Below are 57,671 nucleotides of genomic sequence, written 5' to 3' on the forward strand. Positions count from 1 at the left end.
CCTCATGGTTGGTGTGCCAATGTCTTCGGTGCGTCTGCGAAGGTGGGGAAGCGTGACGTCGGCGTCGACGGGACGGCGGTGTTCGTTCGGTGAGTCTGATGGCGTTGCCGGCCGGGGGCGGGTCGGTAGCGAGGAGCCCGGCGCTGTGCCTCCGGTCTCTGGTTGCGCGCGTGACGCTTGGCGGTTGGGTGCGAGGTTGAGGTGTCGGGCGCATTCGAGGAGGCCCACGCCCGTGCCGAGCAAGTGGGAGCGGATCTCAGTCGGCCCCATGTCGCAGTGGCAGTGCCAGATGATCCGTCGCTCCAGGGCAGACGTGTGCGTACGCCCGGTCCGTTCACTCTTGGATCACATAGCCGAGTTGGCCCGCCCGTCGGGTCTTGGGGCGCTGGTACGGCTCCAGCAGTTGTGGGACCTGCTCGCGGAAGGTCTGCCGCGGACAGTCCGGCATCGGGCAGACCAGGCGCCGCACCCGCACTGACACCACGACTCGGCGGCAGTCCACCGGCAGGTTCGCCGCCGTACGCTCGTGGAAGCCGTGCACTCTCGCGGTCGGTGTCCCATACTTCGGGCGTGCCGGACCCGAGGGTTCGCGTCCGTGTCAAAGGCCGGCGGCGCCAGGGAACAGCTCACCTGCTCCGGTACCCGGGGGCCGCTGCCCGTGACGGTCGGCAGAGGTCAGGATCCGTCAGGGCAGGACCATTTCGAGATTCTCATGGTGCGGAGATCGAAATCGACCTCGATCGATTTCGGTGTGCTGTTGCTCGTCACGCGGGCGCGGACGGCGTCGGGCCCGGCGCTATGGAGGTCGCCGACGGTGAAGACGGTCGTAGCTTCCACATGACCACACGTGGCTGCCAATTCACCGGCTCGACTGCCTTCGAGAACAGCTTCTCGCTTCAGCGCCGCTTCCGTAAAATGCTCGGTCATCAGCTTCCACAGCTTCGACGTCGAATCCTGTGCGGCAAAGGCATCCGGTAGAACCGAGTAGTAAGCCCGCAGTTTCTCCTGAGCCGCTGACATTTTAGAAGCCTCCCCGTGGCGGGAGGGAGTTTCCGCCGATCGGTTCGCGCCTACGGAATTCCAGTAGGCGCCCGCACTGAGCGCCGTCACGGCGATTGCCGCAATGGCGGCGGAACGGGAACGGCGTTGACGGCGTCGGACGCTTCGGCGACGCAACTCCGATGCGGACACTGGCCGGTCCACCCGAACACTTTCCAACTGGGCGATACTCTCGGTAAGCCAGACAGTACGCTCGTACTCATCCGACATGGTCCACCTCCTGATCCGGCAGAGAGGAAAGGTGGCGGGCGAGTGACAGGCGCCCACGGACCAGCCAGACCCTGATGCTACCTGCCGGCCAGCCCGTCTCGGCACTTATCTGCTCGACGCTGAGGTCGCACAAGTGGTGGAGGACGACGACACTTCTGTGCTTCTTCGGAAGAGTGCGAAGTGCCTCGACGAGAGCGACGCGTTCGGGGGACGGCCCTTCGGCGTAGCGCTGTTCGTGATGACGCTGCATGAGCTGTACACCGCGCCGCAAACGCCGGAAGCGAGATACGGCAAGCCGCCAGGCCGTGGTGCGGATCCACGCCTCCTGGGAACCGTCACTCGTGAATACCCCACGTCGACCCCAGGCCCTTATGAACGCCTCCTGCACGACATCCTGCGCCTCCGGCAGATCGCCGGTCATCGCGTAAAGCTGCCGAACGAGCCTGGGGTAGGCCAGTGCATAGAATTCATCGAACTCCTCTTCCGCCGTGCCTCTCGTCACTCTTCCGCCATTCATATCCGTCCACGGAACGGCCAGGGGTCCTCCGCACGGGAAGTACGCACGGGCGCCGATCCCCCGCTACAGCCGCCCTCTGTGACCTGTATCACCACATCCGGGTGTCGCGTCCGGGCCCCCGCGCTGCGTAGTCCAGCAGTCCAAGTCGAACCAACAGCAGAGGAAATCCCATGCGCCATGCCGCCCCCCGTAAGTCGAGCAGGATAGGAACGACGTTCAGGACGGCCGCGGTCAGCGCTTTCGCGCTCGGCAGTCTGACCGTGGCAGCGGGGTCGCAGGTCCACGCGGCCGCGGCGACCTCGCACTCCACGACGGACGACTCCGCGCGCACGCAGAAGCGGAAGGCCGATGCGGTCGCCGCCGCGGCCAAGGGGCAGACTTCCCGGCCTGTGACGGACCCCGAAGCGGTACGCGTGCTGAAGATGAAGACGGTCGCGATAGCCCACGCACCGAAGGGCTGAGCAACGCCGGATCTCTGGGTGGCGGTGGTGACAGCTGCCGCCACCTTGATCAGTCACGTTGCGCTTTGCGAAATGCCGGTTGCCCGATTCTGTGTGGCTTCGGTGCCCGGATGCTCCTGGTCGAACGCGTGATCCCACCGGGAACGGACCGCACCGCAGCAAGATCTCCGACTTTGACACAGCCGGTACTCATCAGGCTCGGGTCCTCCCGTCGGCCTCCTTCGGCGTCATCGAGGCGAGCTGACAACCGGAGTCGGGGCCTGGCGACTGCTCGGCGCTGCTCACCCGCTAGTCGAGTGTGCCGGTGACGATTCCCTTGCCTGCGGGCACGGCAGGGCGATCGCGGCAGAGTCGTGTTGCGGCCGCACGAGCCACAGGGTCACGCGTCCCACGCCGCACGTCCGCGTCAGTCTGTGCTGAGGAGTCTGTTCGTACGCCCGCGCTCGGTGATGTCAAGGACGCGACCGGAAACCCAGGGGGAGTCCCTGCCACAGGACCTGTGAAGCGGGTGAGCCATTCGGTGACGGTGGCGATCTGGGTCAGACGCCCAGCAGAAGGTCCCTCTCAACGGCCCGGCACCGTGCGGCTGTCGGCTTCTCCAGGTCGCCTACGGATGGAGACCGAGTCTTTGATCTGTGAACGCCGTTGCCGGAGAGGGTGTTGTGGATGCTGCCCCACGGCGGGTGACTCGGCCTAAGACGCTTATGCAGCGAATTGGTCAGCACGGCGCCAACCTTTCACAAGCAGAGACTTGCAGATCGGCTCGTGCCTGATCATCCCCGCTGAGCCGGACGGACAGGTCGTGGTCCGGTAGTCGGCGATATGCTCCGGCGCCCAGTCCTCGCCCAGCTTTTCCACCGCGAGTGCTGTCCGGTGTTGGTTCGTGGCCGGCGGATACCGTCTGGGGCGTCGCGCGCGGCCCCGAGCCCTGTCGGTCCTCGGCCTCAACGGCTCAGTGGTGCCAGGTTCCCCAGTCCTGTGGCGCGGGATCTCTCCGCCGCGATCTCCCGCATCGGGCCGTTCCGAGCCCGACCGCGCGAGATCTCTTCGCGTTCCGTAGGCGTCGGATGTCCCACCCTCCGGCGCCAGATCGGCGGAACCTACTCGCTGTCGGACTTGAGAATCTGTGAAGATCGACCCCGGAGGTCGGCCCCGCAGCTCCCGCGTCCGCGTACCTGACATGCCTGGACGCCCCAACCGTGTCATCCGACACCTCCGGCATGTTTTCTGCCTGAGGTGTTGCGTTGATCAGTTGAGTTCGCCCTGGCCCGTTTTCGCGAGGGCGAGGGTCCGGTGCTCGCGAATCGCGCCGTGGTGGGTGGAGGCCCATTGGACGAGCGAGGTAGCCACCTTGAGGAAGCTTTTCCCCAGAGGGGTCAGTGAGTACTCGACGCGGGGCGGTACCTCGGCATACGCGGTCCGCGCGACCAGCCCGTCCTCGCCGAGCTGGCGCAGTGTGAGGGTGAGCATGCGCTGCGAGATGCCTGATACGGCCTGTTGTAGGTAGCTGTAGCGGCGTGGACCGTCATGCAGATTGGCGATTACGAGAAGGGACCACTTGTCGCCGACCCGGTCCAGGGTCTGGCGCACGAACTCGCCGTGCTCGACCGGAAGGCGCCCACATGCTTCCGCACCGGGCGTGACGGGGCGGGCGATCTCGCTGGTCATGGGACGCACTCCTTCGGTACAGGCGGATCGGTCGGTCATAGGGAAGAGTTAGTACCGGATCATACGGCTACGAACAAAGGGTAAGCGTACTTCGGGGGGAATAGGCCGAATCGGATCACCTGGGGCCCGGTCGTTGCCACAACGAACATGGCGCTCCGGTACGGACATGAATGTGCCTTTTGTAGGCTGTCTGATGGCGATGCACCATGGGGCTGCGCACAAGTCGTAAGCGTGCTGGTGCGTCACCACGGAATTGCGTGCGCGACGTGTCGGCACCGAGTGAATCGAGTGTCATGTCATATTTGTTGCATATCGATGCCACGTCGTTCGACGCCGAGTCGATCTCGCGCCGGGTCGCCCGTTCCTTCCTGGATGTGTGGCCGGGGAAGGTGGTGCACCGTGACCTCGCCGCCACCCCGGTCCCGCACCTGACTGCGGCGGGGATCTCCGCTCGGCTGACCGATCCCGCCAAGTACACCCCGGAGGAAGCGGCCGCCGCGGCGGTGCAGGACGAGTTGGTCGAGGAGTTCCTCGGCGCGGCCGGCTACCTGTTCACCGTGCCCCTATACAACTACGGGATGCCGTCGTCGTTCAAGGCGTGGCTGGACCAGGTCATCATCTTCGGACGCACCTACTCCCTGCCGGACGGCCCGCCGCCGACGGCCGGCCGCACCGCGGTGGTGATCTCTTCCCGCGGCGGCTCCTACGGACCCGGCGCCCCGCACGAAGGCAGGGACCACCTTCTGCCGAATATTCAGGAGAGCATGGGCCGCGAACTCGGCCTCGAACTCGAATTCATCACCATCGAGTTCGGCCTCGCCCCCACAGTCCCGGTATTGAGTCAATTCCTCCCCATGCACGAGGAGTCGCTGGCCAACGCCCACAAGCAGGCACGTCGGAATGCCGAGGCCTTCGCCCTACAGCAGAAGGCCACCGCAGCCTGAACTCGTCCGCTTTGGCTGATCCTGCTGGTATCACGTGTCCGGGCGCTGCCGCGCTTCTGAAGGGCCGCTACGTCGTTCCGCTTTCTGTCGACCGAGGCACTTCACTTCTCATCGACCGCAGCGTCCGGGCGAGAGGGAATCATCAATGAGCAAGCAATTCAGCGAGGCCGGCGGTATTCCCGTCAACGAATCCTCCCCGGTCAGCAGCTTCAGTCCGGTGGTGCTGACCGTTCCGGGCCGGGCTGTAGATCTGCACGTCAAGGTGTCGTCACCCGCAATAGGCACCGATCTGCCCGTGATCCTGCTGTCGCACGGCCACGGCCCCTCCAACTTCGTATCGTCCCTGCATGGTTACGGCCCCATCGTGGACTTCTGGGCGGCGCACGGCTTCGTCGTCATCCAGCCGACCCACCAGGACTCCATGGCGCTGGGCCTGCGCGACGCCGGCGACCCTGACGCGCCGCTGTACTGGCGATCCCGGACCACCGACATGCACCACATCCTCGACCACCTCGACGAAATCGAGGCGACCGTCCCAGGGCTGGCCGGCCGACTCGACCGCACCCGCATCGCCGCGGTCGGGCATTCCATGGGCGGGCACACCGTCGGCATGCTGTGCGGCCAGACCGTCACCGACCCGACCGACGGATCCGTCGTGAAGATGGCCGACGACCGCATCAAGGCAGGCGTCCTGATGGCCCCACCCGGCCGTGGCGAGGACCTCGCCGGATTCGCGTCCGAGCACTACCCGATCCTGGGCACCACCAGCTTCACCACGATGACCACGCCTGCGCTGGTCATCGTCGGCGAGAACGACTGGCACGCTGGATTTTCCGACCGCAAGGACTGGCGCTCCGACGCCTACTTCTTCAGCGCCGGCCCCAAGACACGGCTGACACTGTTCGGCGCCGAGCACAGCCTCGGCGGCGTGTCGATGCACGACGCTGCGGAAACGACCGACGAGAACCCCGAACGCGTGGCTACGCTGCGCGCACTCGTCTGGGCCTACCTGCGTTCCGCGCTGTACCCCGGCGACACCGCCTGGGCCGACGCCACCGCCGCGTTGAACAGCATGCCCGAACCGATGGGCACGATCGAAGCCAGGTGAAACGACCTCGATCGTGCAGGCCGGCGTTGAAGGTGGCCAGGGCGTCGTGGCGGTGTCACCACCATCCGTCCGCTGGTCCGAGTGCACACCGAGTTGTCGAACGCTCCGCAGGTACTGGTGTACTGCCGGGACACCCCGGCCGACATGATGCCCCTGTTGATGAACCCGGTGTCAGCGATGATCAGCACGCCGCGCGTGTCGAGTTGTTGGCCGACGCACTCTCGCAGGTCATCTCGAACGGCATCGGCACCCCAGCGTGCACCGGTCAGCAGATGCCGTAATCCAGCAGGGTCACGATGTGGCGCACTCGCTGGGACGGACGGGAGCGCGCGGTGACCGAACGGAACTGTAGAGAGTTCTCCATTTACCGGAGGCCGATACGTGCTGTTGCCATCGGCGCGGGTTCCAACCGCCTCACCTTGTCCGTACGGATCGGTACGGAAGTTCTGCCATTTTGTGTGCATGTCAGCACAGAGATTCATGGGAGTGATTCACATGGGACAGCTTGACGGTAGGACTGCCGTTGTCACCGGTGGCAGCACCGGAATTGGCCTGGCCACCGCCGTACGGCTGGCAGCTGAGGGCGCATACGTGTTCATCACCGGTCGGCGCAAGGCCGAACTGGACGCCGCCGTCGAGACCATCGGAATAACCAAGGCTACGGCGGTGGCGGGGGACATTTCCAACATGGCCGACCTGGACCGGCTCTACGACGCGGTCCGGACCCGGGGCCAGGGGCTGGACGTGCTTTTCGCGAACGCGGCGACCGGTGCGTTCGTGCCGTTGGAGCAGATCACCGAGGAGCACTTCGACCAGACCTTCGGCGTCAACGTGCGGGGCACGCTGTTCACCGTACAGAAGGCGCTTCCGCTTTTTAACGACGGTGCCTCGGTCATCCTGAACGCCTCCACCGCCGCCGACAACGGCATGGAGGCGTTCGGCACGTACGCGGCGTCCAAGGCCGCCGTCCGGTCCTTCGCACGGACGTGGGCCAACGAACTCAAGGGCCGTGGTATCCGGGTCAACTCGGTCTCGCCGGGCGGGATCGACACTCCCGGGCTCACGGACATCTTCGGTGGTGAGGAGGCGTTGGCCACGGTCAAGGAGCACGTCGCTGCGAACGTGGCGATAGGCCGCCTGGGTCGCCCGGAGGAGGTCGCCGCGGTCGTGGCGTTCCTCGCCTCCGAAGGGAGCAGCTACGTCCTCGGCGCCAACTGGTACGTCGACGGTGGCGAGAACCAGATCTGAGAAGCCCACCACTCACCACCAGGGCAGATCGGTCTGGAAGCGGTCGCCCGTACGGCGCTCGGCACGCCGCCGCCGTGGTGGGGGAAGCGCGGCAGGCCGGCACCAAGCAGTGGGACCTGCGTCTGCTTCTCCTCGACAAGTACGCTCAGCGCCGCCAGTAGATCGCTGAAGTTGACGCCGTCCGGACCCGTGACATCGCGGGTGTACGGTTCGGCGAAAATGTACGCCATCGTCTCAAGTTTCTCGAAGTACAGCTCGGTCACGGAGTCTCGCGGCAGCGGCACCTGGTAGCCGATCGCGCCGTAGGCGCGGTCGTAGACGTGGTTCTGGACGTACTTGACCATGGTCAGCTTGTTGGCGAGGGCTATCCCGCGGTGCACAGTCCGGATGTAGTCGGCCTGCTCGGCGTGAGTCATTCCGGGACGGCGCCGCACGGCGGCCACCAACTTGTCGAGTCGGGAGATCGGCAGCGGGCCGGCGGACCCCATGGCGGGTATGCCCCGTGCGGTGACGTTCACGTGCCGTAGGGCGCCTGAGGCCGGTTGGGTCAGCACGGGGAAACCCACGGACGTGGACCTCGGGCCGATCGGGTGTATCCACGCCATGCTGGAATGCCTTAGCCGTGCGAGACTCCACGCGGATTGCCGCGATCCGGTCCTTCGCGAAGGTCACGAGGATCAGCGTGGCCAGGGCAGCGCCGACGGCGACTGGTCGTCGGCTCCTGCGGGGCGTCTTGAACGGCTCGGGGGAGGCATACGTGATGCTGTCCTCGTATCCGTACTGGGCTGATGCATTCCCAGGTCCCGGAGTTGACGCTGTCCAGGGTTGCCGGCAGGTGTGCTTCAAGGGCTCTGCTCAGGGGGCCGGGCGGAACGCTAGTGTGAAAGACGCCCTGCCGCTGGCCGCGGGCGAGGATCCCGGCGGCTGTGTGGCGGGCACCCGGGTGCTCGCCGGGTCGGGGGAGGGTGTTTTCCCGGCGGTGACCGCGAGGCGTATCGCTTCCCCCGCGTCCGCTGCGAGTCCCTCGACGAGCGCGATCCGGCCGGCGAAGTGGACGTAGACGGTTCGACGTGCCACGCCCGCGGCTTCGGCGATGTCGGCGAGGCTGCTGTCGGGGTTGCGGCCCAGTTCTTGCCCGGCCGCCTCCAGGATGCGTTCGCGGGTGGTACGCGCCGCGTGGCGCGTGGCACGTGCGGGTCTGGCCGGTTCGTCACATCAGCATCTCTGGCGGGGAAAGGCAGGGGCCTCCGAGATGTTTGCACAGCAGTGAGCAATAAACTAGGCTACCCATTGTTGTGCAATTAACTTGTCCCTGGGAGCCCCCATGCCCTTGATCGCCACCACACCCGTCGAGAAGATGACGGGGCCCTATCCCCGCCGCTGGTGGGCTCTGATCGTGCTGTGCCTGAGTCTGCTGATCGTGGTCATGGCAAACACGTCGCTGATCGTGGCCGCGCCCGACATGACCACGGACCTGGACCTGTCCAGCAGTGACCTGCAGTGGGTCATCGACGGCTATACCGTGCCGTACGCCGCGCTGATGCTGGTGCTGGGCTCGATCGGCGACAAGTACAGCCGCCGTGGCGCCCTGATCACCGGCCTGGTGATCTTCGCTGGTGGCTCGGTGCTGGGCAGCCTGGTCGACGAGACCGTACTGGTCATCACGGCCCGCGCGATCATGGGCATCGGCGCCGCCGTCGTCATGCCTGCCACGCTGTCCTTGCTGGTCGCGACCTTCCCCAAGCGCGAGCGGACCCGGGCCATCACGGCCTGGACCGCCACCTCCGGTCTCGCCATCGCCGTCGGCCCGCTGGTCGCCGGGTGGCTGCTGGAGGACCACGCCTGGGGCTCGACCTTCCTGACCAACGTCCCCATCGCAGTCGTCGCCGTCATCGGCGCGCTGGTCCTGATCCCGCCGTCCAAGGCTGAAGGCATGGGCCGGATCGACTACGTGGGCGGTCTGCTCTCCATCGTCTCCGTCGGCTGCCTGGTCTACGCGGCCATCGAGGGCCCGCACTTCGGCTGGGGCGCCGGTCCGGTCGCCGCCGCGGCGGTCGCCGGTGTCGGCCTGGTCGCCTTCGTCGCGTGGGAGCTGCGCCACCCGCATCCCATGCTGGACGTGCGCAAGTTCCGGTTGCGCCCCTTCAGCGGGTCGATGCTCGCGGTGCTGTTCTTCTTCTTCGGTACCTTCGGCGCTATCTACTACTCCACCCAGTACCTGCAGTTCGTCCTCGGCTACGATGCGTTGGCAACCGGCGTGCGACTGCTGCCGCTGGCTGGCGCCGTCTTCCTCGGCGCCGCGGTGACCGGGCAGCTGACCCCGAAGCTGGGCATGAAGCCGATGGTCGTGGCCGGCATGCTGATCGGCACGGCGGGTGTCTTCCTGCTCACGCAGGTCGACAAGAGCTCCACCTACACGGACTTCCTGACCCCGATGATGCTGCTCGGCTTCGCGATCGGCCTGAGCGTGTCCCCGGCCACCGACACCATCATGGGCTCTTTCCCCGAGTCCGAACTCGGCGTCGGTGGTGGCGCCAACGACACCTCCATGGAACTCGGCGGTTCCCTCGGCATCGCGATCCTCGGCTCACTGCTGGGCACGGCCTACCAGGACAAGTTGACCGACCTGGTCGGCGGACAGCTCCCGGCCGACGCGCTGGAGACCGCCAAGGAATCCGTGGGCGGCGGCCTCGCGGTCGCCGAGCAGCTCGCGAAAACCTCTTCGACGGGTGCCCAGCAGGCGCAGGCACTGGTGGACGCTGTGAATGAGTCCTTCGCACACAGCGTCGCGCACACCAGCCTCATCGGCGGCATCATCATGGCTGCCGGGACGCTGATCGTCCTCGCCGTCCTGCCGGGGCGCAAGCGCGCCGGAAAGCCTGTTCAGGAGGATGAGGCAGAGGCGGAGCGCGCGGGCGTCGCCTGAGGCTCCAGGCGGGGCGGTTCAGGAGGAGGTCGCCCGCCGTAGATCCGCTGTAACTCCTCCGTCCCGGGACGGCCGTGCCTGAGCGGCGCACCGCCGGGGGCGGTGCCGGGAGGCGCAGTCGGCAACGCTCTTGTTCGGTTCTATCCGAGGTCGGGCGACGAGCGCCCCCACGGGCGTCGACCGTCCGGTCGCCTAACAGACACAGCATCATCTTGGCGTTCGAGGCGGCCTCGTCACCGTCGAGGTCGTGGCGGGAGAACTCCAGCCCTCCAGGGACAGCTGCGTGCCGCCCGGGGTGGAGAAGGCAGCGACGGCTCCAAGGGCGGTCAAGCGGTCGGGACGATCCCGGCCTTGAGATTGCACAGGACCCGAGCGGCGACGCCGTTGTCCGAGCGGACATGCTCGAGGCACTGGCGGCGCGGGACCTGCGCGAGTTCCGGGTGTGGCTTGGGAATCCGAGTGCTGAGCGGAAAGCCTGCCGCGCCGAGCTCCGCCGGGTCATCGAGCCCGACCAGAGGCACTGTCAGGCGGTCAGGGTCATCCCGCGCTCTTCATTGCCATACGGGTGGCCGCTTCGTAGACCAACTGCGCATGCAGCTCGAACATCGCCACGAGGTCGACGGCGTCGCCGTCGACCTCCCGCTGTACGAACAGGCCGTCTGCGCCGGCGACGGCATAGGTGGTGAGCATGTGTACGGCGTCCTCGTCGAGCTCGGGGACCAGGACCTCGACCACCTCGGTGATTTTCCGGCGTGCGATGTCACGCACTCGGAGGAACACCGTCCGGCCCCGGGGCTCGGTGGGCCGACGCTCCAGGGCGAGCATGAGGCCCAAGCGCAGGAAGTCCGGTGCGTCGACGAGCGACTTCGCCACGTTCGCCGCCATGCTCGTGACCCGCTCCAGCGGCGTGCCCGTCTCTTCCCCCGGCAGCTCGACGGCCGTGAGCCACGTCTCGAAGCTGCGCTCGATGACGGCGGCGATCAAATCGTCCTTGTCCTCGAAATGCCAGTAGATCGAGCTCGCGGGCAGCCCGCACTTGGCGCTGACTGCGGCGATCGAGGTGCCCTCGTACCCGCGCTCGCCGGCGATCTCCACCGCGGCGTCGAGGATCCGCTGGCGCGACTCCACCCCGTTGGCACGCTTCCTGCGCGCCACCTGCGGCCTGGTCATCGACTCCACCCTTCCTCATCCAGCCTTGACCTTGTCGTGCGCCCACTTTACCGTAGCGATTATTCCAATTGGAGCTAACGCTACAGCAAGAGCCGACGCAGTTCAGGGACGACAGTGAGGTGACCCGGTGAGTGGTGTCCGTGCCGGAGGCAGAGCCGAGGACGAGGCGTATGACGTAGCCGTGATCGGCTATGGGCCCACAGGAGTGACCGCGGCGAACCTGCTGGGGGCGACAGGCCTCAAAGTCGTCGTGCTCGAGCGCGACGCCGAGATCTTCTCCCGGGCACGGGCGATCTCCACGGACGAGGAGGTCATGCGGATCTGGCAGCGCGCCGGTCTGGCCGAGCGGCTGAAGCTGGACATGCTGGCCGAGCGGTCGCTGGACTTCGTCGACGCGCAGGGCCGTGCCTTCATCAGCGCGCACCCGAGCCCGCGCGGTCATGGTCATCCGCCGCAGATGTTCATCTACCAGCCGGCGCTGGAACAGGTCCTGCGAGAGGGGGTCGGTCGCTACCCGAACGTGGAGATCCTGCTGCGGCACGAGTGTCTGCGGCTGCGACAGGACGGCGACGGGGTCGAGCTCACGGTGGTGGGTGCCGACGATGCGGTACGACGGCTGCACGCCAAGTACGTCATCGCCGCCGACGGCGGCTCCAGCCTCACCCGTGCCCAGCTCAACATCGGCTACGAGGGCAAGACGTACGAGGACCGCTGGGTGGTCATCGACACCGAGATGCTCAAACCCTGGCCGGACCACGACCGGCTGCGCTTCCGCTGCGACCCGGACCGGCCGGCTGTGGACTGCCCCACCCCGCTCGGGCACCACCGCTGGGAGTTCCCGATCCTGCCGGGCGACGACGAGGAACACCTGACCACCGACGAGGCCATCTACGCGATGGTGTCCCGCTACGGCATCGACCGGGACCAGATCAAGCTCCTGCGCGCCACCGTCTACAGCCACCACGTCCGCTTCGCCGCCCGCTTCCGCATGGGCCGCGTCTTCCTCGCCGGCGACGCCGCCCACGCCATGCCGCCGTGGATCGGTCAGGGCATGGCCGCTGGCGTGCGCGACGCGGCCAACCTGTGCTGGAAGCTGGCCGCCGTACTGCGCGGCGAACTGCCCGAGACGGTGCTGGACAGCTACGAGGCCGAACGCAGGCCGCACGTCAGGGAGATCACCAAGCGTGCTGTGTTCGTCGGACGGATCATCACCGAACGGCGCCTGCCGGTGACCCGGATCCGGGACACCGCGCTGCGCGGCCTCAACCGCATACCGGGCTTCAGCAACTGGCTCCAGGATGCCAACTGGATACCTGTCGCCCACTACGCCGACGGTTTCCAGGCTCGCCCCCGCACCAAGGCGTCCGGGCACCAGATCCCCCAGCCATGGGTGACCGGCCCCGACGGTGAACGCGTACGGCTGGACGACGTACTCGGCGGGCGCTGGCTGCTCCTGCACGCCCGCTCGGCAGCGCCCCAGCCTGCGTGGGACCGCGCCGGTGTTCCCTCGCTGACCGTCATGCCCGCAGGCTCCGGGCCGGCCGAGGGGACGGTCGTCGACGGCGACGGCGTCCTGCTGCCCTGGATGGCCGAGCACCGCGTTGCCACCCTCGCCCTGCGCCCGGACGCCTACGTCTACGCCGCCGCACCCGCGGGCGCCCCTCTCCCGCCGCCTCCCGTCGGCTTCGCCCCGGCGCCGCACGCGACCGCCCCGACCGCCCTGTAAGGACCGCCATGACCACTCACACCGAACTGCCGTCGATGCAGATGTCCCTGCTCGACGTCGCCGGCAAGCAGATCTTCGTCGCGGAGACGGGAGAGGGCCCGCCCGTCCTGCTCCTGCACGGTGGCGGACCCGGTGCCTCCGGCGTCTCCAACTACGCCCGGAACATCGCCGAGTTGGCCAAGGAGTACCGGGTCATCGTCCCGGACCTGCCCGGCTACGGCCGCAGCACCAAGGGCGTCGACGGTGCCGACCCCTTCGGGTACCTCGCCGATGCGATCCGCGCTCTTCTCGACGAACTCGGCCTGGACAAGGCCCACTTCGTCGGCAACTCCTACGGTGGCGCCTGCGTGCTGCGCCTCGCCCTGGACACCCCCGACCGGGTCGACCGCATGGTCCTCATGGGCCCCGGCGGTATCGGCACCACGCGCGCGTTGCCCACGCCCGGCCTCAACAGCCTGCTCAACTACTACTCCGGGGACGGGCCCTCGCGGTTGAAGCTGGAGAAGTTCATCCGCAACTACCTCGTCTTCAACGCCGCCGACGTCCCAGAGCACGTGATCGACGCCCGCTACCGGGACAGCATCGACCCGGACGTCGTGGCCGCCCCGCCGCTGCGCCGCCCGTCCGGCCCGAACGCGCTGCGCACCCTGTGGAAGATGGACTTCACCCGCGACAGGCGCCTGGCCCGCCTACCCGTGCCCACCCTGGTGCTGTGGGGCGCGGCGGACAAGGTCAACCGGCCCGACGGCGGACGCATGCTGGCCGAGCGGATGCCCAACTGCGACCTGTACGAGGTCGCCAACACCGGACACTGGGTCCAGTTCGAACGAGCCGAGCTGTTCAACCGGCTGTGCGCCGACTTCCTGGCAGGCCGCCGATGAACGCCACCGCTTCGGTCTTCGGTGCCGTCCACCTGGGCTACCTCGTCATCGAGACCAACCGCTTCGCCGACTGGCGCCGCTTCGGCACCGAGGCCATCGGCATGCACCGTGACGACCTCGACTCCGGCACGATGCGGTTCCGGCTCGACGACCAGGAATGCCGCTTCCTGTTGCGGCGTGGACTCGCCGAGGATGTTGTCGCCGCAGGCTGGCACCTCGACGACCATACGACCTTCGAGCGGATCGAGGCCCGTATACGCGCCCACGGCGTCCCCGTTGTCGAAGGCACCGCGGAGGAGGCCGCCCTGCGGGGCGTCGAGCGCCTGCTGCGTTTCCCCGGTCCCAAGGGCATCACGCAGGAGATCTACACCACCCCGGTGAAGTCGGCTGTACCGCTGCGGATGCTCGCGTCCGGGTTCGTCACCGGCGACTCGGGCATGGGTCACGTCGCGGTCACGTCCACCAAGCCGGCTCAGCTACAGGGCTACTTCAGCACGGTCTTCGACGCTCGCCTGACCGACTACATCGACGAGACGATCAGCGGCGTCAAGCTCAAGATTCGCTTCCTGCGGGTCAACGAACGCCACCACTCCATCGCCATCGCCGCCGTCCGCGGCCTGCCGATCGACCCGATCCGCACCCGGGTTCAGCACCTGAACATCCAGGCCGCGACTCTCGACGACGTGGCGCAGAGCTACCAGCGGGTGTGCGACCTCGGCTTCGACATGGCGCTGTCCGTGGGCCAGCACACCAACGACAAGGAACTCTCCTACTACGCCCGTACCCCCTCGGGCTTCGAGTGGGAAGTCGGCTGGAACCCGATCGTCGTCGACGAGTCCACCTGGGAACCCACCACCCACCAGGGCATCAGCATCTGGGGCCACACCCCCGTCGGCCAGACCATCATCGACAAACTCGACCAGTTCCGGCTCGGCGCTCTCTCCCTCGGCCGCCCGGAGAACACCGTCCCGGCCCTCAGCGGCGCCGGAATCCCCGACGACTGACAGCGCCTCCCTCCGGGCGGGCGCTGGCCCCGTCCGGCGCCCGAGGCTCATTTCCCTTACGAATGCAAGTAGGAAGTTGCCCATGGCAACGTCTCTGGTTACGGGTTCGACCGTGGGTATCGGTGCCGCCTTCGCTCGGCGACTGGCGGCTGACGGCCACGACCTCGTCCTGATGGCACGCGACACGAAGCGGCTGCGTGAGCAGGCGACCGAGTTGCGCGACCGGCATGGCATCAAGACGGAGGTGCTGACGGCCGACCTGGCGACGGATGACGGCATCGAGGCCGTCGAGCGGCGTCTGGCCGACCGCGAGAAGCCGGTCGACCTGCTGGTCAACAACGCCGGCTTCGCCAACAGGGGCCCCTACCTCGACGTACCGGTGGCCGACGAATTGAAGTTGCTCAAGGTGCACTGCGAGGCGGTGCTACGGCTGACCTCGGCGGCGACCCTGGCGATGCGGGAGCGAGGCCGGGGCGGGGTCGTCAACCTGGCGTCGGTGGCGGCCTTCATGCCACGCGGGACTTACGGGGCGTCCAAGGCGTGGGTCGTGCAGTTCACTCAGGGCGCGGCGAAGGACCTGGCGGGTAGCGGCGTACGGCTGATGGCACTGTGCCCGGGCTTCGTGCGGACCGAGTTCCACCAGCGGGCCGAGAAGAGTACGGACAGCATCCCGAATTGGATGTGGCTCGACGCGGACAAGCTGGTCGCGGCGGCGCTGGCGGACCTGGCGCGCGGCAAGTCGCTGTCCATCCCAGACCCGCGGTACAAGGTGATGATGGGCGCCGTGAAGGTGCTGCCACGGGGGCTGCTCGGCGGGATCAGCTCGAAGACCGGGCGGAAGGACGGGCCGCGGTAGGCCGTCGCGGACAGCTGCGGCGAACGGAAATGGCCCCCCCTTCGGTGGGAGAAGGATGGCTGCGCAATCCGTTCAGGCTGGACGAGTCGGGCGGCGATGATCTTGCGCCCGCTGCCAGTCGCGGCATCTTGTCGCCAGCACGTCCGTCCGGAGCCAAACCCTAGCTCCAGGGGCAGGAGTTGCCAGGCTATGTCGCTGGGAGTACGTACAGGGTGCCCTGCAGACACAGCAGATCCGGCACCGGCCGCGTGCCCGGCAACTTCTGTGGCCAGGGCGGCAGCAGCGGCACGATCAGCGCCACAAGTCGTCGTCCATGATCCACGGCCGAGTACTCACAGCCTCCGGGGATTCCCCTTGCGCTTGACGTAGGGGAGCGCGTCGAGGACGTCGCGTAGTTCGACCGACGCCGGTTTTCCGATGGGCCTGCGGTCAAGCCGGGCCTTTCTTCAAGCTGTCAAAGTCGGCTCGATCAAGGCCCGTCGGGCGTCGGACAGGTCGCTCGGATACGGCTTCCGCTGAGGCAAGCGCGAAATGAACTTACCTGAACAGAACCAGATAAACGCGCACTTAACTAGCCGCTCGCCCGGGGGCTGTCCGCGGCTGGGCTTCTGGGCTGTCAACAACGGAACCACCGGCGGGGGCATGCCGGCCAGCACGATTACGATCCCCCGGATGCTGCCCCAGGGGAATCAGCTTGCGGCTTACCGGCAGCGGTGAGCCCCGGCCGGGGCTCTCTTCTCTGTCGCCCGCGATCAGGAGTTGCTCTCCGTCCGCGCCACCAGGTCGAGGGCGATGTCGGTGATCATGTCCTCTTGGCCGCCGACCATGCCCCGACGGCCGACCTCGACCAGGATGCTGCGGGTGTCCAGCCCGTAGCGGGCGGCGGCGGTCTCGGCGTGGCGCAGGAAGCTGGAGTACACGCCCGCGTAGCCGAGGCTGAGCGTCTCGCGGTCCACCCGCACCTCACGGTCCTGCAGCGGTCGTACGAGGTCGTCGGCGGCGTCCACGAGCGGGAACAGGTCGCAGGCGTGCTTCCAGCCCATCAGGTCGGCGACGGCGACGAACGCCTCCAGCGGGCAGTTGCCCGCCCCGGCGCCCTGTCCGGCGAGCGAGGCATCGACCCGTACGGCGCCGCTCTCCACGGCGACCACGCTGTTGGCGACGCCGAGGGCGAGGTTGTGGTGGGCGTGGATGCCGAGCTCGGTGGCAGGGTCGAGGACTTCGCGGTAGGCGCGGAAGCGGTCGCGGACGCCGTCCATGGTGAGGCGGCCGCCGGAGTCGGTGACGTAGACGCAGTGGGCGCCGTAGGACTCCATCAGCTTGGCTTGGCGGGCGAGTTCGGCCGGCTCGGCCATGTGGGACATCATCAGGAACCCGGCGACGTCCATGCCCAGGTCGCGGGCGGCGGCGATGTGCTGGGCGGCGATGTCGGCCTCGGTGCAGTGGGTGGCGACCCGTACCGAGCGGATGCCCAGGGTGTGGGCCTGCCTGAGGTCGTGCAGGGTGCCGATGCCGGGCAGCAGGAGGGTGGTGGGCACCGCGTGGTGCGTGACGTCGGTGACGGCCTCGATCCACTCCCAGTCGGTGTGGGCGCCGACGCCGTAGTTGATGCTGGAGCCGGAGAGTCCGTCGCCGTGGGCGATCTCGATGGCGGCCACGCCGGCGGAGTCCAGGGCGGCGGCGATGGCGCGCGCCTGGTCGACGGTGTAGCGGTGCCGGACGGCGTGCATGCCGTCCCGCAGGGTCACGTCCTGGACGTACAGACGGGTCATCGCGCGGCCCTCTCGGTGGAGCGGTGGGCGGCCATGCGTTCCGCGGTGCGCAGCGCGGCCGAGGTCATGATGTCCAGGTTCCCGGCGTAGGCCGGCAGGTAGTGGGCGGCCCCCTCGACCTCCAGGAAGACCGACACCTTCAGGGCCTCGTCGGTGCCGAGAGCGAGGGTGCGCAGCGGGTCGTCCGCCGCCACCCGGTCGAACTGCACCTTCTGCTTGAGCCGGTAGCCGGGCACGTACGCCTGGACACGGCCGACCATCTCCTCGATCGACCCCGTGACGGCCTCGGTGGCGCAGCCGGACACCAGGCAGTGCACCGTGTCCCGCATGATCAGCGGGGGTTCGGCCGGGTTGAGCACGATGATCGCCTTGCCGCGTGCGGCGCCGCCGACCTGCTCGACGGCGGAGGAGGTGGTCTCGGTGAACTCGTCGATGTTGGCCCGGGTGCCGGGTCCGGCCGAGCGGGAGGCTATGGACGCGACGATCTCCCCGTAGTGGACCGGGGTGACCGCGTTCACCGCGGCCACGATCGGGATGGTGGCCTGGCCGCCGCAGGTGACCATGTTGACGTTCGGGGCGTCGAGGTGGGCGTCGCCGTTGACCGGGGGCACCACGTAGGGGCCGATGGCCGCGGGGGTGAGGTCGACGAGAGTGCGGCCCAGCGGACGGAGCACGTCCTCGTGGTGGCGGTGGGCACCGGCCGAGGTCGCGTCGAAGACGATCTCGACGTCGGCGAACTCGTCCAGAGCCACCAGGCCCTCGACCCCGTCGTGGGTGGTGGCCACCTTCAGGCGGCGGGCGCGGGCCAGGCCGTCGGAGTCCGGGTCGATCCCGGCCATCGCTGCGATCTCCAGGCTCTCGGAGAGTCGCAAGATCTTGATCATGAGGTCGGTGCCGATGTTGCCGGAGCCGATGACGGCGACCTTGGTCCTGCTGCTCACTGGTCATCTCCTTCTGCCGTGCCCGTTGCCGCGGTTTCTTCGGCGAACCCGACGCGTACGGAGCCCAACTCGGAGATGTGGGCCTCGAAGTAGTCACCCGGGGTGGCGGGGGTCATCGGGCCCAGGGCCCCGGTCAGCACCAGGTCGCCCGCCCGTAGCGGGTCGCCGCGCTCCGCGAGGGCGGATGCCAGCCAGACCGCCGCGTTGAGCGGGCTGCCCAGACAGTCGGCGCCGGTGCCCTCCGAGACGGCCGACCCGTTGCGGGCCATGGTCATCGTCACGGCGCGGAGGTCGACCCCGGTGAGCGGCACGGGCGTGGCGCCCAGGACGTACAGACCGCAGGAAGCGTTGTCGGCGACCGTGTCGACGAGGGAGATGTCCCAGTCCACGATACGGCTGTCGACGATCTCCAGCGCGGGCAGCGCGAAGTCGACCGCTCGCAGGAGGTCGACGACCGTGCACTCCCGGTGCGGAAGATCGCGGCCGAGGACGAGAGCGACCTCGGCCTCCACCTTGGGCTGCAGCAGCCGCCCGACCGGCACCTCGCCGCCGTCCGGCACGGCCATGTCCGCGAACAGTGCGCCGAAGTCGGGCTGGTCCACGCCGAGTTGGCGCTGCACGGCAGGCGAGGTCAGGCCGATCTTGCGGCCGACGATCCGGCGGCCGGCGTCCAGCCCGCGCCGGACGTTCAGCTGCTGCACGGCGTACGCGGTCTCCAGGTCGCCGTTGTCGAGCAGGGTCCGCACCGGTGGGCAGGCGACCCCGGTGCGGGTGGCCTCCGCCAGCAGGTCGGCGGCCTTGACCACGGCCGGTGGAACGGCGTCCGAGCGGACGCCGTCGAGCACGGTCGACACGGGATACCTCCAGAGGGGGAGTGGTGGTCCGGGCACGGCTCCCGGTACAGACATCGATATAGACAGCACCCCGTCGATGGGACAACATCTGTTCCGTGACACGGAACATCGTCGGCGGCAGCATGCTGGAAAAGGCCACCTTCATCCTTGAATCCTTCAGTCCGAGCGGCGGGCCGTACCGGCTGTCGGAACTATCGGAGCGCACGGGCCTTCCCAAGCCGACAGTGCACCGGCTGGCGGCGGACCTGGTCCGGCTGGGCTGGCTGGAGCGCGCCGGCACCCAGTACCGGCTCGGCGCGAAGCTCTTCGAACTCGGTTCACTCGTCCCGCACCGGCTCGATCTGCGGGAGACCGCCCTGCCCTTCCTGCACGACCTGTTCGAGGCCACGCGCGAGACCGTCCACCTTGGCGTCCGCGAGGGACTGGATGTGGTCTACCTCGAACGTATCCACGGCCACGAGGCGCTGCAACTGCCCTCCCGCATCGGCGGCAGCCTGCCCCTGACCTGCACCGGCGTCGGCAAGGCCCTGCTCGCCTTCTCCGGCGCCGAGCTGACCGAGGAGGTGCTGTCACGCCCGTTGCCCAGCCTCACGCCGTACTCCATCACCGACCCGGCCCGCCTACGCATGGCCCTGGAGAAGACCCAGGTCTCCGGCCTCGCCTACGAGGAACAGGAGGCTGCCCTCGGCGTCAGCTGCATCGCTGCCCCCGTTTTCGCGGGCGACGCCACGGTCGCCGCACTCTCGGTGGCCGTCCCCCGTACCCGCTTCAGCCCCGCCCAACTCGCTCCCGCTGTACGGACGGCGGCCCTGGGCCTGTCCCGTGTGCTGCGCGGGGCCGGCTGATCGCAACACAGGTGCTGTCGCCTGTCGGTGCATACGCCCGGCGTCGAGCGGGGGGTGTGGGCTTCCCGGCACCGGGTGCCTTGCCGGTTGTGCCTGGACCGTGATGGCCGCCTCCAATACTTGCGCGGCGATGAGTAAACCCGTCCCGGTCGGATATGCCGACCTATGTGCATTGCGCGTAACATTTTCTGTTGTGACGAGCAACGTCGAGGCCTTCCTCTCCGAAGTTGCCCGAGGGCTCAAGCCTCGAGCGGATCAGCTGGTCGACGCGGTGGTGGACCTTATCCGCAGCGAGCTTCCCGAGCTGTGGAAATACGAGGACCTCGCCATTGCGGCGCCGGCGGCCGTATCCGCACATGTCGTCGCTGTGCTGGATCTCAACGAGCAGGGTCTCGACGTGACCAAGGTCGAGGCCCTGCCTGCTGGTATCGACGTTGCTCGCCGGTTCGCTCGGCACGGTGTGCCCATCAACAAGCTCCTGCGCAGCTACCGGCTCGGCCACGCCGGACTGCTTCAGCTGATCTGCGACGAGGCAGCCCGCCTCACCAATGACACGGAACTGATCAGCGCGACGGTGATCACACTGGGTGCGCAGAGTTTCGAGTACGTCGATCGCACCTCGGAACAGGCCGTCATGGCGTATCAGGAGGAACGCGACCGCTGGCTGCAGCGGCGGCTGATCCTGATCAACGAAGCTGGCGCGAGGATCGGAACCACGCTCGACATCACCCAGACTGCTCAGGAACTGGCAGACGTCAGTACCGACCACTTCGCTGATCTCGTCACCGTTGACCTGCTGGACTCCGCGTTCCGGGAAGAGGGCTGGGAGTCGGTGACCGTCCCGCCGGTACTTCGTCGGGTTGCTCAGCAGGCCGTGTGGGATGGCTGTGCGGAATCAGAGGGCGGTACAGGGTGGAAACACACCTACCCCGAGGGATCCGATCCGGCCCGCGCACTGGCCACCGGGCAGCCTCAGAGGCACCGCATCACGACGTCCGACATCCCCCGCTGGTTGGCTGCGTCCCCGGACCACAGACGTATCGGTCTCCACTCGATCCTTCTGGTGCCGCTACAGGCCCGTGGAACCACCTTGGGACTTGCTCAATTCATGCGTTACCGGACCACGGACCCCTTCGACGACGACGATCTGTTCCTGGCCAACGAGATCGCCTCCAGAGCAGCCGTTTCCATAGACAACGCTCGCCGCTACACCCACGAGCGCTTCACCGCACTCACCCTCCAGCGCAGCCTGCTGCAGCAGCAGGCGCCCGAACAACCGGCCGTCGACACGGCATGCCGCTACCTCCCCTGCGGATCCCGCGCAGGTGTGGGCGGAGACTGGTACGACGTGATCCCGCTCTCCGGAGCCCGCGTCGCCCTCGTCGTGGGGGACGTGGTTGGCCGCGGCCTCCATGCCTCCGCCACGATGGGCCGACTGCGGACGGCCGTCCGCGCTTTCGCCGACATCGACCTGATACCCGACGAACTGCTGACCCACCTGGACGACGTGGTCATCCGCCTCGAACGCGAGGAGGCACGAGGTACCGGCGAGATCAGCGCCACGTGTCTCTACGCGGTCTACGACCCGGTGTCCCGCCTGTGTTCCCTGGCCAGTGCCGGACACGTCCTGCCGGCGGTGGTGACTCCGTCGACGCCGCGCGGTGATGGCCCGGGGTTCCGCAACGTCGATTTCCCGCAGGTGCCGATCGGCCCGCCGCTGGGCCTGGGCGGGCTGCCATTCGAAACCGCCCAGTTCGAGGTGGAGGAAGGCAGCCTCCTGGTCCTGTTCACCGACGGCCTCATCGAGGACCGGGCCCGGGACGTGGACACCGGACTCGCACTGCTGCGCGGGGTCCTCGCGCGGGCGCCGACCTCGTTGGAGGACACCTGCGACGGACTACTGTCCGCGCTGCTTCCCAGCCGCCCCTCCGACGACGTCGCTCTCCTCATGGCGCGGACGCGGGCCCTTGACGCCGACCAGGTCGCCACCTGGGACCTCCGCGCTGACCCGGCTGTCGTCTCCGAAACCCGCAGGTTCGCAACCGAGCAGTTGTCCGCCTGGGGGCTGGAGGAGCTGGCGTTCACCACGGAGCTCATGGTCAGCGAGCTTGTGACCAACGCCATCCGCTACGGCAAACCCCCCATTCGGCTGCGGATGATCCGCCACGCCACTCTGACGTGCGAGGTCTCCGACAACAGCAGCACCGCCCCGCACCTGCGCCGTGCCCGCACCTTCGACGAGAACGGCCGTGGCCTGCTCCTGGTCGCCCAGCTCGCCGGGAACTGGGGCACGCGGCACACCCGCGACGGCAAAGTCATCTGGGCGGAGCAACAACTTCCGGCCGTCGGGATCCCCTTGCCCCAGCTGTGACCGCGCTGCCGACCTGCCTGGACCGAGGCGCTTCAGCGTGCCGACTACCTGGGGAACGGTCGCCGCCGTCGGCGCCCGTCACACTAGCCGCCGTGCGTGCGCAGCTGATGTTCGTAGGCGAAGATTACGACCTGCACACGGTCGCGGAGCTGCAGTTTGGTGAGGATGCGGGTGATGTGGGTCTTGACGGTGGCCTCTGTGAGGAAGAGACGTTCGGCGATCTCGGCGTTCGACAGGCCGGCGGCGATGAGGTGGAACACGTCCCTTTCGCGGGCCGTCAGCCGGGCGAAGAGGGCGCCCGCGTCGTCGGCGCGGGGCCACGGGGCGATCTGGGCGAAGCGGTCGACGAGACCGCGGGTGATGCGCGGGGTGAGGACGGCGTCGCCGGAGGCCACGGCCCGGATCGCCGTCTGCAGCACGGCCGGGACGACGTCCTTGAGGAGGAACCCGCAGGCTCCGGCGCGGAGGCCTTCGAAAGCGTATTCGTCGAGGTCGAAAGTGGTGAGGATGAGAACACGGCAGGCCGTACGGCAGGTGATGTGCCGGGTCGCTTCGATGCCGTCCATGACCGGCATGCGTACGTCCATGAGAACCACGTCCGGCAGCGTGCGTCGCGCGAGGTCGACCGCTTCCTCGCCGTTGGCGGCTTCGCCGAGGACGATGATGTCCGGCATCGTGTCGAGGAGGCTGCGGAAGGCCATGCGGACGAGTGCCTGATCGTCGGCGAGGAGGACCGAGACCGTCATCGTGGTTCCCCCAGCTTCAGCTCGCCGGAGACCACCCACCCGGACGGGGTGGGCCCCGCCCGGAGATCGCCGTCGAACATCGCGACCCGTTCCCGCATCCCGGTCAGCCCGTTGCCCGCACCTTTTCCGGCGCCGGCTCCACGGGTCGGCCTGCCGTCGTCGGTGACACTGAAGCCGATCAGGTCCCCATCGCAGTGCAGGACGACATCCACCTTCGACGCGTCCCGGGCATGCTTGACGACATTCGTGAGTGACTCCTGCAGGATCCGGTAGACCGTCGTCTGCGCCGCCGCGCTCAGAGTCTCCCGGCTGCCGGTCTCAGTCAGCCGGACGTCCAGGCCGGTGCCGCGGGTCTCATCCACCAAGGCCTTCAGCGAGCCGAGGTCCGGCTGAGGGGCCCGATCGCCACCGTCGTCCGCCCGCAGGACGCCGAGGAGCCGACGCATTCCGGTGAGAGACTGCCGACCTGTCGACGCCGCCTGGAGCATCTTCCCGCGGGCGCCCTCAGGATCGGTCGCCGTGGTCGCGGCCGCCGCTTCGGCGAGAGCGACGACGACCACCAGCCCGTGGGCGACGATGTCGTGCATCTCCCGCGCGATCCGTGTGCGCTCGGCCGCCGCCGCGAGCTGCGCCTCCTGGGCGCGCTCCTGCTCCAGTCGTTGCGCACGGTCCTCGATGGACGCGAGGTAGCGGCGCTGGGCCCGCACGGTGGTGCCGAGAAAGAACGCCGCGGCGGCCAGCCCGCTGAGGATGACAAAGGCGTCATTGACGCTGGCAGCCGGGGCGAACCGTACCGACACCAGGACGACACCGAGCTCGACGGCCGCCGCGGCGCCGAGCGAGTGCCGAAGATCGCGATGGGCGGCGACAGCGTAGAGCGCGACGAGTACCGCGAACTCGGAGAACGAGACCGTGCCGAGCGCCCAGGTCGCCATCGCCACGGCCCAGCAGAACCAGAACACGACGACGGGAGCCCGCCGGCGCAGCACGAGGGGACAGCTCACCGTGACCGCCAGCACCCAGTTCAGCAATCCCGACCGGTTGTAGAGCAGCTCGTGCGATGCGGCGACGGTGCACAGGACGGGCGGCCCGAGGAGCAGCACGAGGGACAGGGACGGGCGGGCCCGGGACGGTCGGGATGCCGGCGGGAAGTGCTTCACCCCGCCGACATTACGGAAGGGCGCTCCCGGCGGCGTCAACCGAAGGTCTTACATCCGACGGAAAGTGACCACCATCGTTGGATGCGCCGGTCCCGGTGGCGCTTCTAGCTTCGCGATATGAGAACACGACCAGCAACGATGGCCATGAAGGTGCCGGAGATCGCCCTCACCTTCTGGATCGCGAAACTGTGCACCACCGGATTCGGCGAGTCTTTCTCGGACTACGTCTTCTTCAACGACTACCTCGGACAGCATCTGGCCATGCTCATGGGCCTCGGGCTGCTCCTCGTATGCCTGGCCGTGCAGATCACCACCACGAAGTACATCCCCTGGGTCTACTGGCTCGCGGTAACGGCTGTGAGTATCTTCGGCACGATGTCGGCGGACTTTCTGAACAAGGATCTGGGGATGCCGCTGTACGTCTCCACGCTGATGCTGGTGGCCGTCCAGGTCGCCGTCTTCGCCGCCTGGTATGCGACACAGCGCACCCTGGACGTGCACAGCATCAACAACCGTCTGCGGGAGCTGTTTTACTGGCTGACCGTCCTGTGCACCTTCGCTCTGGGAACAGCCGCAGGTGATTTCGCGGCCGTCACCCTGGGCCTCGGCACCTTGGCCTCGTCCTTCGTCTTCCTCGGGATCATCATGGTCCCGGCAGCCGGCTATCGCTGGTTCCGTCTCAACGAAGTCCTGGCTTTCTGGTTCGCCTACACCATCACCCGCCCCCTGGGCGCCTCCGTCGCGGACTGGCTCTCCGTACCTGCCCCTTATGGGGACGGACTTCAATGGGGGACAGGGCCCATCAGTCTGCTCCTCGGGATTCTTCTTGTGGGAGTCATTGCAGTGATCGAATCACGACACCGCCGATCCAGCCCCTCGAAAGCAGCACCCCTGGAGGCGACCGCTCAGAACCGTTGACCAAAGCCGGGCGTGAGTCCCCGCCAAGCCGCTGACGGGGACTCGAGGCCGGTGCCGTGCGGTCTGTTCGAGGTCCGGCCCCTCGCCGCCGGGCCGGGCTCGCGTACTGCGGGGACTCGTTGTACGTGTCGGATGAGCTTCTCGCCGGACCTGGTCTCTGGTCGCCTCGAACCTCCAGTCCTGGATAACGCGAAGGTCCCGCGTGCCAGAATGGATGAGCCATTCGTTCTGTTCTGTCGATCGTCTTGTTCTGCCGTTCTCCGCATGATCCGTTGAGGTTGTCCGTGACCAAGCCCGTTGCCCGCGTGCCGCAGCGACGTAACGCGCGGTCCAACCGGGCGCGCATCCTGGCCACGGCCCGCCGGGAGCTCGGGAAGAACCCGGACATCACGTTGGAGGAGCTGGCGCGGGCCTCCGGTGTCGTGCGACGCACCCTCTTCGGGCACTTTCCCGGACGGACGGCGCTGCTTGAGGCGCTTTCCCAGGAAGCCGCCGAGACCCTCCGGGACGCGGTTGCTGCCGGAGTGAAGCCGACGGAGCCTGCTGAGCGTGCTCTCGCATACTTCTCGTTGTCGATGTGGCCCGTAGGGGACCGCTACCGGATGCTTCTGGCGCTGGCCCGGCACGACCTGGGCACGGAACGGGTCGCCGAGATCCTGGCACCGGCCCGCGACGCGGTGACCGCCGTTCTCGAGCGGGGACAGCGGGACGGTGTCTTCCACGGCCATGTGCCGCCATCCGTACTCAGCGCCGGACTGGAGGCGATGACGGTCGCGCTGCTGGAGCAGGTCAATAGCGGAGCACTGGAAGACGACGGCACCCGGGTCACCGTCGTCACGCTCGTCGCGGCCGGTGTGCCGGCGGAGCGGGCGCGTGGCGTGGTCGACGATGTAGCCGCCACGTTCGTAGCGGTGACCGCCGGCGACTGAGTTTCCGGCACACCTGTCGATGCGGGTTCAGCAGGAGGGAAGTCCACCGGCTTGGACCGGACCGCGCGCAGCCGAGCGTTGTCGCCACGCCCGGCCGGAGGCGACGCTCAAGCGATGACGGTGTCAAGGACGTCGAGGTTCGGCAGGTCCAGCGAGCAGATTCGTTCGGCCTCGGCGGCGGGGATGCCGAACTGCCGGAGAAGCCCGCGGACGACCAGGTCCGATGACTTGGCGTCGTCACGGTCGGGCTGTTCGTGCAGCAGCGCGCCCAGTGCCAGCGTGGCGCCCGCCGTCACCGCCAGCGCGAGATCCAGATCCTCCACATCGAAGCGCCCTGCGTTCACCGCGGCGCTGATGTCGTGGAACGCCCGCGGCGCCAGGCCGCGGTCGGAGCGAGCCAGCTCGAGTCCATGGTTCAGGAGGATCCGGCTCAGTTCCGGGTGACGGCGATGCAGGCGGCCGGTCAGGCGGAAGCTCTGGGCGTACGCGACCGCGGGGTCGTCGATGTCCGCGGTGAGGCGGTCCATCAGGGTGCCCCACCACTCCAGCGCCTCTTCGATCGCGGCGCGGAAGAGTTCGTCCTTGCTGTCGAAGTGGTTGTAGAAGGAACCGACTCCGACGTCGGCGAGTTCGGTGATCTCCAGGATGGGAACGTCCATCCGTCCTTCGGCCAGTAGACGCTGGGCCGCGCGCACCAGAGCGGTCCGGGTCCGCGCTCTCCGTCGGTCGACCCGCCGGGGTGCGGTCTTCTCCGCAACGGTCTTGTCGGCCATCGCATCCTCCATCCGACCCGCACTTGCTTCCCCCCGCACTCTAGCCGCCCTCCCCACTTCTTGAGGATTTCTTCAGTTCTCTTGACTGACGTTGTCTTCGGAAGTGAATATTTCTTCAGGAGGTGGTGACCATGGCTGCTCACCCCAGCGCCGGACTCGGCACGCACGACGGCCATCACGGGACGCACAGCGGCTTGCATTCCGAGCAGGGTGCACTGCCCGGAGAGCATCCGGGCCGGGCGGCGAACCCCGTGATCAAGGTCCGCGACATCGCGTGGCTGGAGTTCCTCAAGCCCGATCTGGCCCGCGCCGAAGCCTTCGCCGGGGCATTCGGCTTCATAGCGTCCTACCGTGAGGCCCATGAACTGCATCTGCGAGGAACGCAGGCGGGAGCGCCGTGCGTGATCATCCGCAAGGGCGCCAGATCTCGGTTCCTCGGCCCGGCCTTCCGGGCCGCCGACACCCGTGACCTACTGCGGCTGGCCGGCGCCACCAGCACTCGGGTGAACCCGCTGCCCCAGACCCTGGGCGGGTCCGTCGTGGACCTGCTCGACCCCAGCGGAATACGGGTCCGCGTCGTCGCCGGCACCGACGACCTTCCCGCCCTGCCGGGGCAGGAGCCGCGGCGACTGAACTTCGGCGGCGATATCGCCCGGGTCAACGTCACCCAGCGGCCGCCACGGGAGCCGGCCGGCGTACGTCGCCTCGGTCACGTCGTCCTGCAGACGACCAGCTACCTGCGCACGCTGACCTGGTACCTGGAGCACCTCGGCCTGATCGTCAGCGACTTCCTGTACTACGAGGGCCAGCGCGATCGGGGCCCCACCATGAGCTTCATGCGCTGCGACCGCGGCAGGACGTTGACCGACCACCACACCCTGGCCCTGACACTGGGGCCCTCCAACCGGTACGTGCACTCGGCGTACGAGGTGACCGACCTCGACGCGCTGGCCGCGGGCGGACAGTACCTGCTCGACGAGGGCTACAGCCGCTCGTGGGGCATCGGTCGGCACATCCTCGGAAGCCAGATCTTCGACTACTGGCGCGACCCCGACGGTTTTCTCGTCGAGCACTTCACCGACAGTGACATGTTCGACTCCACCCTGGAACCCGGCTGGGCACCCATGACAGCTTCCGGCCTGGCGCAGTGGGGGCCGTCGGCCACCAAGGACTTTCTGGGCATCGCACCCGGCCGCGCCATCCTGAACGAGCTGCGCTCGATCCTGACCGCTCTCCGATCCGACGGCAACGAGTTCGACCTCGAGCGCCTGCGTGGCCTGCTGAAAGTGGCTTCCTCATGAGTATCTCCGTCCTCCGTACCGCCGACGCGTGGTGGGTCGCACTGGACGAGTACCGCGCTGTCCCGGTCGACACCACCGCGACCACGACCGCCGAACTACTCGATGATGTGGTCGCGGTCCACATGGCCCTGGCCTCGGCTCGCTCGGGCACCCTGCCGACGGAGTCACGCCGCATCGCCGAACTCCCGTTGGTCTCGCCGGTGACCACACCGTGCCGGGTGGTCGCGCAGATGACCAACTTCGTCTCCCACGTGCGCGATTCGGGCATGGATCCCGAGACCGTCCCGCTGACCTTCTTCCGCAAGACCTCGGGGTCGATCAGCGGACCGTTCGACGAGATCGTGAAGCCCGCCCACGTCCGCTTCCTCGACTACGAGATCGAGCTCGGCCTGGTCATCGGACGCCCCCTCGACGTCGGCACCACCGTGACCGCCGTCAGCTGGAAGGACCACATAGCCGGTCTGGTCATCACCAACGACATTTCCGCACGCGATGTACAGCTGCCCAAGACCCAGTTCTACGAGGCCAAGTCCTACCCGACCTTCACCCCGGTCGGCCCCGCCCTCGTGCTGCTCGACGCCGACGAGCTCGACCGCCTCTCCAAGCTGAGGCTCGTTCTAAATGTCAATGGCGAGGTCCGCCAGAGCAGCGACCTGACCGACATGATCTACAGCCCGTTGCAGGCCCTGCAGGAACTCTCTCGCTTCCAGGCTCTTGCCACCGGCGACCTCATCCTCACCGGCACGCCCGGTGGTACGGCCCTCAAGGCGCCGCCCAAGCCGGTGGAGATCATCGGCGCCCTCCTGCCCCCGGCGATGAAGTGGAAGGCGTTCTTCAACTCCCAGGCGAAGAACGAGAGGTACCTCCATGACGGGGATGTGCTGGAGCTGTCCATCCGTACGCCCGACGGAGCCATCGACCTCGGCGTGCAGCAGAACAAGGTGAGGTTCTCTTGACCACCAGCACCGACACCGGCACGACGTGGCCGAGCTACGACCGCCCCGAAGACCTGGCCGACATCGAGGCCACGCCGCTGGCCGAACGCGGGCTGCCCAGTACCTCGTACGAGCTGCTGCGGCGCGCGGCCGAGCAGTGGCCCGAGCGGACCGCGCTCACCGTCCTCCCCGACGCCGCCTCCTGGCGCACGCCCAGGAACCGCACGTACGCGGAGCTTCTCGCCGACGTGCACCAGGCGGCCAACGCCCTGCACCGACTCGGTGTGCGTCGCCGCGACACCGTCGCGCTGCTCTCCCCGAACTGCGACGAGCTCATCACCGCACTCCTGGCCGCCCAGCTCGCCGGCATCGTCACCCCCGTCAACCCGGCACTCGCCCATGACCATGTCGCCGAACTGATCCGCCGGTCCGGCGCCCGCGTGCTCATCACGGCGTCCCCGGAGCTGGACCCGGAGGCGTTCGCCACCAGCACCGAGCTGGCCCGGGACGGCCTGGTGGACCATGTGCTCGTCCTGCGTCCCACCGTTGCCGAGCGAGCCCCGTTGCCAGCGGCGGAGCGCGCCACTGTGACCTACCTCGCCGACATCGCCGCACACTCCCTGCGGGACCGGTTCCTCGGCGAGCTGCCCACCGCCACCGACCTGGCGTCCTTCTTCCACACGGGCGGCACGACCGGAGTACCGAAACTCGCGGCGCACACGCACACCAACGAGATCACCGATGCCTGGATGATCGCGGCCAACTCCACCCTTGACGAGGACTCAGTGGTCTTCGCCGCCCTGCCGCTCTTCCACGTCAACGCGCTGGTCATCACCCTGCTGGCACCACTGCTGCGCGGCCAGCAGGTAGTTTGGGCGGGGTCGTTGGGCTACCGCGACCTCACTCTGTACGCGGAGTTCTGGCGCATCGTCGAGCACTATCGGATCGGCACGATGAGTGCCGTACCCACCGTGTACACGGTGCTGGGCACCTGCCCGGTCGGCGGAGCGGACATCAGCTCGATGCGCTGTGCGATGGTCGGCGCCTCCGCGCTGCCTGAGGGTGTGCGCACCGACTTCGAGACGGCGACAGGGATTCCGTTGGTCGAGGGGTACGGCCTGACCGAGGCGACCTGCGTCAGTGTCCGCGGTTTTCTGGAGGTCCGCCGGCCCGGCTCGGTCGGACAACGGCTGCCGTACCAGCAGATCAAGATCATGGATATGGAGACAGGCGCGGAGCTGTCGGCCGGCGAGATCGGTGCCATTTTCATCAGCGGCCCCACCGTCTTCCCCGGCTACGTCGAGGGCCGCGACCATGACGGCTACCGGATCGGCGGCCGGGGCAAGGTGGTCGACGGCTGGCTGGACACCGGTGACCTCGGCCATGTCGACGAGGACGGCTTCCTCTACCTCACCGGACGCGCGAAGGACCTCATCATCCGAGGGGGTCACAACATCGACCCCCGAGTGATCGAGGACGCGCTGCTCTCCCATCCCGCGGTCACGGGTGCGCTGGCCGTCGGGCAGCCGGACCAGCGGGCGGGAGAGGTACCGGTGGCTTACGTGACTCTCGCCCACGGCATGGTCAGCGAGGACGAACTTCGCGCCTGGGCCAGGGCGCACGCCAGCGAGGCGGCCGCTGTCCCCAAGGCCGTCCGCGTCGTCGCCGCGTTGCCCGTGACCGCGGTCGGCAAGCCGTACAAGCTTCCGCTGCGTGCCGACGCCACCCGCCGTGTGCTGAGCGATGCCCTCGCCGACATCCACGACGTCGAGGAGATCAGCGTCGAAGCCGACTCCGGGTCGGTTGAGGCCATCGTGTGGCTGCGTTCCTCGGCGTCGGCCGACACCACCGCGGAAGTGGAAGGCCGGGTCGGCAAGTTCACCGTGCCATGCCGGATCCTGCAACGGAAACCGAAGGACGACTGACATGATCGCGCTCTTCGTCCTCACCTCGATCCTGGCCGTGTGGTTCGTGCTGCTGGGTGCCGGAAAGGTCCTCGGCCTTCCTGCGATGGCCGAGCGGGCCGCCCACGTGGGGTTCACCGTCGGTGGCTACCGCATCATCGGCCTTCTCGAACTCGCCGGTGTGCTCGGCCTGTTCGTCGGATGGACGGTCACCGGCGTAGGCGTCGCCGCTGCGGCCGGATTCCTGCTACTGCTCACCGGTGCTGCCCTGGCACATCTGCGTGCCGGAGACCGACCTCCTGCGCTGGTACCGGTGATCGTCTCGGCCGCCCTGGTGGCGGGCTACCTGACCGTTCTCCTCTAGACCACAGCCCTGGTCAACTTCTGTACAGAGCCGCACAAGAAATGAGTCGCAAGATGGCCAAGCAGACAACCCCGGGACGGCGGCAAGGACCGAGAGCTGCGGTGCTAGAAACCACGTCGGTGCTGGTGATCGGCGCGGGGCCGGTCGGCCTCACACTGGCCATGGAACTGGAACACCACGGCGTGGACGCATTGCTCGTGGAGCGCAATGCCTCGACCACCCGGCACCCGAAGATGGATGTCACCAACGGGCGAAGCATGGAGCTGTACCGCCGCCTGGGTGTCGCCGACGACTTGCGCAAGATCGCCATCCCGGCCGATCACCGCACCAAGGTCACATGGGCGACCGACGCGGTGGGCTGGGAACTCGCCTCGTTCGAGTACGGCAGCGTCGAGGAGACGCGTAAGGCGATCCGCGAGCGCAACGACGGCACCCTCCCACTCGAACCGTGGATGCGGGTGTCCCAGGTGGTCCTCGAACCGGCGCTGCGGGACCTGCTGAAGGCACGGTCCCAGCACGTGAAGGTGGAGTACGGCTGGGCACTGGAGAGCTTCGAGGAAGACACCGAGGGCGTCACGGCCGAGCTGGTCTCCGCGGACGGCGGCCGCCGGCGCACGGTTCGCGCGCAGTACCTGGCCGGATGCGACGGCGCCGGCAGCCGCACCCGCGCACAGCTCGGCATCGGCCTGGACGAGATCGACCTGCGGCGGACGCTCATCAAGGAGCTGGGGCTTCCCAGGACAGTGGCGACGATGGCGCGGGCCTACAAAGCCACCCGGGAACGGCCCATGGACGGTCGGTTCTACCTGGTGCACTTCACCACGCCCGACACAGATGTCTTCCGCCGTTTCGGCAACGTGTGGCACCTCCAGTCCCCAGAGGGATGGACGCTGATCTCACAGAACGACGGTGACACCTTTACCCTCCACGCGCCTCTGGGGGTCGGAACCGACGCCGACAGCATCGATCCCCGGGAGTTCGTCTACGACCGCGTCGGTCGCAGGTTCGAAATGCACGTCCTGGTCGCCAACGCCTGGAGGCCGAGGCTCACCGTCGCCGACTCCTATGGTCGCGGCCGGGTCTGGCTCGCCGGGGACGCCGTCCACCAGGTGCCCCCCACCGGCGGTTACGGCATGAACACCGGCGTCGGCGACGCCGCCGGACTCGGCTGGGCGCTGGCCGCGGTAGTCCAGGGGTGGGGGACGCCCGGACTGCTGCATGCCTACGAGCACGAGCGCCGGGCTGTGGCGCTGCGCAACCGTGCGGCCGCCGTCCGGCACAGCGTCGTCCGGGGAGCGGTGAAGGCGGCCTACCGGACCGCAGCGCGCAGCGAACGGTGGCTCGGGACACGCGCCCGCCAAAGGCTCGGTCGTGAGATCAGCGACCTGGGAAACCTGGAGAACGAGGCCCTCGGCATCGAACTCGGCTATCGCTACGACACCTCGCCCGCGGTGTGTCACGAAGCCGGTGGCCAGGCTCCGCCTCAGACGACGGCTGAGTACACGCCGAGCACCTGGCCGGGCGCCAGACCACCGAGCGTGCTTCTGCAGGACGGCCGTGCCCTGTTCGACCTCTTCCACCGTGGGTTCACCCTGCTGCGATTCGCCGACCACGACGTCAGTGCCTTCACCGACGCCGCCGCCGCACGAGACGTCCCTCTCGGGGTCGTCGACGTACGCGACGGACACGCCCGTGCCCTGTACGAGCGGGACCTGGTCCTCGTCCGCCCCGACCAGCACGTCGTCTGGCGCGGAGACGCTCCACCCGCGGAGCCCCTTCGTGTGATTGACCGTATCCGGGGAGTCCACAGCTGAGCCGCTGCATCAGAAAGACATCAACGGCCTCGCCCGAGAGTCATCCCGGGCGTGTCAGCGTTCTTGTGCAAGTACTTGGTTTTCATCCGGCGCCGATGACGCGGCGACGTCGGTCGACCCGGTGAAGTTCACCGCCCGTACCTTGGGGTCGGCGCGGCAGCCCGGCGTCGCGCAGCACGTCGGCGATGAACGGCCCGCAGGCCCGCAAAGCTTCTTCGCTGGGCTTGAGGAGCACCGTGTGGCCAGCCGCCAGCGGCGCGGCGACCGGGCGGACGCCGTTCAGGAAAGAGACACGACGGACAGGACGATGCCGAGAAATCGGCGGTTCATGAATGGGGCGAAGACTGATTCGGCGAGCGCCTCGGGCGTGTTGCAGAGGTCGTTCTGCTGTCGGTCCGGTCGCTGGGCAGATGGTTACGTTTCGCCACCCTGCCTACCTACCGTGCGGCCCAAGGCCTGCTGCCGCACGCGGGATGCCTCGCGCTGAACGCCGCATCAGGGGCCCGATGTGCGCTCCGCTGTCGTCCGTTTCCGCAAAGTGGAGCTGCACTTCGCGGCCACCCGCAGCGCGGTCGACTACGCCAGGCGCGTAGCGGGAACCCATCTGGTGCTTCTGGCCGTGAGGTGCTGAGCACTGCCTCTGGGGGAGAGCAGGCGTCTGTGGGACGCCGGGTCCGTTCCTACGCCGGATTACGACGGTCGCTCCCGGATGGGCCGTCGTATTCTCCGGTTCACGCTCCACACCAGCGTTGCCGCCGGAGGTCCACGGCGGATCATGCGGCACATGTTCTTCGCCCACCGGAGAATGCCTGGTCAGCCGCTGGGCGGAGGCAATTGTTTGCCCCACGTCCGGCGTTGCCGAACAACTCCTCGCGCAACAGGATCTGACCTCATCCCTTGGAGCACCCCCGCACGAGTGCCCATTCCTCCCGGCTGTGACAAGGAGTTGCCGCTGTGCAGTCCATAATCCGCATGAGCCCGATGCTTCGCAGAGGGCCGACCAAGATCTCCCTGTGGAAGACGGCCTTGATCGCCATCCTGGCCCTCGCCCTGACCTCCGCCGTGCTCGGCCCGACGATGCCCACGCACAGGGCCACGCTGCACAAGGTCTCGATCACACAGCTCTGCGACCAGTCCGCCGACTCCATCGAGGCGTCCTACGGCGTACAGCCCCCGGGCAAGCCCGGGCCGTCGGCCCAGACAGGCCCTGCCACTGTCACTGTCCAGCAGGCCGCGGCCCCCCGCACGCTCACCGTCCAGCAGGCCGCGGCCCTGGGCACCGTCCGGCAGAAGGCGGTCGCCGACTGCAGGGGCAAGCTTGGCGCGCAGCAGACGGTGTGGTCCTACATCAGCGCTCGGGCGGTCGAGATCGCGGTGGACGCGACCATTACCGTCCTGGCCAGCACCATCATCTGCTACCTCGCTCCGGCCGCCTGCAAGTGGGGCGTCCGCGTCGCCGCGTTCCTCGGCGGTTTCGTCGGGTCCTTCGTCTTCCAGTACCTGACCGACGGAACCGTCGACTGGAAGACCGCCGGCTACGCCCTGCTGGACGCGATGGTCTCGATGCTGACATTCTCCGGGCTGGACTCGCTTTCGGAGCACTACATCGAGCAGGGTGTGACGTCCACGCTGGGCGAGGCTGGCAAGGCCGTGACGTCCGTGGGGAACCGGATCGGCGGTCTCGGCTCCGGCTTCATCACCTACATGCAGAACGCGGCGGATTGGATCAACAGCAACGTCCTCGTGGCGGCCGGTTGGTGGAGCCCGGTGGCAGGCATCGGCTACACCGGCGGTGGCTCCGTCCGTCCCGCCACCGCCGACGGCCACGGCTCCGTCGTGCAGGCTGCCGCCACAACGAAGTCGGCCACCAATGTCGAGATCCGTGCGGTGGACGACTCCCGTCACACCGGTTACGACCACACGGATCTGCACTCCGGCAGCGGCAGCAACGAGTACTACACGTGGACCATCACCAAGCTGGGGTACACCAACAGCGACGGCGCCATCGCCTACGCGATCTCCCAGGGCAACCAGTGCCTCAACGCCGCGGGCAGCTACAGCAAGGTCGAACTGGCCACCTGCGACTACGCGACCAACTCGCACCAGGTGTTCTTCATGGACGGCGACGAGTTGATGGCCTACAACGGCGAGTGCATGGACGAAGGCGCCGACGGCAACCGCTGGCTGGCCGACTGCGACGGCCTGAACTACGAGACCTTCGCCGCCCAAGGCGACAAGGACGACCAGTTCATCGTCACTCCGCCCATCGACGGAACCGTCTACCCCGACACCATCACCAACTGGCAGAACGACCTGAGCATCTACGAGAACGCCTGACCGGCACATAGCGTTCTGACCCCATGAAGCCGAGGGCCGGTGACGGATGTCACCGGCCCTCGGCCCATCCGGCTCTTGCGATCACCCATCGCCGTCGCTGATAGTGCCGAGAATGTGAAGAAACCGTCAGCCATGAAGGGTTCGTCATGGGAAGGCCCGAACGGGTGATCGATCCCGCTGCGGGGCCGGTCCAACGTCTCGCTCACGAACTCCGTGCGCTTCGCAAGCGCGCGGGAAATCCCTCCTACCGGGCCATGGCCGAGCGTGGCGAGTTCTCCGTGACGACGCTGTCCCAGGCGGCGGCCGGCACCCGTCTGCCCTCACTGGCCGTGGTGCTGGCGTACGCCGAGGTCTGCGGCGCCGATCCCGAGGAATGGGAACAGCGGTGGAAGGCGGCGGCAGACGCGCTCGCGGGCGTGCCGGAGGCCGCACACCAGGACCGGGAGAGCCAGGCGCCCTACCGGGGCCTGGCGCGCTACGAGCCGCAGGACCGCGCCGGGTTCTTCGGCCGGGAGCGCTTCGTGAAGGACGCCCTCGTGCTCGTGCGGGAGAACCGCTTCGCTGCCCTGCTCGGCGCCTCCGGCAGCGGCAAGTCCTCACTCCTGCGCGCGGGCCTCGTCCCTCGCCTCCAGGAACTCGCGCAGGAGGCGGCCACGCCCGCCGCGATCAGGATTCTCACGCCGGGAGAACGTCCTGTCTCCCGCTACGGCCACCTCTTGACACCCAAAGCGGATGAACCGGATAGCTGGGTGATCGTGGACCAGTTCGAGGAACTGTTCACCCTGTGCCCGGACCAACAGGAACGAACACGCTTCATCGACCTGCTGCTCACCGCGCGGGAGCCGGAATCCCGACTGCACGCGGTGATCGCCATGCGCGCCGACTTCTATGCGCGGTGTGCCGAGCACCCCGGGCTCGCCGACGCACTGAGTCGCTCCGGCCTGCTCATGGGACCGATGAGCACCCTGGAACTGCAGGAAGCGGTCACCCGACCGGCCGCCGCCGCGGGGCTGCGCGTCGAACGGGAGCTGACCGCCCGCATCGTCGAGGAGGTCGTCGACCGTCCCGGCGCCCTGCCGATGTTCTCGCACGCACTTCTGGAGACCTGGAGGCGGCGGCGCGGGTGCGTGCTCACTCTGGAGGCGTACGAGGCGGCCGGAGGCATCACCGGGGCCATCGCCGCCACAGCCGAGAGTGTGTACGGGCAGCTTTCCACCGGCCAGGCGGGCGCCGCCCGCCGCCTGATGCTGCGGCTGATCGTCCCGGGTGACGGCACTCCCGACACCAGCCGTCCCGCCCGCCGGACCGAACTGGACGCATGGCACTGCCCCGAGCTGGACACGGCGGTCGAGCGGCTGGCCGCCGCCCGTTTGCTCACCATCGACGGCGACACGGTGCAACTGGCGCACGAGGCCCTGATCACCGGCTGGCCCCGACTGCAACGCTGGATCGACGAGGACCGTGAGCGGCTCAGCCTGCGCCGGCGGCTCACCGATGCCGCACGGACGTGGCACGACATGGGACGCGACCCAGGCGCCCTGTACACGGGGGACCAGCTGGAGCCGGTCGCGAAGATCCTTCTGCCGTCTGACCGGGACCACGACCTCTGTCCGGTCGAGAAGGCCTATCTCACCGCAGCCCTCGATGCCCGCGCGGCTGAGCAACGCACCACCGCCCGTGCCAGGACGCGGACACGGCGCCTGGTCGCCGCATTCTCAGCCATGCTGGCGATCGCCCTGATCGTCAGCATGGTCGCCTGGCAACAGCACCTCACCACTGAACGGGATAAGAGCGCGGCCACCGCCGTCCGGGTCGCCGAACTGGCCGCCGCAGCCCGGACCACCGACCCCCGAACCGCCCTGCTCCTCAGCCTTGCCGCCTGGCGGATCGCGCCGATACCCGAAGCACGAGCCGCTCTGTTCGGTGCCCTCACGCAGCGCGAGTCGGACGCCTTCAGTGACCCCGGGGCAGGCGTCGGGAGCCGGCGGTTCCTCGTCGAGTCCGGCGGGACGCTGCTCAGTGTGCGCGACAGGTCGTGGCATACCTGGGACGTGGCCACACACGCCGAGCGTGCCTCGGGGCGATTGCCCGGCACCGTGTTGGCCGCTGACCCCGACGGCCGTGTGGTCGCCCTCGACAGCGGCACCGGCTGGCGGCTGTGGGACACACGTACCCATGTCTGGACGGGATCCGTGAACGAGCTGTCCAAGGACTCCTACCTGCCTGGCTTTCCCGCCTCCGGAGCGAGCTACCTGGTAAGCGCCGTCGGCCGGTCCCAGGTCCAGGTACGCGCCGTGTCGGATGGCCGATTGCTGTACCAGGCGGCGGCGGACAGCCCGGCGAACGTGACCGTCGGTCCCGGGAATCGGCTGGTGGCCGCATGCCTCGCCGGTGGCTCACTCGTCGTCCAGGACCTCGGCGGCAACCACCCAGTCCCGGGTGCTTGGACGAGCACGGGTGGGAACACCTGCGGCGACGCCGGCTCACAACTTGCGTTCGACCCCGCCGGCAAGCGGCTCGCCGCCGTGTCCGACAACGGCGTGCGGGTGTGGGACCTGACCTCGGGCCGACTGCTCGCCGACCTCTCCTCTCCCGGCATCGAGCGCATAGTGTTCGGCGGCGGCGGCGAGTTCCTCGCTGCCGCGGGGCCAGACGAGATCACCGTGTGGAACCTGCCGACAGTCAGGCCCGTCTTCCGGCACTCCGTGCCCGGCCACCAGGTGGCCGGCCTCGCCTGGGACGCCCGCCACCCCCTGCTCCGCTACCTCGCGGATGGGACCGTCCACACCTTCGACCTGGCAGCGAGCCTGACCCCGGCAGGCAATGCCAAGGCTTCGGACAGCACCCTGCTCAGCCCGGACGGCCGCACGGTTGCCACCGCCGTGGGCACCGGTGACCACTATGTCGTCCAACTGCGAGACATTGGCGGCGGGCAGCCGGCGCACACGCTCCCCGCCCCGTCCCCGCCCGCCGTCGGCTCCGGGCCGGTCGCCCCCGGGGCCATGACCGCCGTCATGGGCTTCAGTCCGGATGGCAAGACCTTCACATACGGCATCACTGCCCCCGGTCGTACGGCGGCGCGGCAAACGTTCACCCTCTGGGACGTCCCACAGGCACGCCAACAGGCTGTCGTTGACGTCGCACCGCGGCCGGCCCCCGCGGTCACGGGAGTCGCGCTCAGCCCCGGGGGCACGATGTTGCTGACCACACGCATGGACGATAGCGGCCGCTACGGTGAGGTCTGGGAAACCGAGCGTGGCCGTAGAACTGCCGTCCTACCGGGCCTGGACACCGCCTCCCCGACGATCAGACCCGACGGGCGGCTGCTCGTCGGCGCCGACGGGACTGCCGAACTCCCGGTCGGGCGAACAGCCTTTCGCGCCCTAGGTCGGGGTGAAGAGGTGACGGCCCTCGCCTTCGACGCGGACGGCAGCAAGCTGGCAGTGGGCGACGCGTCCGGGCGCGTCACCCTCTGGGACGGCGACGCTCGCCACAGCATCGGCACCCTGCCGAGCACCTTCCCCGCCCCCGTGGGCGAGCCGGCAGAGGCGGTCAGCGCTCTCAGCTTCAGCCCCGACGGCACCACCCTCGCGGTCGGAGGCCGCTTCGGCAGCATCCAACTCTGGGACACCACCGGCGACGAGCCGCTGGGGACCAACCTGGTCAGCCTCGGCGAGAGCATCATCTCCCTCTCCTTCGCCCCTGACAGCGAGGCCCTGTACGCCAGTAGCCCCCACGCCTCGCTCCAGCGCTATCCCATCACTCCAGACTCCATTGCGGAGTTCATCTGCACGGCCACGAAGTCCGCTCTCACGCCGACCGAGTGGCACGCCGCCATCCCTGACGCGCCTTACCGCAAGCTCTGCCCCCCGTCCGCCCGGAGCGGATGACCTACTGTCCTTTGTCGATCACGCCGGGGCACTGTGAACCGACAGCCGACAGGCGAGACCTGAGCCCGGTCCCACGGACCTCCTGATCCGGTAGTGCTGCCTGACCAGCAGGTCTCACCGTCGGTGCGGTTGTCCGGGCTCAGGTGCCCCGGAAGTACCGATGACACCCTGCCCCTGGAACGGGTCCGACAGTCCGCCACCGGGACACGACGCCCGTCAAGCGCCTTGGCTCGGCGAACATACTCACCAGCACGGGGGCGTGCGGCAGAGTCATCCGCTCCATCACATAGTGGTCGTAGGCGAGAACCATCAGATCGTCGATGGGCTTCCACCCGCCGCCATAGTCGGCCGCCGCTTGGCCCAGGCGCCGTTCGGCCCGCACTCGCGGGTCCCACGGCGAGAAAATCGCTCGAGGACAGCACCGCACCCAGGCCTTCCTGCGCCTCGCCGGACAACGAGCCGACGTGCTCTCTGCGATGCCTTCGGACGCCACATGCCGTGACCCTCGAACCGCCGTCAGGTGTTGACGAACCCCGCATGGGCAACCCGAAGTTATCCGGAGACCGCCGGGTCCGGGTTGCCGTAGTAGGCGCCCGGGCCGTGCTTGCGTGTGTAGTGCCGGTCCAGCAGATGACGGGGCGGCGGACCTGCCGGGACCAGGGTCAGCGTCTGGATGGCGATGTCGGCCACGGCCTCGCAGATGATGGCGTGTTCGAGGGATTTACGGGCGGTCGCTCCCCAGGTGAAGGGACCGTGGTTGGCGACCAGGGCGGCGGGGACCTCCAGCGCCTTCTGGTTGTTCTCTTTGAGCATGTCGACGATGACGCGGCCGGTGTTGTATTCGTAGTCCTGTGCGCACTGCTCCGGCGTGAGGTCGGGGGTGCAGGGGATCGGGCCGTTGAAGGTGTCGGCGTGGGTGGTGCCGAGGACGGGGATCTCGCGGCGGGCCTGGGCGAAGGCCACGGCGTAGGTGGAATGGGTGTGGGTGACGCCACCGATGGACGGGAACGCCAGGTAGAGGCAGCGATGGGTCTCGGTGTCGGTGGACGGGCGCAGGTCCCCCTCGACCACGGCGCCGTCGGCCAGGCGTACCGTCACCAGGTGGTCGATGGTGAGGTCCTCGTAGGGGACACCGGAGGGCTTGATGACGAAGAGCCCTGCCTCCCGGTCGATACCGCTCACGTTTCCCCAGGTCAACGTGGCGAGGCCGACCTGAGGGATCGCGAGGTTCGCCTCCAGTACCTCCTGCCGCAGGCCGTCGCGGACAGTGGCGGTCATGTTTCGTTCTCCTTCGTAGCGGTGGTGCTTCACAGGGCCTGGGAGAGCCGGTGGTAGGCGGCGTTCCAGCGGATTTCCTTGGTGAACTGCTCGGTGGTGGTGTTCTCGTCGATGGTCAGCATTTCGACGCCGGTCATGGCGGCGAAGTCGGTGAGCGTGTCGACGCCGACGGCGGAACTGAGCACGGTGTGGTGCGGGGCACCGGCGAGCAGCCAGCTCTCGGCCGACTCCGCGAGTGAGGGGTACGGCTTCCACACGGCCCTGGCCACCGGCAGCCGGCGCAGTGGCTGGGGAGCAGGCACCACCTCCACCGTGTTGGCGGTGAGGCGGAAGCGGTCGCCGAGGTCGGAGAGGCCGACGACCACGGCGGGGCCGGGGGCGGCGTCGAAGACCAGGCGGACGGGGTCCTCGCGGCCGCCGATGGACAGGGGGTGGATCTCGCAGGAGGGGCGGTCGGCCGCGATGGAGGGGCAGACCTCCAGCATGTGGGCGCCGAGGATGCGCGGCTCGCCCGGGCCGAGGTGGTAGGTGTAGTCCTCCATGAAACTGGTGCCGCCGGGCAGCCCTGCGCCCATGACCTTCATCGTGCGCAGCAGCGCGGAGGTCTTCCAGTCACCCTCGCCCCCGAAGCCGTAGCCATCGGCCATCAGACGCTGGACGGCGATGCCCGGCAGCTGGCGCAACCCGCCCAGGTCCTCGAAGTTGGTCGTGAAGGCGGTGAAGCCGCCCTCGCCCAGGAAGGCGCGCAGTCCGAGTTCCAGGCGGGCGGCGTAGCGCAGTGAGTCGTGGCGGATGCCGTCCGGGCGTAGGGCGGGATGTATGTCGTACTCGTCGACGTAGACCGCGGCGAGCTCGGTGATCGCCTTGTCCTCGACCGCGTCGACAGCCGCGACCAGGTCGTTGACCCCGTAGGTGTTCACGGAGAAACCGAATCGCAGCTGCGCCTCGACCTTGTCGCCCTCGGTCACCGCGACGTCCCGCATGTTGTCACCGAAGCGCGCCAGCCTCAGAGTGCGAGCCGCGTGGGCGCCGGCGGCGGCCCGGGACCATGATGCAACCCGATTGACGACCCGGGGCTCGGTGGCATGGCCTGCGACGATCTTGCGGACGACGCCGAGGCGTGACTCGATGTGGGCGAACTCGCGGTCGCCGTGGGCGGCCTGGTTGAGGTTCATGAACTCCATGTCGATACTCGTCCAGGGCAGCGACAGGTTGTACTGGGTGTGCAGATGGAGCACGGGCCGGTCGAGGGCGCTCAGCCCGGCGATCCACATCTTGGCCGGCGAGAAGGTGTGCATCCAGATGATCACACCGGCGCAGTCGTCGGTGGCCGAGGCTTCCTGGCACACACGGCGGATGGACTCGGCGTCGGTGAGGACCGGCTTCCACACAATGGGGAGGGCGATCTCGGCGGCGGCGTCGAGGCGTTCGGCAGTCCGCTGGGACTGATGGGCGACCTGTCGCAGGGTGTCTTCGCCGTAGAGGCCCTGACTGCCGGTCAGGAACCAGATCTCCCGTTTCGGATCGGGCTGGGTGGGCGTGGTCATGGAGCTGTTCCCTTTCAGGGGCTGGGGAGCGAAGGGCAGGGTGTGGCTGGTCAGGAGGTCGCCTCGGCCCGGATACGGCGCAGCCGGTGCATCACGTCGTTGGCGCCGCGGCCGAAGTAGTCGTGCAGCAACCGGTACTCGGCGTAGAGCCGCTCGTAGGCCTCGGCGCGCTCGGGGTCGGGCTGGTAGACACCGCGGTGGACCTGGCCCATGGCGTGCGCGGCGGCCCGGATGTCGGGATACGCGCCGGCCGCGACCGCGGCGTGCATGGCGGCGCCCAGAGCCGGGCCCTGGGCGGAGCCGATGACGCCCAGCGGACGGCGGGTGACGTCCGCGTAGATCTGCATGAGCAGGGCGTTCTTTGTCAGACCGCCGGCGATGATCAGTTCCTCGACGGGCACGGAGGCCGCCTCGAAGGCATCGATGATGGTGCGGGTGCCGAACGCGGTGGCCTCCAGCAGGGCCCGGTAGATGTCCTCCGGGCGGGTGGAGAGGGTCTGTCCGACCAGGACGCCGCTGAGGTCGTGGTCGACCAGGACCGAGCGGTTGCCACTGTGCCAGTCCAGCGCGATCAGCCCGTGCTCACCGACCTGCTGACGTGCCGCCAGGTCGGTCAGGTACTCGTGCGGGCTCTGCCCGAGGGCCGCGGCCTTCTCGGCGTACTCCGCGGGAAAGCCGTTACGGACGAACCAGGCGAAGATGTCGCCCACACCGCTCTGCCCGGCCTCGTAGCCCCACAGACCTGGCAGGATGCCGCCGTCGACGATCCCGCACATGCCCGGCACCGTGCCCAGCTGGTCGGAGCTCATCACGTGGCAGGTGGAGGTGCCCATGATGGCGACCATCTGACCCGGTTCCACCGCTGCCGCCGCCGGCGCCGTCACGTGGGCGTCGACATTGCCCACACAGACCGTGATGCCCTCGGGCAGGCCCGTCCAGGCTGCCGCCTCCGCCGTCAGGATCCCGGCAGGGGCACCGAGCTGAGCGATCCGTTGGTCCAGCTTGTCGGTGACGAAGTCGGCGAAGCCGGAGTGGAGGGCGGACAGGTAGTCGCGGCTGGGGTAGGCGCCGTTCTGGTACTGGCCCTTGTAGCCGGCGGTGCAGGCGTTGCGGACGTACGTGCCGCACAGCCGCCACACGATCCAGTCGGCCGCCTCCACCCACCGCTCCGTGCGGGCGTAGATCTCCGGGTCCTCCTCCAGGAGTTGCAGTGCCTTCGCGAACTCCCACTCCGAGGAGATCTTTCCGCCGTACCGCTCCAGCCACGGCTCCTTGCGCTCGGCGGCCAGCGCGTTGATCCGGTCGGCCTGGCCCTGCGCGGCGTGGTGGCGCCACAGCTTGACGTAGGCGTGCGGGCGGCCGGCGTACTCGGGCAGGTCGCACAGCGGGGTGCCGTCGGCCAGCACCGGGAGGACGGTGCACGCGGTGAAGTCCGTGCCGATGCCGATCACCCGGTCCGACGACACCCCGGCGCGGGCGAGAGCCTCGGGCACCGCCCGGCGCAGCACGTCGAGGTAGTCGTCGGGTACCTGCAGGGCCCAGTCGGGGGGCAACCCGGTACCGTCGGGCAATTCACGGTCCAGGACCGCATGGGCGTACGGGTGTTCGGCGCTGCCCAGTTCCGCGCCGTCGCGGACCCGGACCACCACGGCCCGCCCGGAGAGCGTGCCGTAGTCGACTCCGACGACGCACAGGTCTGGGTGCGGGGGCGCGCTGCGTTCGACGTTCGGCACGAGAGGCCGTTCCTTTCAGTAGTTCGCTTTCGGTATTTCGTTCATGGTTCGGGCGCGCGAATGAGGGAAGAGTGCTTCCTCGTCTGCTTTCCGAGCCGGCCTGGCCTCGGTGACGGCAGCCGGACGATCGGTGGGTCGGCGCCACCGCGGGACGGCAGGTGCCGGGGACGTACTCCGGGGAGTTGGCCGGCGGGCGGCCTCAGGTGCGGCCAGCCTTGCCGAGCGCGACTTCGCGCGCTTGGTTGGGGCCACGGTGTACGCGTCGGGTGGCAGGGCACGACGCGCACACCGTGGAGCGGGCATGACAGGTTCAGCGGGGAACCGGGGTCGGGGATCCGTGCCGGGCGCCTGGCATGCTCGGCTGGATCTCGTCGTGGACGGGTGGTCCGGTGGCCTCTGCGGGACGCGGTATGCGGGTGGACCCGTGGTCCGTTCGCAGCATGTGCGTCCTCCGCCTCCCACGTGCTGTGGGACGAACATGCGTGGCAGCCGGAAGTGGGGGACCGGGGCGCGCGGGGAGTCGCGCCCCGGGGCTCGTGTGCGCGGGACTGTCGCAGGTGCCGGCGACGACACCGCGCCGGGCGTGGCCGCCGGCGCAACCGGTCACGGCTACGGGATGACCCGGCGGCTGACTGTGGCTGGCCCCTCTGCCCATTGCGGTACGTGACGCCGGTGCTCTTCGTGGGCGGCGGCAGCGGACGCTGCCGCCGCCCACGTCCTCGGGCGACCCCCCCTTAGGCTCGCCGTCGGGCTCAGTGATTCCTTCGGGGAGGCGAGCGTGCCGGGACCGGAGGTGCGACCGCTGCCGTGGCGCCCGGGGCGAGGGCACGGATGACGACGGTGGAGGAAGCGCGTATTCGCATGGAACTGTCCTCAGGCGTACAAGAGGCGGTGGCGCTGTGGTGTGCGGCGGGTGATGGCCAGGGCGAAGCGGGGGCAGGGATGAGTCCGGGTCATGCGTCCCGGACCCCCGAGCTCTCGCGCCGGATGAGATCGGGACCGACGAGCTTCGGTTCCTGCGGTTGGTAGTCGGACTCCAGTTGGCCGCGGAGGAGCTCGAAGGCGGCGCGGCCCAGCCCTTGGAAGTCCATGCGGACCGTGGTGAGGGAGGGGGTGACGAATCCGGAGTGCGGGGCGTCGTCGAAGCCGACGACGCTTACGTCGCCCGGCACGGCCCGCCCGGCGTGGTGCAGGGCACGCAGCACGCCCAGCGCCAGGTCGTCGTTGCCGCACAGGATTGCCGTGACGCCCGGATCGCGGGCGAGTCTGCGTCCGGCGTCGTAGCCGGCCTGGCAGTCCCAGCCCTTGCCCGTGGGCGACGGCGGGGTGACTCCCGCTGCCCTCAGGGCCTGGCGCCAGCCCTCGGCACGCGGTGACGGCGAGCGCCCGGAGCCCGTGGACGCCGGGATCGCCACATAGTGCACCGTGGCATGCCCGAGTCCCAGCAGGTACTCGGTCGTCGTGCGGGCCGCCGTACGGTCGTCGACCCACACCGCCGGACGGGAGGGTGTCCGGCCCGGCGGCGGTGCCTCGACCGCCGCGGCGCAGGGCACGTTGGGTGGAATGCTGTCCAGGGCCGCCGCTCCGAGCCGGTCGAAGCCGATGACCATGATCCCACCGCCGGCCGCAGTGGCCTCGGCGACCGTGCGGTCCAGGTCGTCCTCGGGTGTGAGCACCCGGACGCCGACCGAGTACCCCGCGGCGCGGGCGGCCTCCTCCAGCCCCTGCAGGGTTGCTGCGTAGCCGTGGAGGACGGTGTTGGAGGTCAGTACCGTGACCGACTTGGTGACACCGCTGGCCAGGGCGAACGCGGTGGCGTTGCGCCGGAAGCCGAGCCGGTCGATGGCTTCCTCGACCCGGTGGCGGGTCTCCTCCTTGACGTTCGGATGGCCGTTGATGACCCTCGAAACGGTCTGGTAGGAGACGCCGGCCTCCTGGGCGACGTCGCGGATGCTGGCGGGCTTCTGCTGGCTCCCCGGGGGGTCGGCGTGGGCTCCGAAGCTTGTGTGACCGGTCACAGACATGTCAGGATTGTGAGCGGTCACAACACAGGCGTCAAGTGGGTGCAACCACGGCGTTACTTCCTCGGGGCGAACGCGGCGCCTTCCCCGGCGGTCCGCCGGCCCCAGAGCGCCGCGCCATCTGCGCCCGCCCTCCCGGAAACGACCTGTGCGACACCACCGGAGCCGATCATCTGTCCCAGAAGGGGAACGCGTTGACTGCTGCTGTCGAAACCGCCCAGGGGTCTCCGTTGTGGACTCATGAAGTCCTCGGCCTGCGCGCCGTCGTGGACGGCACGGGTTCGGTAAGACTCGCGACCTCCGACCTACCTGCGGACTGCCTCGTCCCCGTCGTCGAGATCGTCCTCACCGGGCACGGACGTACCTGGTCGGGGGAGCGTTTCATCGACACGGCCGTCGGCGGTCGCCTGGTGCTGCGCGGCCACCAGACGGCCGAGGACGGCGAGTGGCGGCGCACCACGATCCGGCTGGTCGACCCCGACACCGGTCTCGCCGCCGACGTCGTCCTGAGCTCCGTACCCGGCGCGGGGTTCCTTCGCTCGCAGGTACGTCTGGTCAACGAGGGCGACGCGCCCGTGCACGTGGAGAGCGTGTCCACTCTCGCCCTCGGCGGCATCGTCGACCGGGCGGGCGGCCTGGACGCCCTGACCCTGCACTGGGCGGACAACGACTGGCTCGCCGAGTGCCGCTGGCGCCACGCGCCGTTCCGGGACCAGGTCGTCCCGCTGAACCGGGCCGCGCACGGCCACGAGGGCCGCGGTTGCTTCGAGCGGTACTCACAGGGCACCTGGTCGACCGGCCGGCACCTGCCCGTCGCCGCGCTCACCGACGGCGCTGAGGGCGCCTGGTTGTGGCAGATCGAATCCAGCGCGGGCTGGCGCTACGAGACGGGGGAGCGCGAGGGCGCCGCCTACCTCGCCTTGTTCGGGCCCGACGACGCGCACCACCAGTGGCGGCGCACGCTCGGGCCCGGCGAGGAGTTCACCACCGTGCCCGCCGTCCTGGTACGCGCGTCAGCCGGCGGCCTGGACGCGGCCTTCGGTGAGCTCACCTCCTACCGCCGCCGCATCCGCCGCGCCCACACCGACCATCGGGTGCTCCCGGTGATCTACAACGACTACATGAACACCCTGATGGGTGACCCCACCACGGACAAGCTCCTGCCGCTCATCGAGGCGGCCGGTGACGCGGGCGCGGAGGTCTTCGTCATCGACGCCGGCTGGTACGACGACGACGCCCAGGGCTGGTGGGACGCCGTGGGCGCCTGGGAACCGGCCGGGCGCCGCTTCCCAGGCGGCATACAGGAGGTACTGGACGCCATCAGACAGCACGGCATGACCCCCGGGCTGTGGCTGGAGCCGGAGGTCGTCGGCGTCCGCAGCCCACTAGCCCGGACGCTGCCAGCCGAGGCGTTCTTCCACAGGAACGGGGTCCGAGTGACCGAGCACGGCCGGCACCACCTCGACCTGCGCCACCCCGCGTCCCGCGCGCACCTCGACCGGGTCGTGGACCGCATCGTGGGGGAGTGGGGCGTGGGCTATCTCAAACTCGACTACAACGTCAACGCCGGATCCGGCACCGAGACCGACGCCGAGAGCGCCGGCGCCGGGCTGCTCGGCCACCACCGCGCCCACCTCGACTGGCTTGGCTCCCTCCTGGACCGGCACCCCGGCCTGATCCTGGAGAACTGCGGATCGGGAGGCCTACGTATGGACTACGCACAACTGGCCGTCGCCCAGCTGCAGTCCACCAGTGACCAGCAGGACCCCCTGCGCTATCCGCCCATCGCGGCAGCGGCGGCCACCGCCGTGACGCCCGAGCAGGCGGCCGTCTGGGCCTATCCCCAACCGCACTTCGACGCGGACGAGATCGCCTTCACGATGACCACGGCACTGCTGGGCCGCGTGCACCTGTCCGGCTTCCTGAACCGCATGGACGCCGCCCGGTCCGCGCTCGTCCGCTCGGGTGTCGACGTCTACAAGCGCATCCGGCCGGACATCGCGGGCGCTCTGCCCTTCTGGCCGATCGGCCTGCCGTCCTGGGAGGACGAATGGCTGGCCCACGGACTGCGTGCCGACTCCGCGACGTACGTGGCGGTGTGGCGGCGGCAGCCGTCCCCGCGGCGAGCCGACGGAGGCCTGCAGCGGGCTGCAGCCGACGGCGCCGGTGACCACAGCCGTACGCTCCGGATCCCTCACCTCCTTGGCGGACGGCCGCGTCCCGAAGTGCTCTTCCCGGCCGAGGCCGGTGCCACGGCGACCTGGGACCCGGACGAGGGACACCTCACCGTCTGCCTTCCCCGGCCTGACACGGCCGTGCTCATCCGCCTGGGCGCGTGAGCCCGGTGGGGCCGGCGGTGAACGAGCGGGCCTGGCGACGGCGCGGAGTAGCCGGCGGACCGGCGTCCTGAGCACGCGCGTCCCGTGCGCCCGCGCGGGCATGGCCGCCGCGTGGGGGATGTCCGGGGCGAGCGCATCCGCCTTACGCCGGACTCGTTCCGCGCGACGCCGGGTTGCCCGAGGGCCCGGCGGCCGGCGCCGTCGTGCCCGACGGGGTACCAGGCGTGGACCGTCCGTCGGTGACGGCTGCCCGCGGACCGCGGTCGGTTCCCGTTCCGCGGCGTACGAGCTTTCGCGGTGCGGCGTCGGCCACGTCCGTGGCATCGGACGGCCCGCGTGATGCCGGAGGTGTGATCGTTGCGTAAATCGCTGGTTTCCATCTCTTGACGCCACCGTTGTGACCGCTCACAATTTCTCGCATGGCTGTGACCGGTCACACATGACGACGGGCGGCCATCGGCGGACCTGGACGGGGTTCCCGGAACGTGGCACACGAGGTCTTGCTCCGCTGGCGGCCTGTGTTTACTCTCGCGAAACTCAATCGATCCGTATCGACGACGTCAGGAGGTGCCAACTCATGTTCACCAGCAAGGATGTGGCCCGCCTGGCCGGCGTCTCGCAGAGCACCGTCTCCTACGTGATGACCGGGAAGCGCCCGATCTCGGAGGACACCCGCAAGCGGGTCCAGGCCGCGATGGACCTGCTCTCCTACCAACCGAACGCGGGGGCACAGGCGTTGGCCAGCCGTCGCACCAAGGTCATCGGCCTGGTCGTCCCGGTCGGCGGGGACCTGGGCAATACCGGTGTCGTGCCGTTCCTGGAGACGATCACCCAGTGCGCCCGGGAGGCCGACTACGACGTACTGCTGGTCACTGCCGACGAGGGGGCCGCGGGACTGACCCGGCTCGACGGCAGATCGCTGTGCGACGCGATCGTGCTCATGGTCATCACGGCCCACGACGAGCGGATCCAGGTGATCCCCTCGCTGCGGGTGCCGGTGGTGCTGATCGGTGTCCCCGACGATCCCGCCGGACTGCACTGCGTGGACATCGACTTCGAGCAGGCGGGGCGGCTCGCGGTCCAGGAGCTGGTCGGCACGGGGCACCAACGCATCGTGGTGGTCGGGCACCCGCCGCACACGGTGGCCCGCGGCAACAGCTTCGTGGGCCAGTTCCAGCGCGGCGTCAATGAGGCGGCAGCAGCCGCCGGCATTCGTACTGGACTCGTCCAGCTGCCGGAGTCCACGCCGTCCGGCGCCCGCGCGGTGGTGGACTGGGTGGTGAGCAGAGCCGAGCGACCCGACGGGCTGATCGTGCCGCACACCTCGGCCATCCCGCATGTGCTGGCCGCCCTGCACCAGCGCGGGATCGTGCCCGGCCGTGACATCTCGGTCGTCGGACACTGCACCGACGCGGCGGCAGAGGAGATGGAACCGCCGGTCACCAACGTCTCCCACGCGCCGCGGGAGATCTCCCGGCGTGCGATGCGCACCCTGTTCGCCTTACTGGACGACGAGGGCGGGAACCCGCCGCCGCACAGCGTCGAGAGGGTCCCGTCGCGGCTGACCCGCCGCCAGACGACCGTCACCGCCATCCACCCCTGAACCGCGAGGCGACCGCCCCGGCGGAAAGGGCCCAGAACGACCACCCGACGACAATCCGGCTGTCGATGCGTATCGACGACCGTTCACCCGTCGATGCGTATCGACACGCATCCGCAAGTGGCTTGTGCCTGCCGCACCGCGAAGGGCCACCTGCGAGGCACCGCAGCCCGGCGCACCCCGAGTGCGGCGATACAGCCTGTACACCACGCCCTGAATCAGATCAGAACAGACAACCACCAACGAACCCTCGCTGTACTGAATATGAAGGAGCCACCAGTGTCGAACCCTGAGCGCGAGACTTCGCCCAAGCCCGCCAGACAGGCCACGTCTGCGAGCCTCGGGCGGCGGTCCGCGCCGAAGCGCCGCCGCCTCGCCGCGATCGCCCTCACCTCGGCCATAGCGCTGACGAGCGCCGCCTGTGGCTCGGGCGGGTCGAGCGACGCCGCCAAGGGACCGGTCACCCTGACGTACTGGGTGAAGTCGCCGTTCCCCGACAGCAAGGTCCTGCTCGACCTGTGGAAGAAGCAGCACCCGGACATCAAGATCAAGCTGGAGGTCGTCTCCGCCAGCGGCAACACCATCCCGCAGGCCAAGCTGCTGCTTGACGTCAAGGCGCACCGCGAACCCGACGTCGCGACCTTCGACACCGAGTACCTGCCGCAGTTCGTCACCACCGGCTCCGTGCTCGACCTCAACACCGTGAAGGGCGGCAACGCCTCCTCGCTCAGTTCCGACTTCGAGTCGTGGGCCTGGAGCACGGTCCACGTCGGTGACGGCCTGTACGGACTGCCGATCGACGCCGGCCCGCTCAACCTGTACTACCGCAAGGACCTGTTCGCCAAGTACCACATCAAGGTGCCGACGACCATGGCCGAGTACGTGCAGGCGGCCGCCACCCTGCACAAGAAGGACCCCAGCGTGTACCTGGCGGACCTGCCCACCAACGACGCGTCCGTCTTCACGGCGATGGCGTGGGCGGCCGGAGCGACCCCGTTCAAGGTCAAGGGCAACAGCTGGGTGGTTGACATCGCCGGCGCCGAGTCGCTGAAGGCCGCGGCCACCTGGCAGAAGCTCATCGATGACAAGTCCGTCATGACGCTGCCCCAGTTCTCCAGCGAGTGGTCGCAGGCCTACAACACCGGCAAGCTCGCCTCCTGGATGAGCGCGGCCTGGGCGCCCGGCCCGCTGAAGTCGTTCGCGCCGAAGACCGCCGGCAAGTGGGCCGTCGCCGCCATGCCCCAGTCGACACCGGGCGTGACCTCCAGCGGCAACTGGGGCGGGTCCTCGGTGGCCGTCTTCAAGTCGACCAAGTACCCCCAGCAGGCGCTGGAGTTCGCCAAGTTCCTCACCACGAACCAGCAGGTGTGGCAGCAGTACTGGATCCCCAAGATCACCCTCTACCCGACGAACGTCGCTGCCCAGAAGTCCGCGGCGCTCAGCAAGGCGGACAGCTTCTTCGGGGGCCAGAAGATCTACGACACGATCTCCGCCTCGAACCACGCCGTCGCGCACAACTTCAACTACGGGCCGGTGGCCAACGAATGGTTCACGACCGAGCAGAACTACCTGAGCCAGGCGGTGAACGGGAAGATCACCGTGGCCGAAGCGCTCCAGCAGACGCAGAACTCGGTCGTGGCCTACATGCGCAAGCAGGGACTGAGCGTCGAGGCTCCCTGATGACGACCACCATCGACAGTGCTCCTCGCGCCCACCGGCGCGAGGAGCCGATGAAAGCCCGGCTGCCACGACGGCGCCGCAACAGCGGGCAGAGCCGGACGGCCTACGGGTTCCTGGCACCGTTCGCGCTGGTCTTCGCCGGCCTGTTCTTCTTCCCGATCGGCTACGCCGTCTACACGAGCCTGTTCCGCCAGACCTTCAGCGGCCTCGGCTACGGCGGCTCCACGCTGAAGTTCGTCGGACTGAGCAGCTACGTCACCGTCTTCACCACCCCGGACTTCTACAACGGCGTGCTGCGGCTGCTCACGTTCGGCGTCGTGGAAGTCCCCCTGATGCTCGGCCTGGCGATCGTGCTGGCGCTCCTGCTCGACTCCCGGCTGGCATCCATGAAGCGGTTCTTCAGAGCTGTCTACGTGCTCCCCTACACCGTGCCGGGCGTCATCGCCGCCCTGCTGTGGGGCTTCCTCTACCAGCCCGGACTGAGCCCGATCGACTCGGCCACCCGGGCCATGGGACTCGGCGAGGTGAACCTCGTCGGCGCCCACCTGGTCCTGCCCTCGATCGGCAACATCATGATCTGGGCCGGAGCCGGTTTCAACATGCTGATCATCTACGCGGCCCTGCAGTCGATCCCCGCCAGCGTCATCGAGGCGGCCCGGATGGACGGCGCCGGCGAGATCACGATCGCGCTGCGGATCAAGCTGCCGAACGTCCTCCCGGCCGTCGTGATGACCTGCCTGTTCACCATCATCGGCACGCTCCAGCTCTTCAACGAACCGATCGTGCTGGCCGACATCTCCAACGCCATCGGCACCGACTACACGCCGAACATGATGGCCTACAACGCCGCCTACGGGAACAACGACGAGCCGCTGGCAGCCGCCATCTCGGTCTCCCTGGCGCTGATCGCCTTCGTGCTGTCCTTCGGGTTCCTGCGCCTGACCTCGCGCGCGGCCGGCCTGTCCGCCTCCAAGGAGGGATCATGAGCGTTCTCGACCGGCCGGCACCTCCCGGCCGCTCGAAGGGGATGATCGGGCGCGTCCCGGTGGGGCTGGCGATGGGACTGTTCGCCCTGTACTTCATCATCCCGGTCTGGTGGCTGATCGTGGCGGCCACCAAGGACTCCGGCACGCTGTACTCCAGCTTCAGCCTGTGGTTCGCCGGGCCCGACCGGATCCTGGCCAACCTGCGGCTGACGTTCTCCTACGAGCACGGCATCTATCTGCGCTGGCTCCTCAACAGCATCGGCTACGCGGTGATCGGCGGAGTCGTCGCCACCCTGCTCGCCGCCGCGGCCGGATACGCGTTCGCCAAGTTCCAGTTCCGCGGCCGCTCCTTCCTCTTCACCCTGGTCCTGGGCGGTGTCCTGGTCCCGCAGGCGGCCCTGGTGCTGCCGCTGTTCCTGATGATGAGCGCGGCCAATCTGACCGACACGTACTGGTCCGTCCTGCTGCCCGCGATCGTGGACCCGTTCGGGGTGTACCTGGCCCGCATCTACGTGCAGTCGATGGTCCCGGACGACCTGCTCAACGCGGCCAGGATCGACGGCGCCAGCGAGTTCAGGATCTTCCGGTCCATGGTGCTTCCCACCCTCACGCCGGGACTGGTGACGATCTTCTTCTTCCAGGTCGTCGCCATCTGGAACAACTTCTTCCTGGCCCTGGTCATGCTGAAGAACTCCTCGCTGTACCCCGTCACCCTGGGGCTGGACATGCTCAACGGCCAGACCCGTACCGTGGGTGCTTCCCCGGAGCTGATCAGCATCGTCATGATGGGTTCGCTGGTCTCCATCGTGCCGCTCGCGGTGAGCTTCTTCGCTTTGCAGAAGCACTGGCGCCCCACGTTCGTCGGATCGGGATTCAACGGATGACCGGGCCGAACTCCGCGGGCGGAGGAACGCGGTTGAGGCATCGGTTCGGCTTCGGCGCCGGCCAGGTGGTACTCGGCGCCGACGCCGCACCCGTGGCGTTCGCGCACGCGTCGGATCCGGACCGGCTCTACCTGCTCGACGAGACCGTCGACACCTGGCACGGCCCGGACCACGGCTGGGGCGCCGGCTTCGCGATCACCTCGCGCGGCTCCGGCCGCTGGCAGACACCGCGGGAGACCGAGTGGTATGCCGACGGCGTGACCGCCAGGCACCGGCCGGTACCCGGGCTGGAACTGGCGGTCCGGCGTCAGGTCACGGAGGAGCGCTACACCGAGACGTACACCTGGACGAACACCGGCGACGAGCCCTTGCGGATCACAGGGCTCGGCGTGAACGTCCCGGTCAGGGACGTGTACGACAGTGCGGTGGGGGCGCTCGCGCGCAGCTGCCACGCCCATGTCTTCACCGGCGGGGCGTGGTCGTGGGTCCTGGCCGAGCCGATGTCCGGCACCCCGCCGCTGCTCGGCGCGATCGTCCGGACGGGCGCCCTGTGGGCGTACTCGATCGAGTCCCGCAACTCCGTCACCTGGTCGGACATCCGTGGCCACCTCGTCGTCCATCCCACCGACCACGCCCGCAACCCCGAGGCGTTCGGCGGCCAGCCTGTGCTGGACCTCGCGCCGGGGGAGGAGCACGTCCTCACTTGGGAGTTGGGCTGGTACGAGGACCGGGCGGCGTTCCTTGCCGCCACCGACGCCCCGGCCGAACTGCCGTCGCTGACCGCGCCGGTGGGCGCCGACCTGGACGTGCGCCTCGCCGAGGGCGCCGTGCTCACCTCCCCGGTGCCGTCGTCCGCGCACGGCGTCCGGCACATCGAGGTCGAGCGTGACGGCCGCCGCGGCAGAACCGCCGTCGCCTTCCTCGCCCCGGTTCGGGAGCTGGTCGAGGCCCGCCTCACCCGGATCCTCGCCCAGCACCGCCCGCACGAGCGGCCGGAACCGGAGCGGTACGCGTTCCTGCCGGTGGACGTACGCACCGGCCTGACGCAGACCGAGAACGGCTGGCAGGACTGGACCGACGCCGGGGAACGGGTCGGCATGGCAGTGCTGCTGCAGCAGGCCCGATGGCGGGGCTGGGGCGAAACGGAGGTGCTCGACGAGGCGCTGCACGGCTTCGCCCGGTTCGCCCGTGAGTGCCTGGTGGAGCCCGACGGCTCGGTCCGCCGTGCCGGCCACCCGACCTCCGAGCCCTTGCGGCTGTACAACTCCCCGTGGCTGGTGCACTTCTTCCACGACCAGTTCGCCCTGTACGGCGATCCGGCCGACCTGGACCTGGCGGCCCGGCTCCTTGAGGCGACGTACGACCTCGGGGCCTGCGACCACCTGCTCATCGGCCACCCCGAGGCGCTGGCTGCGGTGACCGCCGCGCTCGACGAGCAGGGCCACGAGGAGCGGGCGAAGCGGCTGCGGGAGCTGCTGGCCGAGCACGCGCTCGCGTTCGCGGGCCGGGGCACAGTACTGCCCCGGCACGAGGTCAGCTACGAGCAGTCCATGGTCGGACCGCTGGTGAGCCTGCTCGCCACCGCCTACGAACTGGCCCCGGACGAACGGCTGCTGACGGCGATGCGGACGGCGCTGCCCTGGCTGCGCGCGTTCGGCGGCCCCCAGCCGCACGTCCGGCTGCGCGACATCGGCATCCGGCACTGGGACGGGTACTGGTTCGGCATCGAGCGGCTGTGGGGCGACACGTTCCCGCACTACTGGAGCGTGCTCACGGCGATCGCGCTCCGGCAGCTGCCTGAGCCGTTGCGGGACGCGGACAGCGAGCGGGTCGCCGACGCGATTTTCGGCGCCAACCTCGTCGATTTCACCCCCGACGGCCTGGCCACCTGCGCGTTCGTGATGCCCAGCTGCGTGGACGGCCGTCCCGCGCACCGCGCGGACCCCTTGATGAACGACCAGGACTGGGCCCTCGCCCTGCTGCTGCGCTCCAGCGCCGACCGCTGACGCTGCGCCGTCCCCCCTCACCCATCCGAAGGAGCTCTTCCGTGTCCCGTTTCGACCTCGCCGACGCGCGTCTGGCCGGCCTGCGCGAGCGGTTGCAGGGCCTTGCCTATGGCGGCGACTACAACCCCGAGCAGTGGCCGGCGGCTACCTGGCGGGAGGATGTCCGCCTGATGCGCGAGGCTGGGGTAAACCTGGTCACCGTCGGCGTCTGGTCCTGGGGTGAGCTCGAACCCCGCCCTGGCCACTACGAGTTCGGCTGGCTGGACGAGGTGCTGGGACTGCTGGCGGAGGCCGGGGTGGGCGTCGACCTGGCCACGCCCACCGCCGCACCGCCGTCCTGGCTCGCCCACGAACACCCCGAGACGCTGCCCGTGGACGGCGAGGGCCGCCGGATCGCCTTCGGCTCCCGCTGCCAGTACTGCGCGTCCTCACCGGTCTTCCGGTACCATGCCGCCCGGATCACCGAACGGCTCGCCGAGCGCTACGCCACCCACCCAGCGCTGGCCATGTGGCACATCGGCAACGAGTACGGCGGCTTCGGCTGCCACTGCGACGCCTCCCTCGCGCACTTCCGCCGATGGCTCGCCGACCGCTACGGCACCGTCGACGCCCTCAACGACGCCTGGGGCACAGCCTTCTGGGGACAGCGCTACGACTCCTTCGACCACATCGGGACGCCGGCCGCCCGCACCCGGCTGATCTCCGGCCCGAACCCCGGCCAGCTGCTGGACTTCCAGCGCTTCAGCGACGCCGCCGCCCTGGAGTGCTACCTCGCCGAGCGCGACATCGTCCGCCGGTACAGCCCCGACCTGCCCATCACCACCAACTTCATGGGCTCCTACAAGCACCTGGACTACTGGCGGTGGGCCGCCGAGGAGGACGTCGTCTCCCTCGACATCTACGCCGGCCCCCGGGACCCGGACGGCCCGGCACTGGCCGCCTACAACTTCGACCTCATGCGCTCCCTGCGCGGCGGCAAGCCCTGGCTGATGCTGGAGTCCGCCACCGGCAACAACCTCACGGACGGCCGCAACTACGCGCGCCCGGCAGGGCAGTTGAGGTCCCGCTCGCTGCAGGCGGTGGCCCGCGGCGCAGACTCGGTGATGTTCTTTCAGTGGAGGGCCTCCCGGGCCGGCGCCGAGCGCTACCACTCCGCGATGGTCCCGCACGGCGGAACTCGCACCCGTACCTGGCGCGAGGTGACCGCCCTGGGCCAGGACGTGGCCCGGCTGGCCGGCCTGAGCGGCAGCGTGGGCGAGCGGGCCGACGTGGCGATCGTGTGGGACTGGGAGAGCTGGTGGGCCGTGGAGGGCCCCGACCACCCCGCCAACGACCTGCGGATCGGCGACCGCCTCATGGACCACTACCGCCCGCTGTGGCAGGCCAACATCGCGACGGACTTCGTCCGCCCGCACGACGACCTGAGCGGCTACCGGCTGTTGGTCGTGCCCAACCTCTACCTGGTCGACGACGCCGCCGCCGACAACCTCACCGCGTACGTGCGCGCGGGCGGCCACCTGCTGATGTCGTACTTCTCCGGGATCGTCGACGAGTACGACCGGGTACGGCCCGGCGGCCACCCCGGCGCCTTCCGCGAGCTGCTCGGCATCGACATCGACGAGTTCGCGCCCATGCAGCCCGGGGACAGCTGCGGGCTGCGCCACGCCGGCCACACCGGTACCGCCACCGACTGGCAGGACATCATCGACCTCGCCGGCGCCGAGGCCCTCGCCACCTACACCGGCGGCGAGCTGAAGGGCGCACCGGCCGCCACCCGGCACCGCTTCGGCACCGGCACCGCCACCTACCTTGGCACCGCACCCGACCGGGAGACCCTGCGCCGCCTCCTCCTGGACAGCGTCGCGGACGCGGGCATCGTGCCCGTCCTGGACACCCCGGAGGGCGTCGAGGCCGTCCGCCGGGACGACCACCTGTTCCTGCTCAACCACACCGCCGACGAGGTGA

General features: G+C 68.9%; 44 protein-coding genes and 3 pseudogenes (1 of these 47 running past the window's edge). 27 read left to right on the forward strand and 20 right to left on the reverse strand.

Annotation, left to right across the window (positions count from 1 at the left end; translation table 11 throughout):
- Window positions 1–334: 334 nt before the first annotated feature.
- The 3 genes and pseudogenes from ACZ4UV_RS46175 to ACZ4UV_RS46185 all read right to left on the reverse strand — a co-directional run.
- A pseudogene (locus ACZ4UV_RS46175) lies at window positions 335–547 on the reverse strand (ISL3 family transposase); the annotation flags it as partial.
- A gap of 128 nt (window positions 548–675) precedes the next feature.
- Entirely contained in the window at window positions 676–1,269 is a 594-nt protein-coding gene (locus ACZ4UV_RS46180; protein ID WP_351720320.1) for a hypothetical protein, read from the reverse strand.
- Window positions 1,259–1,786: a SigE family RNA polymerase sigma factor gene (locus tag ACZ4UV_RS46185; RefSeq protein ID WP_351720322.1), complete on the reverse strand. Its 528-nt coding sequence runs from the start codon at window positions 1,784–1,786 to the stop codon at window positions 1,259–1,261. Before ACZ4UV_RS46185 ends, ACZ4UV_RS46180 begins: the two co-directional genes overlap by 11 nt.
- Before the next feature lie 170 nt (window positions 1,787–1,956).
- Between ACZ4UV_RS46185 and ACZ4UV_RS46190 the strand changes: the two genes are divergently transcribed.
- Complete coding sequence (locus ACZ4UV_RS46190) at window positions 1,957–2,247, forward strand: hypothetical protein (RefSeq protein WP_351720324.1); 291 nt, start codon at window positions 1,957–1,959, stop codon at window positions 2,245–2,247.
- Between the two features lie 1,248 nt (window positions 2,248–3,495).
- Here ACZ4UV_RS46190 and ACZ4UV_RS46195 read toward each other — a convergent pair.
- Window positions 3,496–3,915 carry a winged helix-turn-helix transcriptional regulator gene (locus tag ACZ4UV_RS46195; RefSeq protein ID WP_351720326.1) on the reverse strand — a complete coding sequence of 140 codons (420 nt, stop codon included), beginning with the start codon at window positions 3,913–3,915 and terminating at the stop codon, window positions 3,496–3,498.
- 257 nt (window positions 3,916–4,172) lie between these two features.
- Here ACZ4UV_RS46195 and ACZ4UV_RS46200 point away from each other — a divergent pair, with 257 nt between their 5' ends.
- A complete protein-coding gene (locus tag ACZ4UV_RS46200) occupies window positions 4,173–4,859 on the forward strand; it encodes an FMN-dependent NADH-azoreductase (protein WP_351720328.1) in 687 nt (228 codons plus the stop codon).
- Window positions 4,860–5,004: 145 nt separating this feature from the next.
- The gene (locus ACZ4UV_RS46205; RefSeq protein ID WP_351720330.1) at window positions 5,005–5,967 is read left to right on the forward strand and encodes an alpha/beta hydrolase family protein; all 963 of its coding nucleotides are present in this window, start codon (window positions 5,005–5,007) and stop codon (window positions 5,965–5,967) included.
- On the opposite strand, the gene ACZ4UV_RS46210 is transcribed toward ACZ4UV_RS46205, so the two are convergent.
- Complete coding sequence (locus tag ACZ4UV_RS46210; protein WP_351720331.1) at window positions 5,865–6,449, reverse strand: transposase; 585 nt, start codon at window positions 6,447–6,449, stop codon at window positions 5,865–5,867. The genes ACZ4UV_RS46205 and ACZ4UV_RS46210 overlap by 103 nt on opposite strands.
- 13 nt (window positions 6,450–6,462) lie before the next feature.
- Here ACZ4UV_RS46210 and ACZ4UV_RS46215 point away from each other — a divergent pair, with 13 nt between their 5' ends.
- Complete coding sequence (locus ACZ4UV_RS46215; RefSeq protein WP_351720333.1) at window positions 6,463–7,215, forward strand: SDR family NAD(P)-dependent oxidoreductase; 753 nt, start codon at window positions 6,463–6,465, stop codon at window positions 7,213–7,215.
- Here ACZ4UV_RS46215 and ACZ4UV_RS46220 read toward each other — a convergent pair.
- Together ACZ4UV_RS46220 and ACZ4UV_RS46225 are read right to left on the reverse strand one after the other, a co-directional pair.
- Window positions 7,164–7,733, reverse strand: coding sequence for an EthD domain-containing protein (locus tag ACZ4UV_RS46220; protein WP_351720335.1), 570 nt, complete (start codon window positions 7,731–7,733; stop codon window positions 7,164–7,166). The genes ACZ4UV_RS46215 and ACZ4UV_RS46220 overlap by 52 nt on opposite strands.
- Window positions 7,734–8,070: 337 nt before the next feature.
- Window positions 8,071–8,367 (reverse strand): TetR/AcrR family transcriptional regulator, encoded by a 297-nt coding sequence (locus ACZ4UV_RS46225; RefSeq protein WP_351720350.1) that lies wholly within the window; start codon window positions 8,365–8,367, stop codon window positions 8,071–8,073.
- A 172-nt stretch (window positions 8,368–8,539) separates the two neighbouring features.
- Here ACZ4UV_RS46225 and ACZ4UV_RS46230 point away from each other — a divergent pair, with 172 nt between their 5' ends.
- Entirely contained in the window at window positions 8,540–10,141 is a 1,602-nt protein-coding gene (locus ACZ4UV_RS46230; protein WP_351720336.1) for an MFS transporter, read from the forward strand.
- Between the two features lie 537 nt (window positions 10,142–10,678).
- On the opposite strand, the gene ACZ4UV_RS46235 is transcribed toward ACZ4UV_RS46230, so the two are convergent.
- Complete coding sequence (locus ACZ4UV_RS46235; RefSeq protein WP_351720337.1) at window positions 10,679–11,311, reverse strand: TetR/AcrR family transcriptional regulator; 633 nt, start codon at window positions 11,309–11,311, stop codon at window positions 10,679–10,681.
- Window positions 11,312–11,438: 127 nt separating this feature from the next.
- Here ACZ4UV_RS46235 and ACZ4UV_RS46240 point away from each other — a divergent pair, with 127 nt between their 5' ends.
- From ACZ4UV_RS46240 to ACZ4UV_RS46255, 4 genes are all read left to right on the forward strand, one after another.
- On the forward strand, window positions 11,439–13,037 hold the full coding sequence (locus tag ACZ4UV_RS46240; protein ID WP_467847357.1) for a bifunctional 3-(3-hydroxy-phenyl)propionate/3-hydroxycinnamic acid hydroxylase: 1,599 nt from the start codon (window positions 11,439–11,441) through the stop codon (window positions 13,035–13,037).
- Between the two features lie 8 nt (window positions 13,038–13,045).
- Window positions 13,046–13,918 carry an alpha/beta fold hydrolase gene (locus ACZ4UV_RS46245; RefSeq protein WP_467847360.1) on the forward strand — a complete coding sequence of 291 codons (873 nt, stop codon included), beginning with the start codon at window positions 13,046–13,048 and terminating at the stop codon, window positions 13,916–13,918.
- Complete coding sequence (locus ACZ4UV_RS46250; RefSeq protein ID WP_351720344.1) at window positions 13,915–14,922, forward strand: VOC family protein; 1,008 nt, start codon at window positions 13,915–13,917, stop codon at window positions 14,920–14,922. The genes ACZ4UV_RS46245 and ACZ4UV_RS46250 overlap by 4 nt, the downstream gene beginning before the upstream one ends.
- 82 nt (window positions 14,923–15,004) lie before the next feature.
- The gene (locus ACZ4UV_RS46255; RefSeq protein WP_467847363.1) at window positions 15,005–15,778 is read left to right on the forward strand and encodes an SDR family NAD(P)-dependent oxidoreductase; all 774 of its coding nucleotides are present in this window, start codon (window positions 15,005–15,007) and stop codon (window positions 15,776–15,778) included.
- Between the two features lie 344 nt (window positions 15,779–16,122).
- On the opposite strand, the pseudogene ACZ4UV_RS46260 reads toward ACZ4UV_RS46255, so the two are convergent.
- The 4 genes and pseudogenes from ACZ4UV_RS46260 to mhpD all read right to left on the reverse strand — a co-directional run.
- Window positions 16,123–16,302, reverse strand: a pseudogene (locus tag ACZ4UV_RS46260) (transposase); the annotation flags it as partial.
- A 228-nt stretch (window positions 16,303–16,530) separates the two neighbouring features.
- On the reverse strand, window positions 16,531–17,550 hold the full coding sequence (gene dmpG / locus ACZ4UV_RS46265; protein ID WP_467847366.1) for a 4-hydroxy-2-oxovalerate aldolase: 1,020 nt from the start codon (window positions 17,548–17,550) through the stop codon (window positions 16,531–16,533).
- Window positions 17,547–18,491 carry an acetaldehyde dehydrogenase (acetylating) gene (locus ACZ4UV_RS46270; RefSeq protein WP_467847369.1) on the reverse strand — a complete coding sequence of 315 codons (945 nt, stop codon included), beginning with the start codon at window positions 18,489–18,491 and terminating at the stop codon, window positions 17,547–17,549. The genes dmpG and ACZ4UV_RS46270 overlap by 4 nt, the downstream gene beginning before the upstream one ends.
- Window positions 18,488–19,345, reverse strand: a complete 858-nt coding sequence (mhpD, locus tag ACZ4UV_RS46275) for a 2-keto-4-pentenoate hydratase (RefSeq protein ID WP_467847372.1) — start codon at window positions 19,343–19,345, stop codon at window positions 18,488–18,490. Before mhpD ends, ACZ4UV_RS46270 begins: the two co-directional genes overlap by 4 nt.
- Before the next feature lie 122 nt (window positions 19,346–19,467).
- Between mhpD and ACZ4UV_RS46280 the strand changes: the two genes are divergently transcribed.
- Window positions 19,468–20,190, forward strand: a complete 723-nt coding sequence (locus ACZ4UV_RS46280; RefSeq protein WP_467847471.1) for an IclR family transcriptional regulator — start codon at window positions 19,468–19,470, stop codon at window positions 20,188–20,190.
- A gap of 193 nt (window positions 20,191–20,383) precedes the next feature.
- Window positions 20,384–22,561: an ATP-binding SpoIIE family protein phosphatase gene (locus ACZ4UV_RS46285; RefSeq protein WP_467847374.1), complete on the forward strand. Its 2,178-nt coding sequence runs from the start codon at window positions 20,384–20,386 to the stop codon at window positions 22,559–22,561.
- Window positions 22,562–22,644: 83 nt separating this feature from the next.
- Here ACZ4UV_RS46285 and ACZ4UV_RS46290 read toward each other — a convergent pair whose 3' ends face one another.
- Both ACZ4UV_RS46290 and ACZ4UV_RS46295 read right to left on the reverse strand, forming a co-directional pair.
- A complete protein-coding gene (locus tag ACZ4UV_RS46290; RefSeq protein WP_351712177.1) occupies window positions 22,645–23,307 on the reverse strand; it encodes a response regulator transcription factor in 663 nt (220 codons plus the stop codon).
- The gene (locus ACZ4UV_RS46295) at window positions 23,304–24,506 is read right to left on the reverse strand and encodes a sensor histidine kinase (protein ID WP_467847377.1); all 1,203 of its coding nucleotides are present in this window, start codon (window positions 24,504–24,506) and stop codon (window positions 23,304–23,306) included. The genes ACZ4UV_RS46290 and ACZ4UV_RS46295 overlap by 4 nt, the downstream gene beginning before the upstream one ends.
- 99 nt (window positions 24,507–24,605) lie before the next feature.
- On the opposite strand from ACZ4UV_RS46295, the gene ACZ4UV_RS46300 reads away from it, so the two are divergent.
- Window positions 24,606–25,385 carry a COG4705 family protein gene (locus ACZ4UV_RS46300; protein ID WP_351712173.1) on the forward strand — a complete coding sequence of 260 codons (780 nt, stop codon included), beginning with the start codon at window positions 24,606–24,608 and terminating at the stop codon, window positions 25,383–25,385.
- Window positions 25,386–25,669: 284 nt separating this feature from the next.
- Window positions 25,670–26,314: a TetR/AcrR family transcriptional regulator gene (locus ACZ4UV_RS46305; protein ID WP_351712171.1), complete on the forward strand. Its 645-nt coding sequence runs from the start codon at window positions 25,670–25,672 to the stop codon at window positions 26,312–26,314.
- Window positions 26,315–26,421: 107 nt separating this feature from the next.
- On the opposite strand, the gene ACZ4UV_RS46310 is transcribed toward ACZ4UV_RS46305, so the two are convergent.
- Window positions 26,422–27,087, reverse strand: a complete 666-nt coding sequence (locus ACZ4UV_RS46310; RefSeq protein WP_467847381.1) for a TetR/AcrR family transcriptional regulator — start codon at window positions 27,085–27,087, stop codon at window positions 26,422–26,424.
- Between the two features lie 131 nt (window positions 27,088–27,218).
- On the opposite strand from ACZ4UV_RS46310, the gene ACZ4UV_RS46315 reads away from it, so the two are divergent.
- The 5 genes from ACZ4UV_RS46315 (at window position 27,219) to ACZ4UV_RS46335 (ending at window position 33,405) form a co-directional block, all read left to right on the forward strand.
- Window positions 27,219–28,388: a VOC family protein gene (locus ACZ4UV_RS46315; RefSeq protein WP_351712167.1), complete on the forward strand. Its 1,170-nt coding sequence runs from the start codon at window positions 27,219–27,221 to the stop codon at window positions 28,386–28,388.
- Window positions 28,385–29,344: a fumarylacetoacetate hydrolase family protein gene (locus ACZ4UV_RS46320; RefSeq protein ID WP_351712165.1), complete on the forward strand. Its 960-nt coding sequence runs from the start codon at window positions 28,385–28,387 to the stop codon at window positions 29,342–29,344. Before ACZ4UV_RS46315 ends, ACZ4UV_RS46320 begins: the two co-directional genes overlap by 4 nt.
- Window positions 29,341–31,248, forward strand: a complete 1,908-nt coding sequence (locus tag ACZ4UV_RS46325) for an acyl-CoA synthetase (protein ID WP_467847386.1) — start codon at window positions 29,341–29,343, stop codon at window positions 31,246–31,248. Before ACZ4UV_RS46320 ends, ACZ4UV_RS46325 begins: the two co-directional genes overlap by 4 nt.
- Window position 31,249: 1 nt before the next feature.
- Window positions 31,250–31,591, forward strand: coding sequence for a DoxX family protein (locus ACZ4UV_RS46330; RefSeq protein WP_467847388.1), 342 nt, complete (start codon window positions 31,250–31,252; stop codon window positions 31,589–31,591).
- A gap of 101 nt (window positions 31,592–31,692) precedes the next feature.
- Window positions 31,693–33,405 carry an FAD-dependent monooxygenase gene (locus ACZ4UV_RS46335; protein ID WP_351712159.1) on the forward strand — a complete coding sequence of 571 codons (1,713 nt, stop codon included), beginning with the start codon at window positions 31,693–31,695 and terminating at the stop codon, window positions 33,403–33,405.
- A gap of 105 nt (window positions 33,406–33,510) precedes the next feature.
- Here the strand turns inward: ACZ4UV_RS46335 and ACZ4UV_RS46340 are convergent.
- Window positions 33,511–33,682: pseudogene (locus ACZ4UV_RS46340) on the reverse strand (salicylaldehyde dehydrogenase); the annotation flags it as partial.
- A 677-nt stretch (window positions 33,683–34,359) separates the two neighbouring features.
- Between ACZ4UV_RS46340 and ACZ4UV_RS46345 the strand changes: the two are divergent.
- Both ACZ4UV_RS46345 and ACZ4UV_RS46350 read left to right on the forward strand, forming a co-directional pair.
- Window positions 34,360–35,742 carry a hypothetical protein gene (locus ACZ4UV_RS46345; RefSeq protein WP_467847390.1) on the forward strand — a complete coding sequence of 461 codons (1,383 nt, stop codon included), beginning with the start codon at window positions 34,360–34,362 and terminating at the stop codon, window positions 35,740–35,742.
- Window positions 35,743–35,888: 146 nt separating this feature from the next.
- Window positions 35,889–39,632 (forward strand): nSTAND1 domain-containing NTPase, encoded by a 3,744-nt coding sequence (locus tag ACZ4UV_RS46350; protein WP_467847393.1) that lies wholly within the window; start codon window positions 35,889–35,891, stop codon window positions 39,630–39,632.
- A 552-nt stretch (window positions 39,633–40,184) separates the two neighbouring features.
- On the opposite strand, the gene araD is transcribed toward ACZ4UV_RS46350, so the two are convergent.
- The 4 genes from araD to ACZ4UV_RS46370 all read right to left on the reverse strand — a co-directional run bounded on the left by araD (window position 40,185) and on the right by ACZ4UV_RS46370 (window position 46,214).
- Window positions 40,185–40,910 (reverse strand): L-ribulose-5-phosphate 4-epimerase AraD, encoded by a 726-nt coding sequence (gene araD / locus ACZ4UV_RS46355; protein WP_467847398.1) that lies wholly within the window; start codon window positions 40,908–40,910, stop codon window positions 40,185–40,187.
- Window positions 40,911–40,939: 29 nt separating this feature from the next.
- Window positions 40,940–42,457 (reverse strand): L-arabinose isomerase, encoded by a 1,518-nt coding sequence (gene araA, locus ACZ4UV_RS46360; RefSeq protein WP_467847404.1) that lies wholly within the window; start codon window positions 42,455–42,457, stop codon window positions 40,940–40,942.
- 50 nt (window positions 42,458–42,507) lie between these two features.
- Window positions 42,508–44,190, reverse strand: coding sequence for a ribulokinase (gene araB / locus ACZ4UV_RS46365; protein WP_351712149.1), 1,683 nt, complete (start codon window positions 44,188–44,190; stop codon window positions 42,508–42,510).
- A gap of 953 nt (window positions 44,191–45,143) precedes the next feature.
- Window positions 45,144–46,214 (reverse strand): LacI family DNA-binding transcriptional regulator, encoded by a 1,071-nt coding sequence (locus ACZ4UV_RS46370; RefSeq protein WP_351712147.1) that lies wholly within the window; start codon window positions 46,212–46,214, stop codon window positions 45,144–45,146.
- Window positions 46,215–46,441: 227 nt separating this feature from the next.
- On the opposite strand from ACZ4UV_RS46370, the gene ACZ4UV_RS46375 reads away from it, so the two are divergent.
- The 7 genes from ACZ4UV_RS46375 to ACZ4UV_RS46405 all read left to right on the forward strand — a co-directional run.
- Window positions 46,442–48,550: an alpha-galactosidase gene (locus ACZ4UV_RS46375; RefSeq protein WP_467847413.1), complete on the forward strand. Its 2,109-nt coding sequence runs from the start codon at window positions 46,442–46,444 to the stop codon at window positions 48,548–48,550.
- A 439-nt stretch (window positions 48,551–48,989) separates the two neighbouring features.
- Window positions 48,990–50,153, forward strand: a complete 1,164-nt coding sequence (locus ACZ4UV_RS46380) for a LacI family DNA-binding transcriptional regulator (RefSeq protein WP_351712143.1) — start codon at window positions 48,990–48,992, stop codon at window positions 50,151–50,153.
- 276 nt (window positions 50,154–50,429) lie between these two features.
- Window positions 50,430–51,830 (forward strand): ABC transporter substrate-binding protein, encoded by a 1,401-nt coding sequence (locus ACZ4UV_RS46385; RefSeq protein ID WP_351712141.1) that lies wholly within the window; start codon window positions 50,430–50,432, stop codon window positions 51,828–51,830.
- The gene (locus tag ACZ4UV_RS46390) at window positions 51,830–52,816 is read left to right on the forward strand and encodes a carbohydrate ABC transporter permease (RefSeq protein WP_467847418.1); all 987 of its coding nucleotides are present in this window, start codon (window positions 51,830–51,832) and stop codon (window positions 52,814–52,816) included. The genes ACZ4UV_RS46385 and ACZ4UV_RS46390 overlap by 1 nt, the downstream gene beginning before the upstream one ends.
- Complete coding sequence (locus ACZ4UV_RS46395; RefSeq protein ID WP_351712137.1) at window positions 52,813–53,700, forward strand: carbohydrate ABC transporter permease; 888 nt, start codon at window positions 52,813–52,815, stop codon at window positions 53,698–53,700. The genes ACZ4UV_RS46390 and ACZ4UV_RS46395 overlap by 4 nt, the downstream gene beginning before the upstream one ends.
- A gap of 32 nt (window positions 53,701–53,732) precedes the next feature.
- Window positions 53,733–55,706, forward strand: coding sequence for a hypothetical protein (locus ACZ4UV_RS46400; RefSeq protein ID WP_467847424.1), 1,974 nt, complete (start codon window positions 53,733–53,735; stop codon window positions 55,704–55,706).
- Between the two features lie 41 nt (window positions 55,707–55,747).
- A protein-coding gene (locus ACZ4UV_RS46405) for a beta-galactosidase (RefSeq protein WP_467847427.1) crosses the window boundary here: on the forward strand, window positions 55,748–57,671 show its 5' portion. Its footprint extends 137 nt past the window's final position; 1,924 of the gene's 2,061 nt are visible here — the first part of the coding sequence; the start codon lies at window positions 55,748–55,750; its stop codon lies off the right edge, out of view.

The organism is Streptomyces sp. NPDC028289, from assembly GCF_055565975.1.

Coding starts and splice junctions, on each gene's coding strand:
- araD (WP_467847398.1), bottom strand. CDS start 40,910: ATGACCGCCACTGTCCGCGACGGCCTGCGGCAGGAGGTACTGGAGGCG.
- ACZ4UV_RS46210 (WP_351720331.1), bottom strand. CDS start 6,449: ATGAATCTCTGTGCTGACATGCACACAAAATGGCAGAACTTCCGTACC.
- ACZ4UV_RS46235 (WP_351720337.1), bottom strand. CDS start 11,311: ATGACCAGGCCGCAGGTGGCGCGCAGGAAGCGTGCCAACGGGGTGGAG.
- ACZ4UV_RS46395 (WP_351712137.1), top strand. CDS start 52,813: ATGAGCGTTCTCGACCGGCCGGCACCTCCCGGCCGCTCGAAGGGGATG.
- ACZ4UV_RS46230 (WP_351720336.1), top strand. CDS start 8,540: ATGCCCTTGATCGCCACCACACCCGTCGAGAAGATGACGGGGCCCTAT.
- dmpG (WP_467847366.1), bottom strand. CDS start 17,550: ATGACCCGTCTGTACGTCCAGGACGTGACCCTGCGGGACGGCATGCAC.
- ACZ4UV_RS46330 (WP_467847388.1), top strand. CDS start 31,250: ATGATCGCGCTCTTCGTCCTCACCTCGATCCTGGCCGTGTGGTTCGTG.
- ACZ4UV_RS46205 (WP_351720330.1), top strand. CDS start 5,005: ATGAGCAAGCAATTCAGCGAGGCCGGCGGTATTCCCGTCAACGAATCC.
- ACZ4UV_RS46350 (WP_467847393.1), top strand. CDS start 35,889: ATGGGAAGGCCCGAACGGGTGATCGATCCCGCTGCGGGGCCGGTCCAA.
- ACZ4UV_RS46300 (WP_351712173.1), top strand. CDS start 24,606: ATGGCCATGAAGGTGCCGGAGATCGCCCTCACCTTCTGGATCGCGAAA.
- ACZ4UV_RS46255 (WP_467847363.1), top strand. CDS start 15,005: ATGGCAACGTCTCTGGTTACGGGTTCGACCGTGGGTATCGGTGCCGCC.
- ACZ4UV_RS46315 (WP_351712167.1), top strand. CDS start 27,219: ATGGCTGCTCACCCCAGCGCCGGACTCGGCACGCACGACGGCCATCAC.
- ACZ4UV_RS46390 (WP_467847418.1), top strand. CDS start 51,830: ATGACGACCACCATCGACAGTGCTCCTCGCGCCCACCGGCGCGAGGAG.
- ACZ4UV_RS46320 (WP_351712165.1), top strand. CDS start 28,385: ATGAGTATCTCCGTCCTCCGTACCGCCGACGCGTGGTGGGTCGCACTG.
- ACZ4UV_RS46180 (WP_351720320.1), bottom strand. CDS start 1,269: ATGTCGGATGAGTACGAGCGTACTGTCTGGCTTACCGAGAGTATCGCC.
- ACZ4UV_RS46185 (WP_351720322.1), bottom strand. CDS start 1,786: ATGAATGGCGGAAGAGTGACGAGAGGCACGGCGGAAGAGGAGTTCGAT.
- ACZ4UV_RS46310 (WP_467847381.1), bottom strand. CDS start 27,087: ATGGCCGACAAGACCGTTGCGGAGAAGACCGCACCCCGGCGGGTCGAC.
- ACZ4UV_RS46280 (WP_467847471.1), top strand. CDS start 19,468: ATGCTGGAAAAGGCCACCTTCATCCTTGAATCCTTCAGTCCGAGCGGC.
- ACZ4UV_RS46370 (WP_351712147.1), bottom strand. CDS start 46,214: ATGTCTGTGACCGGTCACACAAGCTTCGGAGCCCACGCCGACCCCCCG.
- ACZ4UV_RS46245 (WP_467847360.1), top strand. CDS start 13,046: ATGACCACTCACACCGAACTGCCGTCGATGCAGATGTCCCTGCTCGAC.
- araA (WP_467847404.1), bottom strand. CDS start 42,457: ATGACCACGCCCACCCAGCCCGATCCGAAACGGGAGATCTGGTTCCTG.
- ACZ4UV_RS46190 (WP_351720324.1), top strand. CDS start 1,957: ATGCGCCATGCCGCCCCCCGTAAGTCGAGCAGGATAGGAACGACGTTC.
- ACZ4UV_RS46290 (WP_351712177.1), bottom strand. CDS start 23,307: ATGACGGTCTCGGTCCTCCTCGCCGACGATCAGGCACTCGTCCGCATG.
- ACZ4UV_RS46215 (WP_351720333.1), top strand. CDS start 6,463: ATGGGACAGCTTGACGGTAGGACTGCCGTTGTCACCGGTGGCAGCACC.
- ACZ4UV_RS46250 (WP_351720344.1), top strand. CDS start 13,915: ATGAACGCCACCGCTTCGGTCTTCGGTGCCGTCCACCTGGGCTACCTC.
- ACZ4UV_RS46380 (WP_351712143.1), top strand. CDS start 48,990: ATGACGACGGGCGGCCATCGGCGGACCTGGACGGGGTTCCCGGAACGT.
- ACZ4UV_RS46195 (WP_351720326.1), bottom strand. CDS start 3,915: ATGACCAGCGAGATCGCCCGCCCCGTCACGCCCGGTGCGGAAGCATGT.